Origin of the sequence: Streptomyces sp. NPDC015242, assembly GCF_043079125.1 — a bacterium.
In the GTDB taxonomy this organism is placed as follows: Bacteria; Actinomycetota; Actinomycetes; order Streptomycetales; family Streptomycetaceae; genus Streptomyces.
This window is the reverse complement of record NZ_JBIBUF010000007.1, coordinates 57,672-113,764: the sequence shown is the minus strand read 5'-3', so window position 1 is coordinate 113,764 and position 56,093 is coordinate 57,672. Positions and strand designations below refer to the sequence as shown.

Sequence of the window (56,093 nt, the reverse complement as noted above, 5' to 3'; positions counted from 1 at the left end):
CGGCGAGGGTGCACCCGCCGAAGCCCTCCTCGTCCATCTGCGCCACCATGTCCAGTACCCGTGTCTCGCGCTCGGGGGCTCCCTGCGGCAGCACGTTCAGGTGGTTGATCTTGGCCGAGGTGAACAGCATCGCCGCCCCGTTCGGGCAGGCCGCCACGCACGCCCCGCACCCGATGCACTCGGCGTGCTCGAAGGCGAAGTCGGCGTCCGGCTTCGGCACCGGCGTCGCGTGCGCCTCGGGAGCCGCGCCGGTCGGGGCGGTGATGTAGCCGCCGGCCTGGATGATCCGGTCGAAGGCGGACCGGTCGACGACCAGGTCCTTGATGACCGGGAAGGCCGCCGCCCGCCACGGCTCGATGTCGATCGTGTCGCCGTCCTGGAAGGACCGCATGTGCAGCTGACAGGTGGTCGTCCGCTCGGGCCCGTGCGCGTCGCCGTTGATCACCAGCGAGCAGGCGCCGCAGATCCCCTCGCGGCAGTCGTGGTCGAAGGCGACCGGGTCCTCGCCCTTGAGGATGAGCTCCTCGTTGAGCGTGTCGAGCATCTCCAGGAACGACATGTCGGGTGAGATGCCGTCCACCTCGTACGTGGACATCGTGCCGTCGGCGTCGGCGTTCTTCTGGCGCCAGACGCGCAGGGTGAGCTTCATGCGTAGCTCCGCTGGGTGGGGTGGACGTACTCGAAGACCAGGTCTTCCTTGTGCAGCACGGGAGCCTCGCCGGTGCCGGTGAACTCCCAGGCGGCCGCGTAGGCGAACTCGTCGTCCTTGCGGGCGGCCTCGCCGTCCGGGGTCTGGGACTCCTCGCGGAAGTGGCCGCCGCAGGATTCGGAGCGGTGCAGCGCGTCCAGGCACATCAGCTCGGCCAGTTCCAGGTAGTCGACGATGCGGTTGGCCTTCTCCAGCGACTGGTTGAACTCCGCGCCGGTGCCGGGCACCTTGATGCGCCGCCAGAACTCCTCGCGGATCTGCGGGATGCGTTCCAGCGCCTTGCGCAGCCCCGAGTCGCTGCGGGCCATGCCGCAGAACTCCCACATGAGTTCGCCGACCTCGCGGTGGAAGGAGTCGGGGGTGCGGTCGCCGTCGACGGACAGCAGCAGGTGGAGCCGGTCCTGCGTCTCGGCCAGCACCTCCTGCACGACGGGGTGGTCGTCGGTGACCGCGTCGTGGTGGGGGTTGCGGGCCAGGTAGTCGTTGATGGTGGCGGGGAGCACGAAGTACCCGTCGGCCAGGCCCTGCATCAGCGCGGACGCGCCGAGCCGGTTGGCGCCGTGGTCGGAGAAGTTGGCCTCCCCGATGGCGAACAGGCCCGGGATCGTGGTCTGCAGGTCGTAGTCGACCCACAGGCCGCCCATCGTGTAGTGCACGGCGGGGTAGATCCGCATGGGCACCTCGTACGGATCCTCGTCGGTGATCCGCTGGTACATGTCGAAGAGGTTGCCGTACTTGGCTTCGACGGCCTTGCGGCCCATCCGCCGGATCGCGTCCGCGAAGTCGAGGTAGACGCCCTGCCCGCCGGGGCCGACGCCGCGGCCCTCGTCGCAGACGTTCTTCGCGGCGCGGGAGGCGATGTCGCGCGGCACGAGGTTGCCGAAGGACGGGTAGATGCGCTCCAGGTAGTAGTCGCGCTCGTCCTCGGGGATCTCGTTCGGCGGCCGGGTGTCGCCCTTGGCCCTGGGCACCCAGATCCGGCCGTCGTTGCGCAGCGACTCGCTCATCAGTGTCAGCTTCGACTGGTGGTCGCCGGTGCGCGGGATGCAGGTGGGGTGGATCTGCGTGAAGCAGGGGTTGGCGAAGTACGCGCCGCGCCGGTGGGCCCGCCAGATCGCGGTGGCGTTGGAGTTCATGGCGTTCGTCGACAGGTAGAAGACGTTGCCGTAGCCGCCGCTCGCCAGTACGACGGCGTCCGCGAAGTACGTGTCGATCCTCCCGGTGACGAGATCACGCGCCACGATCCCGCGGGCCCGCCCGTCGACGACGATCAAGTCGAGCATCTCGGTGCGCGGGTGCATCTCGACGTTGCCCGCCGCGATCTGCCGGCTGAGCGCCTGGTAGGCGCCGAGCAGCAGTTGCTGACCCGTCTGGCCGCGGGCGTAGAACGTCCGGGACACCTGGACGCCGCCGAAGGAGCGGGTGTCGAGCAGGCCGCCGTACTCCCGGGCGAAGGGCACGCCCTGGGCCACGCACTGGTCGATGATCTCCACGGAGATCTGCGCGAGCCGGTGCACGTTGGACTCCCGGGCCCGGAAGTCGCCGCCCTTGACGGTGTCGTAGAACAGCCGGTGGATCGAGTCGCCGTCGTTGCGGTAGTTCTTCGCGGCGTTGATGCCTCCTTGCGCCGCGATGGAGTGGGCGCGGCGCGGGGAGTCCTGGTAGCAGAACTGGACGACGTGGTAGCCCTGTTCGGCGAGGGTGGCACCGGCGGAGCCGCCGGCCAGCCCGGTGCCCACGACGATGACGGTGTGCTTGCGCCGGTTGGCCGGGTTGACCAGCTTCGCCTCGAACCGGCGCTTGTCCCACCGCTCGTGGATCGGCCCCGAGGGCGCCTTGGCGTCGACGACCGGCTCGCCGGTCGCGTAGTCCGCGTAAGAGGTCATGTCAGCTCACCACTCCGGTCATGACGGCCACGGGTACGGCGATGAAGCCGGCCGTGAGCAGCAGCGCGAGGACGTTCGCGACGGTCTTCAGGGCGCGGTCGCGGGTGCGGCTGCCGGCGCCGAGGGTCTGGGCGGCGCTCCAGAAGCCGTGCCGCACGTGCAGGCCGAGCGCGAGCATCGCGACGATGTAGACGACGTTGCCGTACCAGGTGGAGAAGGTGTCCACGACGTTCTGGTACGGGCGGCCCGACTCGAAGCCGGGGTGCACGGTGCCGGTCGTCAGGTCCAGGATGTGCCAGACGATGAACAGGCCGAGGATGATCCCGCCCCAGCGCATGGTGCGCGTGGCGTAGGAGGCCCGGGGCTTCTTGTGCACGTACTTGCGGGGCCGCGCCTTGATGTCGCGGCGGCTGAGCTGGTAGGCGGAGACCGCGTGCGCGACCACGGCGACGACGAGGACGACGCGGACCAGCCACAGCGTCCACTCGTAGTGCATGAACGGCTCGCCGACGGTGCGCAGCCAGTGCGCGTAGTGGTTGAACTCGCCCGCGCCGAAGAAGATCTTCAGGTTTCCGATCATGTGGACGACCAGGTACAGCAGCATGATCAGACCGCTGACCGCCATCACGGTCTTCTTCCCGACGGTGGAGTCCCACACGGTGCGTGCCATGGACGGCCGTCGGTCCGTCCGCGTTGCCAGAGCCATGGAACAGCACGCTACGGATCGCACGCCGATCGGTCCAAGACATGGTCCGGCTTGATTCCATAGGCGGGGACTATCGTGTGAGGATGCAGTTCCAGCAGCTCCAGTACTTCGTGGCCGTCGCCGAAACCCGGCACTTCACCCGCGCCGCCGATCTGGTCCATGTCGCGCAGCCGTCGTTGTCGCAGCAGATCAAGGCGCTGGAGCGGGAGTTCGGCGCGGATCTGTTCCTCCGGGCGCGCGGCAACATCACGCTCACGGACGCCGGGGAGGCCCTGCTCCCGCTGGCCCGCCGCATCCTGGCCGACGCGGACACGGCCCGGCACGAGGTGCAGGAGCTGGTGCAGCTGCGGCGGGGCCGGGTACGGCTCGGCGCCACGCCCAGCCTGTGCACGGGCCTGCTGCCGGACGTGCTGCGCGCGTTCCACGACCGCTACCCGGGCATCCGGCTGCTGATCGAGGAGGGCGGCTCGCACGACCTGGTGCGGGAGCTGGCGCGCGGGGCGCTCGACCTGGCGCTGGTCGTGCTGCCGCTGCCGACGCCGTCACCGGCGCTGACGACGGTGGAGCTGCTGCGGGAGGACCTGGTCGTGGTCTCCTCCCCCGACGCGCCGAGGCCGGGCCGGGGGCGGCGCGCGGTCCGGGTCGCCGACCTGGAGGGCGAACGCCTGGTGATGTTCCGCCACGGCTACGACCTGCGCGAACTGACGGTCGCCGCATGCCGCGCCGAGGGCTTCGAGCCGGACTTCGCGGTGGAGGGCGGGGAGATGGACGCGGTGCTGGGCTTCGTCCGGGCCGGGCTGGGCGTCGCCGTCGTACCGCGCATGGTGGCGGCACGGTCCGGGGGCGGACTGCGGGTGACGCCTCTGGCCCGCCCGGGCCTGCACCGGACGATCGCCCTGGCCCACCGCAGCGACGTGGCACCGCCCCGGGCGGCCCGGGAGTTGCAGCGGATGCTGCTGGAGCGGTGAGGCCGCAGGGGCCCGGCGTACGGAGGAGCCACCGTGGGGCCGCGGTCACCCCGCAGGAGAGCCGTCGGCGGCCGGCCGGTGCGCGGACGCGAGCTCCAGGAGCTCGTCGACCGGCCACTGGTCGTAGGCGTGCTCGCCGTACTTGACGGCGAGGATCCGGCCGTCGGGGCCGATCAGGAAGTCGGCGGGCAGTCCGAGCCGGCCCCCGGCCTGGTCGGCCGCCGGCAGCCGCTCGCGGCCCCTGACGACCTCCCACCCGCCGCGCAGCACCGCGGTGACGACGGGTCCCCAGACGCGCGGGCTGAGGAGCGCGCGGGGGGCCGACTCGACGCCGAACTCCGCGTACAGGCGCTTGCCCGGGTCGGCGACGACCGCGAAGGGCAGGTCGGCGGTGTGCCGGCGCAGTTCTTCGGCGGGCGAGTGGAAGACCACGACCTCACGCACTCCGGCGGCCTCGATCTCCGCGTGCCGGCGGACCACCGACCGCAGGTGCAGGTGGCACACCGGGCAACCGGCGAACCGCCGGAACTGCAGGTGCACCAGATGCCGTTCCTCGGGGACGGCCACGGATCCGCCGGAGACGGTGGCGATCCGGCGTGCAGCGACGGTGGAGCCGGGGCGTAACGGCCGTGCGGGCCTGCGCGACAGCATGGGCACTCCTTGTAGGTGTACGGCGTACTCCTACAGGAGTGTAGGCGTACGCCGTACGCGGAACAAGGTAGGCGTATGCCGTACGCTGAACATCGTCATGCCACGACCCCGCTCACTCAGCCATGCAGCGCTGGCCTCGGCCGCTCTCGTCGTGATCGACCGCGACGGGCTCGCCGGGCTGTCCATGCGCGCCGTCGCCAAGGAACTCGGGATGAGCACCATGTCGCTCTACCGCTATGTCGACGACCGGGAGGAGCTGGAACGACTCGTCGTCGACCTCGTGCTCGGCACCGTGGACACCGAGCCCCCCGGGCCCGCGACGCCTTGGCCCGAGCGCGTCGAGGTGCTGGCGCGGCGCCTGCGCGACGCCGTGGCCGCCCACCCGGAGATCGTGCCCCTGACCGTCATCCACCGGCACCGGTCGCCTGCCGGCCTGCGCTGGTCGGAGTCCGTGCTCGGCGTCCTGGAGGAAGCCGGGTTCGACGGCGGTCAACGGGTGGTCGCACTGCGGGGCCTGCTCGGCTATCTGATCGGCGCCATCCAGCTGGAGCACCTCGGGCCTCTGTCCGGCGAGGGCACGGTCGCCCTCGCCGAGCTGCCGCCCGATGCCTTCCCGCGTATGACCGAGACCGCCCGGCACGCCCGGCAGGTCAGCGCCGACCAGGAGTTCCTGGGCGGTCTCGCGCTGCTGCTGCGCGGGCTCGGCGCCTGATCCGGCTCCGCGCAGCGGCCCCGGGCGTCACCCCGTCGCGTCCACCAGCGCCAGTTCGTGCAGCCGCTCCGGCGGGCCCGGGCGGGCGTAGTACCAGCCCTGGGCCGTGTCGCAGCCGAGTATGCGCAGTTGCTCGGCCTGGGCGCCGGTCTCGACGCCCTCGACCGTCACGGCGAGGTCCAGGCTGTGCGCCAGCGAGACGATGCCCTCGACGATCTTCAGGTCGACGGGATCGGCCGGGAACTGCTGCATGCTCTGCGTGAAGGACCGGTCCAACTTGAGGATGCTGACCGGCAGCCGCCGCAGGTTGGCCAGGTTGGAGTAGCCCGTCCCGAAGTCGTCGAGGGCGATGTCGACGCCCATCTCCGCCAGCCGGCGCAGCGGCTTCAGCAGGTCGTCGTCGGCGCCGATCAGCGCCGACTCGGTGACCTCCAGGCACAGGGCGTCCGGCGCGACGCCGGTGCGCTCCAGGATGTCGACGGTGTCCTGGACCAGGCCCGGGTGGGTCAGCTGGCACGGCGACAGGTTCACGTTGATGCGCAGCGGGCCCGCGTCCGCGCCCCCGTGCAGTTCCCGCCACTCGCGGGCCTGGCGCACCGACTGCTCCAGCACCCAGCGCCCGAGCGGCACGATCAGCCCGGTGTGCTCGGCGAGCGGGATGAACCGGTCCGGGCCGAGGACGCCGTGCTGCGGGTGCAGCCAGCGCACCAGGGCCTCGGCGCCCCGGACGCTGCCGTCGCCGAGATGCACAAGCGGCTGGTACTCGATGAAGAACTCGCCCCGCTCCAGCGCCGTCGGCAGCGCGGTCGTCAGCCCGTGGCGGGTGATGGCGCGGGCGTCGGCCTCCGGGTCGGCCAGCTCGAAGCGGTTGCCGCCCGCCGACTTGGCCCGGTACATCGTGATGTCCGCGCTGCGCAGCACCTCCGCCGGGCTGCGCTCCCCGGCCGGTCCCTCGACGATGCCGATGCTGCCGCGCACGGTCAGCTCCCGGCCGTCGACGCTGATCGGCGCGAGCAGGGCGTTCATGATGCGGGCGGCGAGCTCGTCGACCGTGCGCTGGGTGTCGGGGCCGGTGGTCAGCGCCACGAACTCGTCGCCGCCGAGCCGCGCCACCATCTCGCCGGGCGCGGTGGCGCAGGACTGCAGCCGGTCGGCGACCTCCACGAGCAGCCGGTCGCCGGCCGCGTGGCCGAGGCTGTCGTTGACGGTCTTGAAGCCGTCGAGGTCGAGGTAGCACAGCCCGAACCGCTGTCCCTCCCCGGCGCCCAGTGCCTTCTCCAGGCGCTCGAAGAAGAAGGTGCGGTTGGGCAGGCCCGTGAGGGCGTCGTGCGTGGCCTCGTAGCGCAGCCGCAGGTTGAGCAGCCGCCGTTCGGTGGTGTCCTCCATGAGGGCGAGCTGGTACTGCGGGTTGCCGTCGGCGTCGCGCAGCAGGGAGACCGTCAGGTTGGTCCACAGGACCGTCCCGTCGGGGCGGTAGAACGCCTTCTCCAGGTGGTAGTGCTCCCGCTCGCCGCGCACCAGCTCGTCGTAGAGCCGCCAGGTCTGCGGGGCGTCGTCGGGGTGGGTCCACTCCCGGACGTTGCGGCTGCGCAGCGTCTGGTCGGAGATGCCGAACATGCGCAGCAGGGCGCCGTTGACCTGGAGGATGTTGCCCTCCAGGTCGGCCATCCCGATGCCTATGGCCGCGCCCTCGAAGACCGCGCGGAAGCGGGCCTCGCTCGCGTGCAGCGCCTGGGCCACCACGCCCTGCGCCTGCAACGCGGCCTGCGCGATGGCCTCCTGCTCGGCCAGGGTCCGCTCGCGCAGCGCCCGGGCGAAGCCGGCGGCCATCGCGTGCTGCAGGCGCGCGCACCGCGCCCGCAGGTCCTCCGGGTCGCCGTCGCCGCCGCAGTACAGCACCAGGTAGGCGTCCACGCAGTCCAGTGTGCGGCTGAGCGCCTCGGGGTCGGTGCAGTGCACGTCCACGAGGGCCGCGCCCACCGCCTTGCCCGCTTCCGCGTCGAACGCCCGGGCCAGCAGCGCCTCGCTCAGCCGCCGGGCCAGCGGCAGCAACTGCTCCTCGAACTCGGGCCGGGTCGACGACGTCGAGGTCACCGGGAAGACCGCCCGGCTCCAGATCGTCGCGAACCGGCGGAGTCTGTCCTCCGGCCCGTCCGGTTCCGCGATCACGCCGTACGCCCCACGCCCGCGAAGCCGGAGAACGCGTACGGATCCTCGTCCTCCGGTGCGGTGTCGGGCCGCCAGCACGGCATCGCCACCAGTCCGGGTTCCACCATGTCGTACCCCTCGAAGAACCGCGCGATCTCCTCGCGCGAGCGCATGATCAGCGGGTTGCGGATGCCCTCGTACACGTCCACCGCTCCCCCGGCCCGCTCCGGCGGCAGCGGGATCCCCTCGTAGGAGGCGTGGGTGAGCACGAGCAGGCTGCCGGGTGCGAGCGCCGCGCTCAGCTCCGCCACCGCCCCGTACGGGTCGTCCTCGTCTTCCACGAAGTGCAGTATGGCAACGAGGAGCAGGGCCACTGGCTGATTCAGGTCGATCAGCCGCTCCACCTCGGGGCTGCCCAGGATGTCCCCGGGCTTGCGGAGGTCCGCGGCCACCACGGCCGTGTCCTCGTTGCCCGCCAGGACCGCCTCGCTGTGCGCCACCGCCACCGGGTCGTGGTCCACGTACACCACGCGCGCTCCGGGCCGGGCGGCCTGTGCCACCTCGTGGACGTTGCCGAAGGTGGGGATGCCGGAGCCGATGTCGAGGAACTGTCCGATGCCCTCACCGGCCGCGTAGCGCACGGCGCGGCGCATGAACGCCCGGTTCGCCTGCATGATCTTGGGGAGGCCCGGCATGAACTCCATGGCCCGGCGGGCCGCTTCCCGGTCGACCTCGAAGTTGTGCGATCCGCCCAGGTAGTAGTCGTACATCCGGGAGACGCTGGGCACCGAGATGTCGATGCTCCGTGGGGCCCAGGCGGGACGCTCCATCTATCTCTCCAAGGCGTAGGCGATCCGGTGTTCGAGCAGAGGCTACTGATCGCCCGCCAAGGGAGCGACCCGAAACGGAAATTGACCATCCGTTCCCGGTCACTGCCTGCGGCACGTGCCGAATTGATACCCCTGCGCCTGCCCTTCGAACACATGACGATCAGTGCCCGGGGCGTTCCGGAGAGTGCCGGTCCGGCGCGGGAAGGGCACGGCGAAACGGTCCGCCCCTCCGTGGAGCACGGAGGGGCGGACCGGGCCGGCTCGCCGGGTCGGAGATGAACCCTGGGGAGGTCGCTCTGTTATTCCGACGCGCCGACCAGCTTGCCGTCGGGCCGCACGGCGTACCACGTGCCGCCGACGCCCTGGCCGTTGGTGTCGCCCGGCGCCTTGTCGCCGGCGAAGGTGTAGATGGGCGAGCAGTTGATCGTCTGCTGCTTGCCCTTCCCGTCGGTCCGGTCGAAGATCATGTAGCCCTTCTTCTGGATGCCCTTGGTGTCGGCGAAGTCGACGGGCTCCACGATCGGCCACTTCTCCAGGCAGGCGCCGACGCAGTTGGAGACGGGCTTCGGCCAGGCCTCGTCCTTCTTGAACCGGTAGACCGTCATGCCGTTCCTGTCGACGACGATCTCGCCCAGCTCGGGGTCCTTGCGGGTGGACAGCCCGAGTTCCCCGGCGTCCGCGGCACCGCCGGCGTCGCCCGCGCCCTCCCGGACCTTCTTGCCGTCGGGGGCGAGCGCGTACCACTTGCCGCCCACGCCCTGGCCCTTGACGTCGCCGGCGTTGACGTCCTTGGCGTAGCGGTAGGCGGGCCAGCCGCCCACGGTGAGCTGCTTGGTGCCGTCGGCCCGGGTGACCGAGCCGAGCAGCGCCTTGTCGATGCCCTCCCCGGCCTCGGCGTCGTCGGCGGGGACGGGCGGCCAGGTCTTCGCGCAGTCGCCGTCGCAGTTCGACTTCGGCGGCTGGTCGGTGTCCTGGTCGAACCGGTACAGGGTGAGGCCGAGACTGTCGGTGACCACCTTGCCGATCTCGGCGGTGGAGACGGACAGCTTGCCCGCGGGGTTCGACGGGCTGAGGGCGCTCGGCGCGGCCGGCTGGCCGGGCGTGCCGGCGGCGCTGTTCCCGGTGCCCGAGCCGATGCTTCCGTAGTCCCCGGGCGCGGCCGTGGCGCCCACGTTCTGGCTGGCCGCCGGTGGGCTGTCCTGACCGCACGCCGTCGTCAGCGCCAGGACCGCCGCGGCGCTCGCCACGAGTGAGGCGCTCCGCCAGGAGGTCTTCATCGTCAACTCCCCATAATCGCAAGGGTGTTGCAGCGCCCTGCTGCGCCGCCGCACGGCCATCAGTACGCACGGGGACGGCCGGTGCGTTCAACGGCCGGCGAAATTTCTTTCCGGAGCCCGAGCGGCCGCCGCCCGCCACCCGCACACAGGTGCGCTTCGCACACCCCGCGAGCGACCCCGCATCGAACCGGCCGCACCGGAGCATCCCTCTTTCGGGGCAATCCCCTTGCGCCCCGGCACGTCCCGGCGGCACAGGGCTCATGATCTTCGTCGTGCATGGACCCGTATCGACTCAATCCGCCCTTGCCGCACGGGCCTTGGCGGTGGCGACGCTCACCTGGGCACTCGTCGGAGCACCGGCCGACGTGGCGGTGGCCACCGCCTGCGCGTACGCCTCGACGGGGCCGGACGGCACGGAGGCGGTGGCGGTCGCCGGCAGCATGACCTGGCCGACCGATCCGCCGTGCCCGCCACCCCCGCCCCCTCCTCCGTGTCCCACCCCCACACCGACCCCCGAGCCCCCGCCCCCGAAACCGACCCCCACCCCTACGCCACCGCCGAGCCCGGACCCGGAACCACCGCCCGCGCCCCCGCCGCCGAGACCGGCACCGGTGCCCCCGGCGCGGCCGGAGCCGCCGCCCCCTCCGGCGCCGCCCGCGCCCAGGCCGCCGGAACCGCCGCCCCGGCCGGACCCCAGGCCCGTGCCTCCGCCGCCCCCGGCGCCGAAGCCGTCGGCGACTCCCGCGCCGGGCCCGTCGGCGAAGCCCGTGCACTACCCGCGCTACCGCGCCACGCCGCCGCGGCCCCGGCGGACCGGCGGCACGCTCTCGCCGCTCACCTTCGTCCTGCTCGTCACGGTGCCCGCGGTGGTCGCCGTGGCCGCGCTCCGTGCGCGCTGATCCCTTCACCTGGAGGCACCTCTTGCCGGAATGGCTTGTTCTCATCCTCGCGATGCTGGCCGCCTGCGCCGTGGTGGTCGTCATCACCCTCGTCCGGCACCGCAGGGCGCCCGAGGACGAGGACCCCAGCGAGACCCCCGACGTCATCGAGTACATGACGATGTGGATCGGCGTGGTGTACGCCATCGTCCTGGGCCTGGCGATCGCCGGTGTCTGGGAGGGGCGCAGCGCCGCCCAGGACCACGTCCAGGCCGAGGCCACCGCCCTGCACGAGATCTCGGAGCGGGTCCGGGTCTACCCCGCCGAGGAGCGCGACCGGATCCGCGACGACATCAGGATCTACGTGAGCCATGTCGTCACCACCGAGTGGGACAGCATGGCCGACAAGGGCGAGGTCACCGAGCGCGGGGCCCGGCTGTTCGAGCGGATCCGCGCCGACGTCACCGACTACGAGCCGAAGTCGGACTTCGAGGCGCAGGCCTATCAGCCACTGCTCGACCAGGTGACGGCGGCGAGCCAGGCCCGGATCGGCCGGGCGGAGTCGACCGGGGAGACCATGCCGGGCGTGGTGTGGTTCGGGCTGATCGCCGGGGCCGTCGTCACGATCGGGATGATCTTCGCCCTGCAGATCCGCAGGACGACGCGCGAACTGATCCTCGCCGGGCTGTTCTCGGCGCTGATCGCCTTCCTGCTGTTCCTCATCTGGGACTTCGACGCGCCCTACAGCAGGGGCGTGACCGCGTCGGCGGACCCGTTCCTGAACCTCTTCCCGGGCACCGGGGACTGACGGGAGCGGCCACGCCCGCACCACGCATCCCGGCCGGGGGACGCGCGACACTCCGTCGCCGTCCCCCGGTCGCGTGACCGGCGTTCCGCCGGGCGGCGTCCGCGCGCGTCCCCCGTTCGCACTACTGCGATCGCGCCACGGGGCCCGCCTTTCTAGCGTTTCGGGCATCGAGGTGCATGTGTGACACGAGCGGAACAGGTCCGCGGCTGCTCCTCGGGACCCGGAGGTTTCACCATGCGCGCGATGCCCGTCGCTTCGGCCGTCCTGCTGGCCGGCGCCCTCACCTCCTGCGTGCCCGCCGCCGGTGCGGCGATCCGGACCGACTTCGGCTTCGGCGTGGAGCCGGCCACGGTCGCGCCGGGCGGAAAGGTCACGCTGCGGGTGGAACGCAACGAGGCGTGCCGAGGGGAGGCGGCGGTCAACTCTCCCGTCTTCGACGTCGTCACCATCCCGCCGGAGAGGTCACGGGCGACGGCCGTGGTCGACCGGGGCGCCGAACCCGGCGCCGTCTACGACGTGCACTTCGAGTGCGACGAGTCGAGCGGCACGGCCCGGCTGACGATCGCCGGCGGCCGCCCGACCCACCACCCCACGCCTCACCCGACGCGCCACCCCCACAAGGGAGTGCACGCGGGCGAGGGCGGCACGCTCGCCGGACTCGACCTCCGGGAGATCGGCCTGGGCGCCGCGCTCATCGCCGGCTCGCTCGGTGCCGCCCACCACTTCTCGCGCCGCCGCCCCGGCGGGGACGCCGGCTGATCCCCGTCACGCGCCGCGCCCTCGCCCCGGGTCTCCTCCGGCGAGGAGGTCCCGGGGCGAGGACCGTTCACGTGCGGGACGACGGCCCGTCAGGGCGGGGGCGTGGAACCTCAGGCGTGCCGCTCGGCGCGCCGGCGCATCCAGAACACGCCACCGCCGACGACCGCCGCGGCCACGAGTCCGCCGCCGATGGCCATGTCGGTCGGGGTCGCGCCCGTGGTGCTGCTGCCGCCGATGCCGCCGCGGACACCGCCGATGACGGTGAAGGCCTGCGGCTTGGTCATGCTCTTGCCGCTGCAGGTGACCGTGATGTCGTACGACCCGGGGCGGGCGTTGCGGTTGATGGTGGCGGTGCCCTTCGCCTTCTCGTTGTGGCCGCCGTGGACGGGCGAGAGCTGGGTCGGCGAGAAGGCGTTGGACGTCGCCGTACCGCCGTGGGGGCAACCGTCGACCGTGATGGTCAGCTGGCCGCCGCGGGCGATGACGCTGGGCAGGGCGGTGATGTTGGTGGGTGTGTCCCACGCGACGGCGGCGGGGGCCGAGAAGCCGAGGGCGGCGACCGCGGCGCCGGTGACCGCCAGGGCACGAGAGTGACGCATGTGAACCTCCGCGGAAGGCGCCCCGGGACCCGTTCCCCGGTCGATCGGCGAGAAAGCGCCTCCCACGAAGACAGTCAGTTGCCGTGCCCGGAGCCGCATGTCGGGAATGGTCCGTCCTGGTGAGAGCGGACCCCGGGGCACCTCCGCGCGGGAGTACATCGTCGCAGGTCACGGGCCGTCAGAAATTTCCCCGCGGCGGCAACTCGGATGGCGCACCTGACGCCCCGGCCGGCCTCGGTCCGCCCCCGGCGCCGCGGGCCACCCGTTCGCTCCCGCCCCGTCGCCGGTTTCGCGCACGGCACTTAGCGTGCCGTTATGCGCGATTGACCCGGCGACGGCCGCGTCGAGAGGGGATGGCGAATGTCTGCGTCCGAGCTGGCCCTGGCGGAAGAGGAGGCGCGGCCGAGGAAGCGCGCCCCGTGGGGCGTGATAGCGCTGGTTCTGCTGACCGGCCTCGCGCTCATCCGGAACGGTTCGGGGGAGTTCGACGAGGGCCCGCCGCAGCCGGCGAGGGCGGCCGCGGCGGAGAACCAGGTGCCCGGCCCGGCCTTCACCGGCGTACGCCCGCTGCCCTACGCCCTGCCGGACCGGGTCAGGATCCCGGCGATCCAGGTCGACGCGCCCATGATCCCCGTGGGCCTCGACCCGGACGGCTGGGTGGGCGCGCCGCCGCCGGAGGACCCCAACCTGGCCGGCTGGTTCACCGGAGCCGTCACCCCGGGCGAGAAGGGCACCGCGGTCGTCGTGGGCCACGTGGACAACCAGCAGGGCCCCGCCGTGTTCTACGGGCTCGGGGCCCTGAAGAAGGGCAACCGCGTCGAGGTCGCCCGCCAGGACGGCAGGACGGCCGTGTTCGAGATCTACGGGGTCGAGGTGTTCGAGAAGGACGACTTCCCGGGCGACCGCGTCTACGCGTCGAAGGGCGCGGCGGAGCTGCGGGTCATCACCTGCGGCGGCGGCTTCTCCGAACAGGAGGGGTACGCGGGCAACGTCGTGGCGTTCGCCCGCCTGGCCGAGGTGCGCTGAGCGCACCCCGCCGGGCGGGCGGAGGCCCCGCGGGACGGCCCTAGGAGCGGGGCCGGCGGGGCACGGTGACGTGGTAGCCGGAGTCCAGCAGTTCGGGCAGGCAGCGCCGCAGGGCGCGCACGGTCTGCGAACGGTCGCCCCCGGCGTCGTGGCAGAGCACCACCACGCCGGGGGCGGCTCCGCGCTCGACCCGGCGCACGATGGACCGCACGCCCGGGGTGGTCCAGTCGAGCGTGTCGAGCGTCCAGCCGAGCGGTTCCATGCCGAGTGCGGCACCGATCTGGAGGGCGGCGCGGTTCCAGGCGCCGTAGGGGGCGCGGAACCACGCGGGGCGCTCGCCGCAGGCGTCCTCCACGGCGTCGCTGGTGCGTGCCATCTGGGAGCGGATCTGGCGGCGGGTCAGGCGGGTGAGCAGCGGGTGGGACCAGGTGTGGTTGCCCACGACGTGACCCTCGTCGGCCATCCGCACCAGCAGGTCCCGGCCGTCGGCGACCATCTCGCCGCACACGAAGAACATCGCGCGGACGCCGTACTCGGCGAGGACGTCCAGGACGGCCGGGGTGTAGCGCGGGTCGGGGCCGTCGTCGAAGGTCAGCACCAGATTCCGGCCCCGGCCGGGCACCCGCAGCAGCGGTTCGCGGCGGACCAGGACGCGGCGGGGCGCGGCGCGCGGCGGGGCGAAGCCGGTGAGGGGCTGCAACCGGTACGCGGAGGCCTCGGACGGGCGGCGAGCGGCCTGGGCGCCCGCCGCCGGGGCGGCGGGCCGGGCGGGTCCCTCTCCGGTGACCGCCGCGAGCACACCGGCCGTGGCGGCCGCTCCCACGGCGCCGGCGCCCGCGATCAACGCCGCGCGTCGGGTGGGCAACTGATCCTTCTTCATGACTCATCAGTCGCCCGGCCGAAGGCCGACGCACCTGAGCAACACCGGGGCGGCGGCACGGTTTCACCCGGACGGCCCAGGCGGACGGGTCACGGGCGGCGCGCCAGGGGGAAGGGCAGCTTTCCTGTGTCCGTCCCGCCCGGACGGGCAGGCCAGCGAGGGGGGCCGGCGGGCTCGGTCCCGTCCCCTCCGGCGAGGCCGAGCGCCGCCAGTGACGGCGACCCCTCCGAACCGACGGGTCGCCGTCCGCCGTTCGGGTGCCCGTTTCCCCGCGACTTTCGCATCCAGGGTTACGGAGACGCACGGGAACGCCGGCTCCTGCCTGCCCCGGAACCTCCCTGCGGGCGGCCGGAGCTGTGGCTTCCGATAGCCTCACGGCGTGACGGAACAGCACTCCCCGCGGTTCGAACGGGGCACGGACGGGCCGAAGGTGATCGTGGTCGGGCTGGACGGCTCCGACTCCTCCCTGCGGGCCACGGCCTACGCCGCCGGGCTGGCCCGGCGGCAGCACGCGCTGCTCGCGGTGGTGTACGTCCAGCCCGTGCTGGCGGCGGGGGCGGCGCTCGGGGCACCGGTGGCCGGGACGACCGACGAGATCGCCGAGGACCTGGTGGCGCAGATCCGGGACGCGGCCGAGCGCCTCAAGGGGATATTCGAGGTGCGCTGGGAGTTCCACACGTTCCGCGGGGACCCTTACACCGGTCTGGTGAAGGCGGCCGACGAACTCAAGGCGGACGCGGTGGTCGTGGGCGCGTCGGAGCAGGCGGGGCACCGGATCGTCGGCTCGGTGGCGGTGCGGCTCGTGAAGGCCGGGCGGTGGCCGGTGACGGTGGTGCCGTAGGCCGTCCCGCGGTGGTGCCCGGTCCCTGCGTGGTGTCTTCCGCCGGGCGGGCGCCTGGGCCATCATGATCCGCTGTCAGCCGTTGCCACTCGTGAAGAGGTGAGGCGCATGGCCGGGCTCCGGACGGGTGAGGGGATTCTCCGCCGCAAACCCATCGAGCGGATCGAGGAGACGGAAACAGGCGAGGGGACGCGGCTGGAGCGGTCCCTGGGGTTGTGGCAGCTGACCGCCATCGGCGTCGGCGGCATCATCGGCGCGGGCATCTTCACGCTGGCCGGGGCGGTCGCCAACGGTACGGCGGGCCCGGCCGTGCTCGTGTCGTTCCTCATCGCGGGGGTCGCCTCCGCCGCGGCCGCCCTGTCCTACGCCGAGTTCGCCGGGCTCATCCCGAAGGCCGGCTCGGCCTACACCTACGGCTACGCGGTGCTGGGCGAGCTGGCCGGCTGGTTCATCGGCTGGGACCTGCTGCTGGAGTACACGGCGATCGTGGCCGTGGTCGCGATCGGCATCTCGGGGTACTTCAGCTTCCTGGTCGGCGAGATGGGCACCGACCTGCCGGACTGGATGCTGGGGGCGCCCGGCACGGGTGACGGGCACCGGGTGGACCTGTTCGCGGCGCTGCTGTGCCTGCTGATCGCGTACCTGCTGACCCTCGGCATCAGGAACGCGGCCCGCTTCGAGACGGTCGTGGTGGTCCTGAAGGTCCTGGTGGTGCTGCTGGTGATCGGGGTGGGCGTGTTCCACATCGACACGGCGAACTACGACCCCTTCTTCCCGTACGGGGTCGGCGGGGCCTTCACGGGCGCGGCGACGGTGTTCTTCGCGGTGTTCGGCTACGACGCGATGTCGACGGCGGCCGAGGAGTCCAAGGACGCGCAGCGCCACATGCCGAAGGCGATCGTCTACTCGCTCGTCGTCTCGATGGTGCTGTACGTGGCGGCCTGCCTGGTGCTGACGGGCATGCAGGACTACCAGGACATCGACCCCGAGAGCGGCTTCTCGACGGCGTTCAAGTCGGTGGGGCTGAGCGGCCTGGCGGACGTGATCGCGGTGGGCGCGATCATCGGCATCCTCACGGTGATGTTCACGTTCATGCTGGGCGTGACGCGGGTGTGGTTCTCGATGTCCCGGGACGGGCTGCTGCCCACCTGGTTCGCGAAGACGCACCCGACGCGGCACGTGCCGACCCGGGTCACCTGGATCGTGGGGGTGGCGTCGGCCGTCATCGCCGGGTTCCTGCCGATCGGCGAGGCGGCCGAGCTGACCAACATCGGCATCCTGCTGGCGTTCGTCGTGGTCTGCGCGGCGGTGATCGTGCTGCGCTACCGGCGGCCGGACCTGCCGCGCTCCTTCCGCACGCCGTGGATGCCGGTGGTGCCCGCGGTGGGGATCGTGTTCTCCGTCTGGCTGATCACGTTCCTGCAGTGGCAGACCTGGGTGCGGTTCGCCGTCTGGTTCGCGCTGGGGCTCGTCGTCTACTTCGCCTACTCCTACCGGCACTCGAAGCTGGCCGGGCGCCCGCCGGAGCGGACGGACTGAGGCGCTAGTCCCCCATCACGAGCCCGTCCTCGGCGGCACCCCGGCTGAGGACGACGTCGCGGATGCGGTCGCGCACGGCCCGGACGTCGGCGCCCCGGGCGAGCGCCTGGTTGAGGTCGACGACCCGGCCGGCGTCGACGTCGAACAGCTGCGGGACGAACTCGGCCCGGGTCACCTCCCAGCGGCCGCCCGGCCGGGCGGGCGGGGCGAAGGTGAAGCGGCCGAGGGTGGACTGGTTGCCCCGTGGGTCCTGCGCGCCCTCGGCGTTGGTCATCAGACCGGCGATCTGGTCGCCCATGCCGTAGATCACCCAGGTGCCGTTGACCTTCTCGTAGGCCTGCGGGACGTGGGCGTGGGTGCCGAGGATCAGGTCGATGTCCGGGCGGCCCCCGGTGCGGGCGGCGGTGAGGCCGCGGGCCAGGGACAGCTGCCGCTCGTCGGGGGCGTCCTGCCATTCGGTGCCCCAGTGCAGGGAGACGACGACCACGTCGGCGCCCGCGCCGCGCGCCACCCGGGCGTCGGCGAGGATCCGGGCCTCGTCGACCAGGTTGACGGCCCAGGGCTGTCCCTCGGGGAGCGGGATGCCGTTGGTGTCGTAGGTGTAGGCGAGGTGGGCGACCTTGGCCGGGCCGGCCTGGAGGATCGTGACGGTGCGCGCCTCCTGCTCGGTGCGGGCCGAGCCGGCGTGCCGTACGCCCGCGCGGTCGAGGGCGTCGAGCGTGCGGCGGATGCCGTCGGCACCGTCGTCGAGGGTGTGGTTGGAGGCGGTGGAGCAGCCGTCGTAGCCGGTGGCGGCGAGGGCCGGGGCGACCTCGGGCGGGGACTTGAAGGTGGGGTAGCCGGTGTAGTCGCCGTTCTCGCCGTAGACGGTCTCCATGTGGCACAGGGCGAGGTCGGCGCCGGAGACGACGGGGCGGATCCCGTCGAGCATGGGCCGGAAGTCGTAGCCGGTGCCGCCGCCGTCGAAGCGGGCCCGGTCGATGATCGTGTCGTGCGGGAGGACGTCGCCGGAGGCGACCAGTGTGAAGCCGCGGGGCCCGGCGGCGGAGGGTGCCGGGCGGCCGGGGCCGGACGGTTCGTGGCTGCGGGCCTGGCAGGCGGCGCCTGCGGCGAGGACGACGGTGAGGGCCAGGGCCACCTGTCGGCTGCGTGCGATCATCCATTCACCCCACGGTGGGCGTTGTGGTCGTATTTACACACAAGTAGGAAAGGGGGCCGGGGTCGCCCCGCGCGGCTCCGACACGCTCGTCGGCCCGACCGGCACCCGCCCGGTGGAGCGCCCCGACCGTTCGTCGAACCGTTCGTCGACGCGATCGACCGTCCGTCGCACAGCCGGGTACGTGCCCTGTGCCCCGGCGTGGCCCTGCGGTGGCATACGGCCATGACGGCCGGATCCACCCTCACGAACGGGACGACCGCCGAGCACGAGCTCGCCGCACTGCAGCGGGAGCACGGCCGGCCCCTCTTCGCGCTCCTCCTGCGCCTGTGCGACGGCGACCGGCAGCGCGCGGAGGACCTGGTCCAGGAGACCCTGGTGCGCGCCTGGCAGCACCCCGAGGCCCTGCGCGCCGACGACTTCGACTCCGTGCGGCCCTGGCTGATGACCGTCGGGCGGCGGCTCGCGATCGACGCGCGGCGCGCCCGGCAGGCCCGCCCCGCCGAGGTCGGCGACGCGGTGCTGGAGAACGCGCGGGTCAGCTCCGACCACGCCGAGCGGGCCGCGGCGATGCTCGACGTGCGCCGCGCTGTGAAGACACTCACTCCGGAACACCGTGAAGTCCTGGTGCTCGTGTACTTCCAGGGGGCGAGTGTGGCGGAAGCCGCGGCGGCCCTCGGGATTCCGCCCGGTACCGTGAAGTCCCGCGCGTACTATGCGCTGCGCGCCCTGCGCCGGGTGCTTCCGGGTTACGCCGCCGACCTGCGGTGAAACCCACGGTCGAGTCAAACCTCCGTAAAGCGCCTTGCTCAGGACCCCGGTTGAGTAATCGGGTGTTCCTATCCGTGTTCCGGAGGGGGCCGACGACGCCCCGGGATCCGGTGTCGGGCGACGCGCACGTACCGGAGGAAGGCAGGAAGGGATGCTGCACAGAGGTCACGGGGGCACGGACGGTTCCGACGGCGAACTGACCGTCCCCATGGCGTGGTTGTACGCGGAGTACATCGCCGACGAGTTGCTGCGGACCGGCGATCTGATGCCGCCGACGTCCTTCGAGTTCCGTGCCGGGCGCGACGCCCTGGCGCTGACCATCTTCCTCTCCGACACCGACGGGGAGCTGTCCGGCATCCGGGTGGTCACGCAGCTGGAGACGTGGCTCTCGCTGACCGCGTACGACCAGCCGTGGCAGGAGTGGGTGGGCGAGCGGCTGGCGGAGCTGGCCGCCGACGCCGCGGCCTCCGGCCGGACGGCACCGGACCTGGACCTCGCCGAGGAGGCCTGGCGCTGGCTGCAGGAGACGGAGCTGCTCGCGCCGGACCTGAACGCGGTGCCGGGCGGCGCTCCGGTGGTCGGGGAGGACGAGGGACCGAAGGTCTGGACGCCCGCCTGGCAGCTCGGACTGCCCCTGGGGCACCTCGCGATCCATCTTTTTTAGACTTCCGCGTCCTCCGACCAATCCGGCGGCCGGAGGGCTCCGAATCCTTTGGTTGCGATTGTGTCACCGGCTTGAGTGATTCCGCTGCCTGGTCCGTACCGGTGGGAGCAAGGAGTAACCCCACCCGCACCCAACGGCACGAGGATTCGGCATGAGGTCCCTGGAAAGGCATCGCGACGTCGGCGCCTACGCGCTCGGCGTGCTGGACGAGGCGGAGGCCTTCCGCTTCGAGGACCACCTCATGGAGTGCCCCAAGTGCGCTGCAGAGGTGACGGAGTTCGGCCCGACGACACGGCAGTTGATGCTGTACCGGCGGGCCACGCCACGGCTGGTGAGCCCGCTGGCCCAGCCCGGCCCGCGCATGCTGGACCGGCTGCTGGCCGAGGTGGCCGACCGGCGCCGGGCCGGCCGCAGGCGCGTGGTGTTCGCGCTGGCCGCCTCCGTCGCTCTCGCGGTGTCGGTGCCCGCCGTCGCGGTGATGGCCGCGGGCGGCGGCGACAGGACCCGGACGATCGCGGTGACCGACGCGCGCACGGGCGTGTGGGCCGAGATCACGACGGCGGACGAGGCCTCGGGCAGCCAGGTCGAGCTGCGGGTGAAGGACGCGTCCGACTCGCGCGCCTGCCACCTGGTCATCGTCGGCCGGGACGGCACCGAGGAGATCGCCACCAGCTGGCACGGGCCCGGCCACGACACCGAACCGCACACGATGATGGCCAGCTCCTCCCTGCACCCCGACGAGATCGTCCGGTACGAGATCCGCTCCACGGAGGGGGACGTCCTGGCCCGGCTCGAAACGCGCTGACCATCCGTCCGCCCCGGCCGCCGGGCGGCCCGGGCCCCCCGGTGTGAGACTGCTGACGACGCATTCCGCGGCCCGCCCGGGGTGCCCGCGGTCCCGGCGAGGGGAGCGAAGGTGTCGACGGCAGAGACCGGTGAGGACCGTCTGGAGGAGTTCCTCGCCGACCCGGCGAACGCGGCCCTGGACCTGACCACCACCGTCGCCCGCTGCACCAAGGCCCTGGGACTGCAGCACTCCGTGGTGTACCTGGCCGACATCCAGCAGCGCCGTCTGGTCCCCCTCACCGACGTCACCCCGCCGCTGCCCGTGGACGGCTCGCTCGCCGGCTGGACCTACCGCACCCAGTCCCTGCGGGTGGAGGAGTCGGAGTCGGGCGGCATGACGGCGTGGATCCCCCTGGTGGACGGCGCCGAGCGGCTCGGCGTGCTGGCCGTGCACTCCCCGTCGCTCACCCCGGCCGTGCTGCGCCGCGCCCGGGCCCTCGCCACCCTGCTCGCCATGACGATCACGTCCAAGCGCGCGTACAAGGACTCCTTCGTCCGGCGGACCCGCACCGAGCCGATGCGGCTGCCCGCCGAGATGCTGCGGGCCTTCCTGCCGCCGCGCACCATCGGCACCGCCCACGTGGTCTCCACGGCCGTGCTGGAACCGGCCTACGAGATCGGCGGCGACGCCTTCGACCACGCCCTGACGGAGACGACCCTGCACGCCACCGTCCTGGACGCCATGGGACACGACCTGGCCTCCGGGCTCACCACGGCCGTGTCGCTGGCGGCGTGCCGCAACGCCCGGCGGACCGGGGCGGACCTGCCCGAGCTGGTGGAGTGCGTCGACGACGCGCTGGCGCGCTGGCTGCCCGACCAGTTCTGCACCGGCGTGCTGGCCCAGCTGGACCTGGCCTCGGGGATGCTGCGGTGGGCCAACTGCGGGCATCCCGCCCCGCTGCTCATCCGCGAGGAGCGGCTCCTCGTGGACGCCATGCGGCGCGAGGCGGATCCGCCGATGGGCCTGCCGTCCCTGCTCGCCGGGCGCTCACGGCAGACGCACGAGATCGCCCTGAAGCCCGGCGACCGGGTGCTGATGTACACCGACGGGGTGACCGAGGCCCGGGGCAGCGATGGCGGCGAATTCGGCCTCGAACAGTTCGCCGACTTCATCATCCGGGCGACGGCGGCGGGCGAGCTGGCGTCCGAGACGCTGCGGCGGCTCATCCACTCCATCCTGGACTCGCCCACCAGCCGGCTGCGGGACGACGCGACCATCCTGATGTTCGAGTGGACACCGCCGTCCCGGTGACGGCCGGGCCGGTCACTTCAGCAGGCGGGACAACCTGCGGTCGGCCAGCGGCTTGCCGCCCGTCTGGCAGGTCGGGCAGTACTGGAGCGAGGAGTCGCTGAAGGACACCTCGCGGACGGTGTCGCCGCACACCGGGCAGGGCTCGCCGGTGCGGCCGTGCACCCGCAGGCCGCTCTTCTTCTCGGCCTTCAGCCGCCCGGCCGCCACACCCCGGGAGCGCTCGACCGCCTCGGTGAGCGTGGAGCGCAGGGCCGCGTACAGCCGCCCGGTCTCCTCCTCGCTCAGCGACGCGGCCAGCTTGAAGGGCGACATCCGCGCCGCGTGCAGGATCTCGTCGCTGTAGGCGTTGCCGACGCCCGCGATCAGGCTCTGGTCCCGCAACGCGCCCTTGAGCTGCCGCCGCTCCCCGGCCAGGAGTGCCGCGAGGCGCCGCTCGTCGAAGTCGGCGGCGAGCGGGTCCGGGCCGAGCCGGGCCACGCCCGGCACCTCCTGCGGGTCCCCGACGACGTACACCGCGAGCCGCTTCTGCGTGCCGGCCTCGGTGAGGTCGAAGCCCGCGCCGGTCTCCAGGGCCACGCGCAGCGCGAGGGGGCCCTTGCCGGGGCGGGGCGGGCCGTCGGGGAGGCGGTCCTTCCAGTGCAGCCAGCCCGCCCGGGCCAGATGGGTCACCAGGTGGGGGCCGTCCGCGGTCGCCAGGTCCAGGAACTTGCCGTACCGGCGTACGGCGGTGACCTCGCGGCCCTCCAGCGCGGACAGCGGCGGGTCGTACGTCTTCAGCACGCTGATCGCGACGGGCAGCACCCGTACGATCTCGTGGCCGACGAGGTGCTCGGTGAGGAAGTCCTTGAGCGCCTCGACCTCGGGGAGTTCCGGCATGGATCCAGGGTGCCACGCCGCGTCAGTCGTGGTCCGGCACCACGAACTCGCACCACACGGCCTTGCCGCCGCCCCGGGCCTCCACGCCCCACACGTCGGTGAGTAGATCGACCAGGAGCAGGCCGCGGCCGGAGACACCCGAGTCGCCCGCCTCGCGGCGGCGGGGCAGGGCGCTGGAGGAGTCCTCGACCTCGACCCGCAGCCGGCGGCCGGAGCCGGTGAGCACCCGCAGGGTGAGGACCGCCGAGCCCTCGGTGTGCATGAGGGCGTTGGTGATCAGCTCGTCGGCGACCAGTTCGATCTCGTCGGCGCGGTCCCGGGCGCCCCAGGCGGCGACCCCGGTGCGGATCATGTGCCGGGCCTCGGACAGGGCGGCCGGGTCGCCGGGGGACACGTGCCGCTGGAGGCGGCGGCCGGACTGCGGGCCCTCGGGGCCGCGCCGGCGCAGCAGGAGCAGCGCCACGTCGTCGTCGCCGCCGCGTTCGTCGGCCACGTCGATGAGCCGGTCGGCGAGGTCGCGCACGTCCTCGGGGCCGGTGGCGACGAGCGCGGTGAGGGTGCGCATGCCGTCGTCGAGGTCGGCGCCGGGCTGCTCCACCAGGCCGTCCGTGCACAGCAGCAGGGTGTCGCCGGGGTCGAGCTCCAGGGTGCCGACGGGGTAGTCGAGGCGGCCGAACTCGGCGGACAGGCCGAGCGGCAGGCCGCCGGGGACGGGGACGCGGCGGCAGGAGCCGTCGGTGAGCCGGACGAGCGGGTCGATGTGCCCGGCCCGGACCACCTGGAGCACCCCGGTGGACAGGTCGGCCTCCGCGTACAGGCAGGTCGCGGAGCGGTCGGTGTCGAGCTCGTGCAGGAAGACGGAGGCACGGGCCATCACGGTCGCCGGGGTGTGCCCCTCGGCGGCGTAGGCGCGCAGCACGATGCGCAGCTGGCCCATGACGGCCGCGGCGTGCGTGTCGTGGCCCTGGACGTCGCCGATGACGGCCCCGACCCGGCCGCCCGGCAGCGGGATCAGGTCGTACCAGTCGCCGCCGATGTCCCGGCCGACGGAGCCGCCGAGGGTGGCGGCACGGTAGCGGACGGCCACATCGGCGCCGGGCACGCTCGGGATGGTGCGGGGCAGCATGGCCTGCTGCAGGTTCTGCGCGAGGTCCATCTCCTGCTCGTAGAACATGGCCCGCTGCAGGCTCTGGGCGATGCTGCTGCCGAGGGCGACGAGGATGTTGCGCTCCTCGGGGGTGAAGCCGTGCCGGTCGCTGTAGAGCAGGCCCATCGCGCCGATCGGGCGGGCCTGGACGATGAGCGGCAGATAGGCGGCCGACGTGATGTTCAGGCCGGTGATGTGCGGCCACAGGATCGGGTAGCGCTCGGCGAACTCCTCGGGCGATTCGATGAAGCACGGGCCGAGGGTCCGCACGGCCTCGCTCATCGGGTAGGGCTCGTCGATGCGGGTGACGCGGGTGCCGGGCACGAAGGCGTCCTCGGGGCCCTCGGCCACCAGGCGGATGCGCCCGGCCTCGACCAGGCCCATGACGAGGCTGGTGGCGCCCAGGTGGATGAGGCCGTGCGTGTCCTTCAGGACGTCGATGACGTCCTGCACGGTGCGGGCGTGGGCGAGGGCGGCCGTGGTGAGTTCGACGACGCTGGTCTGCTCCCGGCTGGCCTCGTCCCGGTCGGCCTGGTCGCGCCGGGCGTCGATCTCGTCGAGCTCCCGGGTGGCGTCCCGGACGATGCCGATGATGCGGCGGGGGCGGCCGGTCTCGTCACGCCGGATGTAGCCCTGGGTGTGCGTCCAGCGCAGGCTCCCGTCGCGGCGGCGGATGCGGAAGTAGGCGCCGTAGTTCTCGCTGCCGTCCTTCAGCGCCTGGGAGACCGCCGTGTCCAGGCGGCGGGCCTCGCCGGGCGGGACACGCTTGGCGAGCGTCTCGGGGTGGTCGTCGTACTCGTCGGGGCGCACGTCGAAGATGTCGTGGGCCTGCGCGTCCATCTGCATCAGGCCGGTGTCCAGGTCCCAGTCGAAGCTGCCCATCCGGTTGAGCGCGAGGATCGGATCCGGGTGGGCGGGCCAGTCGTCCGGGAGTGACAGGGCGGCGCGCGCTCCCCGATCAGCCATGGGCCCACCTTGCCAGGATTCGTCCGATTCTTCGACCGGATGTGCCGAGTGCGGGGCCGCCCGGCGGGACCGGCCCTCAGTTCCCGAAGACGTCGGTGGGGCTGCCGAAGATGCTGTCGTCGGCCGGTTCGCCGGGAATCAGCCCCGCGCCGTCGGGCAGGTCCGGGCCGTCCGGCACGGCTTCGGGTCCGACCTCGTCCGGATCGCCGGCCTCGCCCGCCTCCTCCGGCTCCGGTTCGCCGGGCTCCCGGGGCACCGGTTCGGCGGGAGGCGGTTCGGGGACGTACGACGGAGGCGGGGCGGTGTCGCCGGCCGGGTCCGCTCCCGTGCGGGACTCGCCCGGGGGGACGGGCGCTGCGGCGGACGGCGCCGGGGGCCGGGGCGTCCACACCGGCGGCGGCAGGGCCCGGTCGTGGCGCACGTCGTGCCCGCGCCGCCGTTCGATCCAGGTCCGGGCGGCCAGGTCGATGAGGGTGAAGCCGCTCACGGGGTGCGGGGCCGGGGTCACGACGATCGCCCCGCCGGGCCGGTAGCCGGGCCAGGGCGCGCCCCGGGTGCCGGCCGTGCCGCGCGCGGCGAGCGGAGGGCGCAGGGGGTTGCCGCAGGCGCAGCGGACGCGGGGCACGCCCCGGTCGTCGACCAGGACGGCGGTGCCGGCCTGCAGGACGGCCTGGTAGCCGGTGACGCGGCCCGCCCGGTGACCGTGCCCGGTGACGCGGGTGTCGGCCCGCAGCACGACCGGGGTGAGGGCGCGGACGTAGTCCGGGACGGCTTGCGGGGAGACGCCCGCGACCCGGGCGAAGGCACGGTGGGCGGCCGGGTCGCGGGTGAGGTGGCCGATCTGCCGGCCGATGTCGCAGCTGCCGGTCCGCTCGGTGCCGCCGTAGAGGCCGGGTGTCGCCCCGGACAGGGAGCGCGGGCCGGCGGCCACCCGGACGGTACCGCCCGACGTCGCCGGTGCGGGCGCGGCGGGGTCCGGGGCGGGTGCCGGGACGGCCGTGGAGTCCGTGAAGGGGTCGGGTCCGGGGTCGGCGGCCGGCTGGAGGACGAGGGCCCCGGCCGCCGTGCCGCCGTCCGCGCCGCCGCCGGGGCGGCCGGAGACGCAGCCCGCCAGGAGGAGCGCCGCCCCGAGCGCGCACGCCGTGGCGAAGGCCCCCGAGGATGTCCGCACCTCGCCCTCCCGCACACCTAGGCCGTTTCATGGCATTTCGCCCCTATTGTTGGCTCGGCTCACTCGGGTTGCGCAACCGGAGCGGTGGTACGCGGAGCGTGACACCGAAGTCCGGCGCGTCACGGGAGGAGCGCACGGCCGTGGAATGGTTCACCGCATCCGACTACTGGCTGACCCGGCTGGTCTTCCAGAAGGCGCTGGCCGCCGTCTACCTGGTGGCGTTCCTGACGGCGGCGCTGCAGTTCCGGGCGCTGATCGGGCGGCGCGGCATGCTGCCGGTGCCGCGGTTCGTCGAGCGGGTGCCGTTCCGGCGGGCCCCCAGCCTGTTCCAGCTGCACTATTCGGACCGCTTCTTCGCGCTGTGCGCCTGGGCGGGCTGCGCGGTGTCGGCGGCGCTGCTGGCCGGGCTGGACTCGGTGCTGCCGCTGTGGGGCGGCATGCTGCTGTGGCTGGTGCCGTGGGTGCTGTACCTGTCGATCGTCAACGTCGGGCAGACCTGGTACTCGTTCGGCTGGGAGTCGCTGCTGCTGGAGGTCGGGTTCCTCGCCGTGTTCCTCGGCAACGACGAGGTGGCGCCGCCGCTCGTGGTGCTGTTCCTGCTGCGGTGGATCCTGTTCCGGGTGGAGTTCGGCGCGGGGCTGATCAAGATGCGCGGCGACGCGTGCTGGCGGAAGCTGACCTGCCTGGACCACCATCACGAGACCCAGCCGATGCCCGGTCCGCTGAGCTGGTTCTTCCACCACCTGCCCCGCCCGCTGCACCGGGTCGAGGTGGCCGCGAACCACGTCACGCAACTGGTGGTGCCGTTCCTGCTGTTCACGCCGCAGCCGGTCGCGACGGGCGCCGCCGCGCTGATGATCGTCACTCAGCTGTGGCTGGTGCTGTCGGGCAACTTCTCATGGCTCAACTGGATCACGATCGTGCTGGCGCTGTCGGCGGTGCGCTTCCCGGCGGACGCGCCCGAGGTGCCGGACACGCCGCTGTGGTACGTCGTGCTGGTGCTCGCGGTGTCCGCGCTGCTGCTGGTCCTCAGCCACCGGCCGGTGCGCAACATGCTCTCCCGCCGCCAGGTGATGAACCGCTCCTTCGACCCGCTGCACCTGGTCAACACCTACGGCGCGTTCGGCAGCGTGAGCCGGGTGCGGTACGAGGTCGTGGTCGAGGGCACCGCGGACGAGGTGCCGCGGGCGGACTCGGGCTGGCGGGAGTACGAGTTCAGGGGCAAGCCGGGCGATCCCCGGCGGTGGCCGCGCCAGTTCGCGCCCTACCACCTGCGCCTGGACTGGATGATGTGGTTCGCGGCCCTCTCCCCCGCCTACGCCGACCCCTGGTTCGGCCGGCTCGTGGAGCGGCTGCTGGAGAACGACCGCGACACGCTGAAGCTGCTGCGCCGCTCGCCGTTCCCGCCGGACGCGCCACCGCGGTTCGTGCGCGCCCGGCTGTTCCGCTACCGGTACACGACCTGGCGCGAGCTGCGGCGGACCGGCGCCTGCTGGGAACGGACGTACGTGCGGGAGTACTTGCCGCCGACCCGGCTGGCCGAGCGCGTTCACAGGCCGTAGACGCGGGCGGCGGTGGTCTCGAAGACCTGGGCACGGTCGCGCGGGCCGGTGAGCCGGCGCATGGCGTCGAGGATGCCGCCGTACGTGCCGGCCCGGGTGGACACCGGCCAGTCCGAGCCGTACATCAGCCGGGCGGGCCCGAAGGCTTCCAGCGCGGTGTCGGCGTACGGGCGCAGGTCGTCCACGGTCCAGCGGGCGGGGTCGGCCTCGGTGGCCAGGCCGGAGAGCTTGGCGACGGTGTTGGGCAGGGCGGCCAGGGCCCGCAGGCCGGACGCCCAGGGTTCGAGGGCGCCGGAGGCGACGGGCGGTTTGCCGAGGTGGTCCAGGACGAACGTGAGGCCGGGCAGGGCGGCGGCCGCCCGTGCGCAGGCCGGGAGCTGGTGGGGCAGGACGACGAGGTCGTAGACCAGTCCGGCGGCGGCCACGGCGGCCAGTCCCCGCAGGACGTCCGGGCGCAGCAGCCACTCGGGGTCGGGCTCGCCCTGGACCTGGTGGCGGACGCCCTTGAGGTACCGGCCGCCGGGGAGCTCGCGCAGCCGGGCGAGTTCGCCGGCCACGCCGGGGCGGGTGAGGTCGGTCCAGCCGACGACACCCGCGACCAGGTCGTGCTCCTCGGCCAGGGCCAGCAGTTCCGGGGTCTCCTCGGGCACGGTGACCGTCTGGACGACGACCGTGCGGCCCACTCCGGCGGCCCTCGCCTCGGGTTCGAGGTCCCCCAGGGTGAAGTCGCGGCGCAGCGGCAGCAGTTCCGGGCCGGTGATCCAGGTCTGGTCGCGGACGGAGAGGTTCCAGACGTGGTGGTGGGCGTCGGTCACGGTCATGCCGGCGGACCGGCTCTCATGAGTGCCCCTCTCCGGACGCCTCGCCGGGGACGGGGGCCTCGGCCGGCAGCAGGCCCTCGGCGCGCAGGTCCCGCCACACCGCGTCGGGCACCCGGGCGGCGAACTGGTGGGCGCAGTCCCGTACTTCGTGCGCCGAGCGGGCTCCGACCAGGACGCTCGCGACGGCCGGGTGCGCGGCGCAGAAGGCCAGGGCGACGGCGCGCAGCGTGGTGCCGTGGCGGTCGGCGACGGACTTCAGGCGCAGGGCGCGTGCGACCAGTTCGGAAGGGGCTGCGGTGTAGTTGTAGCGGGCGCCCGGCTCCGGGTTGGCCAGCAGGCCGGAGTTGAAGGCGCCGCCGATCACGACGGACGTGCCGCGCTCCAGGGCCGCCGGCAGCAGGTCGGTGAGGGCGCTCTGGTCCAGGAGGGTGTAGCGGCCGGCGCACAGCACCACGTCCACGTCCGTGTCGCGGACGAAGCGGGTGAGCATCGCCGACTGGTTCATCCCGGCGCCGATCGCGCCCACGACGCCTTCCGCGCGCAGCTTCTCCAGGGCCGGGTAGCCCTCACGGAAGGCCGCCTCGGCGTGCTCGTCGGGGTCGTGGAGGTAGACGACGTCGACGCGGTCGAGGCCGAGGCGTTCGAGGCTGGCCTCCAGGGTGCGGCGGATGCCGTCGGCGCTGAAGTCCCACACGCGCCGGTGGGTGGCGGGCACCGCGAAGCCGTGGGCGAGGTCGTCGCCGGTGCCGTCGGCGGGTTCGAGGCGGCGGCCCACCTTGGTGGAGACCGTGTACCGGTCGCGAGGGTGGCCGCGCAGGGCGGCGCCGAGGCGGCGTTCGGAGAGGCCGAGTCCGTAGTGCGGGGCGGTGTCGAAGTAGCGGACGCCCCGCTGCCAGGCGGCCTCCACGGCCTCGTGGGCCTGCTCCTCGCCGACCTCGGTGTACAGGTTGGCGATGGCGGCGGCGCCGAAGGACAGGGCGCTGACCTCGACGCCGCTGCCGCCGAGCCGGTTCACCGGGCCACCGGGCGCGGCCGCAGGCCCTGCATGCCGCCGTCGACGGCGAGCGCGGTGCCCGTGGTGGCGCCGGACAGGGGACTCGCCAGGTAGGCGATGGCACCCGCCACTTCGGCCGGGGAGACGAGACGGCCGGTGGGCTGGCGGGCTTCGAGGGCGGCGCGTTCGGCGGCCGGGTCGGGGGCGGCGTCCAGGAGGCGGCCGACCCAGGGGGTGTCGACCGTGCCCGGGGTGACGCAGTTGACGCGGATGCCCTCGCGCACGTGGTCGGCGGCCATGGCCAGGGTCAGGGCGTACACGGCGCCCTTGGTGGCGCTGTACAGGGCGCGCTGGGGCAGGCCCGCGGTGGCGGCGACGGAGCAGGTGTTGACGATCGCGGCGTGCGCGGAGGCCCGCAGGTGGGGCAGGCAGGCGCGGGTGGTGCGGACCATGCCGACGACGTTGACGTCGTGGACGCGGTGCCACTCGTCGTCGGGGTTGTCCTCGACGGTGCCCCGGGCGCCGATGCCCGCGTTGTTCACCAGGACGTCCAGGCCGCCGAGTTCCCCGACCGCCGCGGTGACGGCGGCGCGCACGGACGCGTCATCGGTGACGTCCGCGCGGTGCGCGAGGAGTGGCTTGCCGACCGGGGACGGGTCCCGGTCGAGGACGGCGACCTGTGCGCCGCGTTCGGCCAGGAGGTCGGCGGTGGCCCGGCCGATGCCGGAGGCACCTCCGGTCACCAGGGCTCTGAGGCCCTCGAAGTCGCTCATGCGGCATGCCCCTTCTTCGTCGCGTCGAGGTCGGCGGCCCAGAACTCGCCGCCGGGGTACGTGTAGCGCGCCAGCGACCCGGGCCGCAGTGCGGCCGAGAAGCCCGGCGCTGTGGGTGCCGTGTAGTGACCCTGCCGGATCACCACCGGGTCGAGGAAGTGGTCGTGCAGATGATCGACGTATTCGATGACGCGGTCCTCGGTGGTGCCGGTGAGGGCGACGTAGTCGAACATCGACAGGTGCTGGACGAGTTCGCACAGGCCGACACCGCCCGCGTGCGGGCAGACCGGTACACCGGACTTGGCCGCGAGCAGCAGGATCGCGAGGTTCTCCGGGACGCCGCCGACCCGGGCCGCGTCGATCTGGACGACGTCGAGCGCGCCGGCCTGGAGGAGCTGTTTGAAGACGACGCGGTTGTGCACGTGCTCGCCGGTGGCGACCTTCACCGGGGCGACGGCCCGGCGGATCGCGGCGTGGCCGAGGATGTCGTCGGGACTGGTGGGTTCCTCGATCCAGTACGGGTCGAACTCGGCGAGGGCCCTGGTCCAGCGGATCGCCTCGTCGACGTCCCACCGCTGGTTGGCGTCGACGGCCAGCCGGATGCCGGGGCCGATGACCGACCGGGCCACGCGGCAACGGCGGATGTCGTCGTCGAGGTCGGCGCCGACCTTGAGCTTGATCTGGGTGAACCCGTCGGCGACGGCCCGGGCCGCGAGACGGCTGAGCTTGTCGTCGTCGTAGCCGAGCCAGCCGGGCGAGGTGGTGTAGGCCGGGTAGCCGCGCTCCAGCAGCCGGGCCGTGCGCTCCCGGGCGCCCTCCCGGCCCCGGCGCAGCAGGGTCAGGGCCTCCTCGGGGGTGAGGGCGTCGGTGAGGTAGCGGAAGTCGATCTGGCGGACCAGCCAGTCCGGCTCGGCCTCGGCGAGCAGCCGCCACAGCGGCAGCCCGGCGCGCTTGGCGACGAGGTCCCACGCGGCGTTGACGACCGCGCCGATCGCCATGTGCATCACGCCCTTCTCCGGTCCGAGCCAGCGCAGCTGACTGTCGCCGATCAGGTCGCGGTTGAGGGTGGAGGGGTCGGCGCACAGCCCGTCCAGGTCGCGGCCGACCAGGTGGCCGCGGAGCGCGTCGATCGCGGCGACCTGGACCTCGTTGCCCCGCCCGATGGTGAAGGCGAAGCCGTGCCCCTCGTGCCCGTCGGCGGCGTCGGTGCGCAGGACGACGTAGGCCGCCGAGTAGTCCGGATCGCGGTTCATCGCGTCGGAACCGTCATGTGCGCGCGAGGTCGGGAAGCGGACGTCGTAGGTGTCGACCGCGGTGATGCGGGCGGGCGTCGGGGGCACGGGGGGCCTTTCGTCGGTCGGGGCGGTGGGGGTTCACTTCCCCTCCACTGGTCCGACCAATCTCGCGGTGACGCCTTCGCGTTGCCGCAGATCTCCCTGGTGACACCTAGTGGTAGGACCACCGGCTGGTTAGACTGCGGCGACGCGCGGTGATCGGAGGAGCGGCGTGGACGACGAGACGGCCCCGCGGAAGGCCACCGTGACGCAGCGCGCCATCGAGCGGATCAAGGCGCTGATCGCGGAGGGCCGGCTGGAGCCGGGCCAGCGGCTGCCGACCGAGCGCGAGCTGGCCGCTCAACTGGGTATCAGCCGCAGTTCCATGCGGGAGGCGATCCGCGCGCTCACGGTGCTCGGCGTGCTGGAGGCCCGGCACGGGTCGGGCATCTACGTGACGCAGCTGGAGGCCGGCGACCTGCTGGAGACGTTCGGGGTCGTGGCGGACCTGTCACGCGGCCCGCGTCTGGTGGAGCTGCTGGAGATCCGGCGGATCCTGGAATCGACGGCGACGGCGCTGGCCGCCGCGCGGATCTCCGAGGACGAACTGGCCGAGGTGGAGAAGCACCTGGCGGCGATGAGCGCCACGGACGATCCGGAGGAGATCATCGCCCACGACCTGGCGTTCCACCGGGTGATCGCGCAGGCCGCGGGCAACGGGACGATGGCCGCGATCCTGGAGGGGCTGTCGTCGCGCACGTTCCGCGCCCGGGTCTGGCGGGGCTACCAGGAGGAGGGCGCCTTCGACCGGACCCGCCGCGAGCACGCGGCGATCCACCGCGCCCTGGCCGCCCACGATCCGGAGGCGGCCCGCGCGGCGGCCGCCGCGCACGTGGGCGAGGTGGAACAGTGGCTGCGGGCACAGCTCGGGCCCCGGGACACGCCCGGGGCCCGCCCCGTGACCGCTACGTGAACTGCCCCGGCCGGTAGTCACCGGCCGGCTGCCGCAGGATCACGTTCAGCCGGTTCGCCGTGTTCATGAAGGCGATCAGGGTGACCAGCGCGACGAGCTGCTCCTCGTCGTAGTGCTTGGCGGCCCGCTCCCACACCTCGTCCGGGACGCCGCCGGCGCCGTCGGCGATGCGGGTGCCCTGCTCGGCCAGTTCCAGCGCGGCGCGTTCGGCCTCGGTGAAGACGGTGGCCTCCCGCCAGCCGGCGACCAGATGGAGGCGGACGGCGGACTCGCCCGCCGCCGCGGCCTCCTTGGTGTGCATGTCGATGCAGACCGCGCACCCGTTGATCTGGCTCACGCGCAGGGAGACCAGTTCCCGTGTGGCGGCCGGCAGCGCCGACTCCACGACCAGCCGCCCCACCGAGGTGAACTGCTTGACGAGCCTGCTGCCGCTCGGGGTGGCGAAGACGTCCAGACGCGCGCTCATGGTGAGCTCTCCTTCGTCGTTGTCGGTGCTTACGCCCTTATGAGCCGGCGGCTCACCCCGATGTGACACGTGCGGACGTGACCTGCGTCTCCCCGTCAGGCGCGCCGGAGCCGAAGCGTCATGAGCTCGAACGGGCGCAGCCGCAGCGCGATCCGGCCGTCCTCGGACCGCGGTGCCGGGACGTCGGCCAGCGGGCGTTCCAGCAGGTCCGTGACCGCCACGTCCGTCACCTCGAACCCGGCGGTGAGCGTGGCGCGCGCCCGGCCGCCGAAGGCCTCGTGGAACCGGACGACCACGTCCCCGCTGCCGTCGTCGGCCAGCTTGACGGCCGTGACCACCACGGCGTCCTGGTCGCAGGTCACCAGCGGCGCCACCTCACCGGCACCCGTCAGCGGCCGCTCCGGGAGGTTGATCCGCCAGCCCTCGCGCACCGCGTCGCCGATGCCGGCGCCGGGCACCAGCGCGTGCCGGAAGCGGTGAACGCCCTGGTCGGTCTCCGGGTCGGGGAAGCGCGGGGCACGCAGCAGGGAGACGCGGACCGTGGTGGTCGTGCCGCCGTCGCCGTCGGTGCGGACCGTGCGCGTCACGTCGTGGCCGTACGTGGAGTCGTTGACGAGCGCCACGCCCCAGCCGGGCTCCTCCAGGTGGACGAAGCGGTGGTTGCACGCCTCGAACTTGGCCGCCTCCCAGGAGGTGTTGGTGTGGGTGGGCCGGTGGAAGTGCCCGAACTGGGTCTCGGACGCGTACCGTTCGGCGTGCACGTCGAGCGGGAAGGCCAGCTTGAGGAACTTCTCCGTCTCGTGCCAGTCGACCTCCGTGTCCACGACCAGCCGCCGCTCCCCCGGGGCGAGCGAGAGCAGCTGCGTGACGCGGGAGGAGCCGAAGGTCCGCACGATCCGCACCCCGTCGCCGTCCGGGACGACCTCGTCGGCGTCGGTGAGGTCGGTGACGGTGTTGCGGTAGAACTCGTCGACGTCCCAGGCGTCCCACATGTTGGGGAAGTCGGGGTGCAGCTGGAGCAGGTTCGCGGCCCGGCCGGGGGCGACGGTCTCGCGGTCGGCCTCGATGTCGTACGCCGACACGACGAGTCCGCGGGCGTCGACCTCGACCCGGAGCAGGCCGTTGTCCAGGACGTGTCCGCCGCCCGGCCGGGGGGACAGGGCGGTGCGCTCCTGCCCGGCCGGGACGCCCGCGCCGCCTGCCGGGACGCCCGCGCGGGCGTGCGGGGCGGCGTTGAAGACGAGCGGGGTGTCGCCCTCGCCGGCCAGGGCGCGCTGCGCGGCCTCGACGATCCCGGTCAGCTCCTCGGCGACGCGCTCGTAGGTGCGGCGGGCCTCGCGGTGCACCCAGGCGATGGACGAGCCGGGCAGGATGTCGTGGAACTGGTGCAGCAGCACCGTCTTCCAGATGCGGTCCAGGTCCTCGTACGGGTAGGGGAACCCGGTGCGCACGGCCGCCGTGGCGGCCCACAGTTCGGCCTCCCGCAGCAGGTGCTCGCTGCGGCGGTTGCCCTGCTTGGTCCTGGCCTGGCTGGTGAGGGTGGCGCGGTGCAGTTCGAGGTACAGCTCACCGACCCAGACGGGCGGTTCGGGGTACTCCGCCGCGGCCTTCTCGAAGAACTCCCGCGGGGTCTCCCAGATCACCGTCGCCGACCCCTCCAGGTCGCGCATGCGGGCCGCCTTGGCGACCATCTCGCGGGTGGTGCCGCCGCCTCCGTCGCCCCAGCCGGTGGGGGCCAGGGAGTGCCGGGCGACGCCCTTGTCCTTGAAGTTGCGGGCCGCGTGGGCGATCTCGCTGCCCTTCATGGAGCAGTTGTAGGTGTCGACGGGCGGGAAGTGGGTGAAGATCCGGGTGCCGTCGATGCCCTCCCACTGGAAGGTGTGGTGCGGGAACTTGTTCGTCTGGCTCCAGGAGATCTTCTGGGTCAGCAGGTACGTGGAGCCGGCCGCCTTGATGATCTGCGGCAGGCCCGCGGCGAAGCCGAAGGTGTCGGGCAGCCAGGCCTCGTCGTTCTCGATGCCGAACTCGTCGAGGAAGAACCGCTTGCCGTGCACGAACTGCCGGGCCATCGCCTCCGAGCCGGGCATGTTGGTGTCCGACTCCACCCACATGCCGCCGGCCGGCACGAACCGCCCGTCGGCCACGGCCTTCTTCACCCGCGCCCACACCTCGGGCCGGTGGTCGCGCACCCACGCCCACTGCTGGGCCTGCGACATGGCGAACACGAACTCCGGCTCGTCGTCGAGCAGCGCGGTCATGTTGGAGGCCGTGCGGGCCACCTTGCGCACGGTCTCGCGCAGCGGCCACAGCCACGCCGAGTCGATGTGCGCGTGCCCGACGGCGCTGATGCGGTGCGCGGAGGGCGCCGCGGGCGTGGCGAGGACGCCGGTGAGACGCGAACGGGCGTGCCCCGCGCTGCCGTTGACGTCCTGGAGGTCGAGGGCGTCGAGCGCCTTGTCGACCGCCCGCAGGATCTCCCAGCGGCGCGCCGACTCCACCGGCAGCTCGGCCATCAGCTCGCCGAGCACCTCCAGGTCGATCACCAGCTGCCACACGGTCTCGTCGAAGACGGCGAGGTCCATCCGGGCCAGGGTGTACTGCGGGTCGCCGCCCGCGGTCTCCTTGTCGCCGAGCTGCGTGGGCAGGAAGGGGTGGTAGTCGAGGATGACCGGGTTGGAGGCGGCCTCGATGTGCAGCCGCACCTGCTCGCCGCCCTCGGCGGGGGCGCCGACGCGGACCCACTGGTTGCGCGGGTTGAGGCCCTTCACCGGGGTGCCGTCGGGCCGGTAGACCAGGCCCTCGCACTGGAAGCCGGGCATGTTCTCGTCGAAGCCGAGGTCCAGGATCGCCTCCACGGTCCGGCCCGCCCACGCCTCGGGCACCGTGCCGGTCACGCGGAACCAGCTGGTGCCCCAGGGAGCACCCCACCGGGCGCCCACCTCGATCGGCCCGGGCTCGGCCGCGAGGCCCTCGGCGACCGGGACGGGCTCACCGGGGGCGTGCCAGACGGCCACCTCCAGCGGCACGGACTCGGGGTACACGGCGGGGCGGACACGCTCGTCGAGGACGCGCTTGAGGCGGGCTTCGACCAGGCTGCGGTCGTCATGCATGCGGGGTGCTCCCTAGAGGGGGTGGTTACCAGGGGTGGGTCAGGGTCACGGGTGCCGACGAGGTGTAGAGCTCCCCGACGGCCCGCAGTTCGAACCGTGCGGCCCGCTCGCCCTGTTCGGGCGTCAGGCCGGCGACGAAGAACGCCCGCTGGCAGGTGCCGCCGAGGAAGCGGCGGGTGCCGTCGGGCAGGACCCGGTGCAGGGTGTAGTGCCGGACCTCACCGGGGGCCGGGTTCCAGGTGAGGCGCAGATCGCCCCCGGACGCGGCGCTCACGCGCAGGCCGGACGGTGCCGCCGGGGTCCGGGAGGCGGTGCGCACGGCGAGGCCGCCGAGCCGCCAGCGCACGGGCGCGCCGTCGGCCGGGGTGAGCCGGACGCCGATCGCGCGGACGGTCCCGGTCAGGCCGGTGAGCCGGACGGCCGTGGTGCGCCAGGTACCGGCCGAGGTCACGGGGAAGTACGTGTACGGCGGTGTCCCGCCGGGCGAGCCCGGCTCGGCGGTCGCGACGGCCAGCTCGACCCGGACCGGGCCGGAATCGGTCCGGTGGGTCAGTTCGACGACCGTGTCCGCGGTGAGCGGCAGCCGGGTCGCGTACAGGTCCACGACGGCCGGCGCGGACAGCTCTCCCTCCACGAGGAGACTGCTCCCGCCCCGCCACGCGTCCTCGAAGTCGAAGACGACGGCCGGACGGAGGCCCTCGGTGTGCACGACCCAGCGCCGGGACGGCAGCCGGTCCTGCAGCCCGAGGTGGTTCCAGGGGGCGTCCGAGGTGACCCTGCCGTCCTCGTACCAGCGCAGTCCGTGGCCGGTGTTGAACGTGCTGGCGAACGGCACCGAGGTGACCGTCGAGCGGTCGGCGACGGACTGGGCGGGTGCGCGCCAGGTGTCCGTGCCGTCCGGCCGGGACGGGTCGAGGGAGCGGCCGGTCCAGAACCGGTCGTCGGCGGCGTGGAAGTCGGCCGGTCCCCGCCGGCCGGCCGGGAGGTGGTTGCGGGTCCACTCGGGCCGGTAGAGGCCGACCGAGGCGAGGTGCGCCCGGTCCGCCGGCACGATCGCGTCCCAGCGCACGGTGGAGTTCCAGCCGCTTGCCTCGACGTCGACGCCGGCCCACAACTCATAGCGGCTGCGGCCCAGTTGCTCGGCCCGGCTCGCCGAGGAGACCAGGCTGTCCGCGGACCAGCGGAAGTCGACGAACATGTCGTCGGAGGTCCGGAAGAACGGCTCGTTCCGGCCGTTGAGCGCGCCCTGCCAGCTGACCGTGCCGTTCACGGTCATGGCGTCGTACCACGTGACGCGCTGTCCCTTGGCCGCCGCGCGGGACTTCAGCTCGCGCAGGAAGCCCAGCATGTCGGCGCCGAGGGCGCTGTCCCCTCCCCCGGTCTCGGCGTTGACGAACCAGCCGTCGAAGCCGTGGGCCTCGGCGACCGCGACCAGCCGTTCGGCGAGCGGGTGGCGTCCGGCGGCGTCCCGTTGCACCAGGTCGCGGGTCCAGCGCAGTTGTCCGCCGTAGGCGACGGGCGGCAGGAAGACGTTGCCGAGGACGGGCACGCCGTGCCGGTGGGCGGCGTCCACGATCGGCGCGTTCGGCGCGAGGATCAGGCCCTCTCCCGACGACCCGCCCCAGAAGACCAGTTCGTCGATGTAGGCCCAGTGGGTGAGGGCGTAGTAGTCGGCGGTGGGCGAGCCCTGGGAGGGGTTGCCCGCGGTGGGCCCGAAGGAGACCAGCGACTGGACGCGGGCCTGCCCGGCGCGGGCGGTGGTGTTGACGGGGGCCGGGGTGAAGCGGGCGGCCAGCGGCACGGACGAGGCGTTGAAGGCGAGGTCCGGGTCGGTCTCGGCCCGCCAGGACTTCAGGCTGCGCCAGGTGATGCCGGGGCCGGGGCTGCCGGAGGGGAGGGAGTCCGGGTACCAGTAGGAGGCGTACGGCTGGGTCGCGGCGGCGGCTCTCGGGGCGGCCGTGGCGGGCAGGGAGGGGACGAGGGCGGTCGCGGCGCCGGCGAGCAGGACGGTGCGTCGGGTGGGTGTCACGAGCGGGTGCCTCCTTCGAGGACCTGGTCGGGGGTGACGGTCTCGGTGATGCCGCGCGCGGCCAGGTGCTCCCGGTCGGCGGCCCGGGTGTCGAGGACGGCGGTGGGCCGGGCTCCGTCGGCGACCAGCCGGAAGAAGGCCTCGAAGACGGGCCCGCCCGGGGCGCACCGCGAACGGGCCGCCGGGTCGGCGGGCACGACGAGAGCGGTACGGCGGACCGCCGGCGCGGACGCGGGGCGGCGCGCCGCCCGTTCCAGCACCAGGGCGGTGTCCTTGGGCTTGCGGTCGTTGGTCAGCAGGCCGAGTCCGTACTCCAGCTCGGGGAAGTCGGCGAGGCTGCGCGACACGTCGTGGGAGCACCACCAGGTGATGCCCCACAGGTCCGGGCAGTCCAGGGCGTTCGCGACGGTCGCCTCGGTGAAGGCGGCGGCGTGCTCGGGCGGGACCAGGGGCGCGGGGGCTCCGACCTCCTGGAGCCAGACCGGCCGGTGCGGGTCGCCGGCCCAGGCCTTGCTCAGTTCCACCAGCCAGGCCGCGTGGTGCTCGCTCGGCACGGAGGTGCGGCCGTAGCGCTGGGCGGTGCCGTTGAAGACCCAGGAGTGCACGGCCGTGACGGCGCCGTGCCGGGCGGCCTGGCCCGGGGTGAAGGGCTGGTCGTCCTGGTACCAGGTGGCGTCGTACTCGGCGTGCAGGTGCAGCCGGCCCGGGGCGCCCTCCTCGCAGGCGGCGAGCATCCGGCCGAGCCAGGCGTCGATCTCGTCGGGTGTGGCCCGGTCGGGGTCGGGGTGGGGGCCGGCCGAGAACTGGTTGACCTCGTTGCCGAGGGTCATGCCGATGAAGTTGGGCCGGTCGGCGAGGGCGGCGGCGAGGGTGCGCAGCAGGGTCTCCTGCCCGTCGAGCACGTCCGGGTCGGTGAACAGGTTGCGCCGGTGCCAGGTGCGGGTCCAGGCGGGCAGGAAGTCGAAGCTGCTCAAGTGCCCTTGCAGGCCGTCCACGTTGACGTCGAGGCCGCGTTCGGCGGCGGCGTCGGCCAGTGCGACGAGCTGCTCCACGGCCCGGGGCCGGATCAGCGTGCGGTTGGGCTGGAAGTACGGCCACAGCGGGAAGACCCGGACGTGGTCCAGGCCGAGCGCGGCGATCGAGTCGAGGTCGGCGCGCACGGAGTCCAGGTCGAAGTCGAGCCAGTGGTGGAACCACCCTTCACTGGGGGTGTAGTTGACGCCGAAGCGCACGGCAGGAGGCATGCGGTGTCCTTGCGTGTCGGTGTGGGGGGGGGCCGGCCGTTCGGTGCGGGCGCTCAGCCCTTCACCGCGCCCTCGCCGACGCCGCGGAAGAAGTACCGCTGGAGGCAGGCGAAGAGGACGATCAGCGGTGCGACGGCGATGATCGTGCCGGCGGCGACGAGGCGCTCGTCGTTGGCGAAGGTGCCGTGCAGGTAGTTCAGGCCGATGGTGAGGGTGAACCTCGACGGGTCGCTCAGCACGATGAGCGGCCACAGGAAGTCGTCCCAGGCGCCCATGAAGGCGAAGATCGCGACGACGGCGAGGGTGCCCTTGACCGACGGCAGCGCGATGCGCAGGAAGCGCTGCCAGACGTTCGCGCCGTCGACGAAGGCCGCTTCCTCGATCTCGTAGGGCAGGTTGAGGAAGGCGTTGCGCATCAGCAGCACGTTCATGGCGCCGATGCAGCCGGGCAGGACGACGCCGATCAGGGTGTTGTTGAGTCCGAGGTCCCGCATGGTCGTGAACTGGGCGATGATGATGCCCTCGACCGGCACGAGCATGGCGAGGATGAAGGCCAGGGTGGCGGCGCGGCGGCCGCGGTAGCGCAGCCGGGCCAGGGCGTAGCCGGCGAGGGCCGCGCCGGCGCAGTTGGTGACGACGTTGGCGGTGGCGACCTTCAGGGAGTTGAGGGCGTAGTCCCACACGGGGATGGTGTCGGCGACCCGCGCGTAGTTGTGCAGGGTCGGATCGCCCGGCAGGAAGGTGGGCGGGGAGCTGTAGATGTCCTCGGTGGGGCCCTTGAGGGATGTGGACAGCTGCCACAGGAACGGGCCGATGGTCAGCACGAGGACGGCGAGCAGCAGGACGTAGCGCAGGGCGAGTTCCCACCCGCGGACGCGGCGGCCGTGTTCGTCGGTGACGCGGGGCTCGCGGGCCGCGGCCGGCGTCCTGCGCGCCGGGGACGCCTTGTCCAGGACGCTCATCGGTCCTCCTTCCGGTCGGCGCGCAGTACCAGCAGCATCAGGGCGACGGTGACGACGAAGACGACGACGGAGATCGCGGAGGCGTAGCCGACCCGGCCGCTCAGCCCGGTGCCGGTGCGCTGTACGAGCATGACCAGCGTGGTGTCCTCGCCGGCCGGTCCGCCGCTCGGGCCCGCCAGCAGGTACACCTCGGAGAACACCTTGAACGCGGCGACCGAGGAGAGCGCCCCGACCAGGACCATGGTGGAGCGGACGGCGGGCACGGTGACGGTGAGGAAGCGGCGCACGGCGCCCGCCCCGTCCACGGCGGCGGCCTCGTGCAGTTCGCGCGGCACGTTCCCGAGCGCCGCCAGATAGATGATCATGTAGTAGCCGAGGCCTTTCCACACCGTCACGGCCATGGCGCTCAGCAGGAGCAGCCACTGGTCGCTGAGGAAGCCGACGCGGCCCGCTCCGACCGCCTCCAGCAGGGAGTTGACCAGCCCGCGCTCGTCGAGCAGCCACACCCAGATCAGCCCGACCACGACGATCGAGGCGACGACCGGGGTGTAGAAGGCCGACCGGAAGAAGGCGATGCCGGGGATGTTCTTCTGCACCAGCAGGGCGAGCAGCAACGGCAGGACGACGAGGAGCGGGACGACCCCGAGGACGTAGAGCGTGCTGTTGCGCAGGCCGGTCCAGAACATGTCGTCGTGCAGCAGCTCGCGGAAGTTGGCGAGCCCCACGAACCGCCCGGGGATCAGGGTGCGGCGGTCGGTGAAGGAGTTCACCACCGTGGAGACGAACGGGTAGAGCACGAACGCGCCGATGACGAGCAGACCGGGGGCGGCGAACAGCCATGGGCTGGTGGGCAGTTGGCGCCGCACCCGGGGGATGCCGGAGGAAGCCATGAGGTGTCAGCCCTGCTGCTTCAGAAGCCGGTCGCACTCCTTGACAGCGTTGTCGAGCGCTTCCTTCGGGCTCTGCCTGCCCTGGAGCGCCTTGGCGACCTCGTTGCGCAGCGCGATCTTCATCTGCTCGCTGAACAGCACCGGCGTGTAGTTGACCGCCGTCTTCAGGGACTTGGCGGCGGCGACCCGGACGCGGGTCTCGTCGGTGCCGTCCTCCTCGGTGAAGTACGGGTCGTCGAGTGAGCCGGCGGTGCTGGGGAAGATGGCGACCTTCTTGGCGAAGGACATCTGGTGGGCCGCGTCCGTGACGAAGTGCGCGAAGGCGACAGCCGCGGGCTTGCGCTTCGACTGGGAGTTCACCATCACGCCCATCACGTACATGTTGACGTGGCCGGTGCTGGTGATCTGGTCGGTGATGCCGATGTTCCTGTACAGGCTCGGCGCCTGCTTCTTGAAGTTGCCGAGGTCGAGGGCGCTGCCGGGGTTCATGGCGACGGCCCCGGTGAGGAACTTCTTGCCGGAGGACTCAGGGGTGGCGGTCAGCGCCTGCGGGTCCAGCGCCTTCGCGTCGTACAGCTTCTTGTACTCGGTGAGGAGTTCGACGCCCTTGGCGTCGTTGAAGGTGAAGGCGGTGCCCTCCTTGTTCATCAGCGGGACGCCGTAGCGGCCGAAGTCCTCGATGGTGGGCACGTTGGCGAGGGTGGCGACCTTGCCGTCGCTCTTCTCCGCCAGCTGCAAGGCGGCCGAGAACAGCTCGCCGTACGTCTTCGGCGGCTTCTCCGGGTCGAGCCCGGCCTCGCGGAACAGCGTCTTGTTGTAGAAGAGGGGGCCGGTGTTGAGGTACCAGGGGAAGGCGTAGGTGCCGGTCATGCCCGGTATCCGGTGGCCGTCCCAGGCGCCGGGCAGGTACTCCTTCCGGTACTGCGGGGCGGCCTTGTCCAGGTCCAGGGCGAGACCGGCCTTGGCGAGCGGGGCGACCAGGTCCGGGGAGACGTTGACGACGTCGGGCAGGGTGCCGCCGGCCGCGTCGGCGCTGATCTTGTCGGCGTAGCCCTCGGCGGGCTGGTCGACCCACTTCACGTCGGTGCCGGGGTACTTCTTCTCGAACTCGGCGATCAGGCCCTCGAAGTACGGCTTGAAGTTGGCGCGCAGGTTCCAGGTCTGGAACGTGATGTCGCCCTCCACCTTGCCCGAGGCGTCGCTCGAACCGCCTCCGCCACCCCCCGAACCGCAGGCGCTGAGGGGCAACAGGACGGCGACGGCAGCGGCGGCGAAGGCTCTGCGGGAGATGCGCACGGGGACCGGCTCCTTGGGAACGGGATGGCGGGAAGGTGGCGGGAAGGCGGCGGAAAGGACGCCGGGGCAGACCTTGCATCGTTCCGTTCCGGGAAGTCAATGCATTCCGCGCAGCTAAAGTCTTTAGCTGCGCATCACCGCAGGTCAGATGGGGTTGCTCAGTCCTCTTGCAGGCGATCACTAATGCGCTTTAGGATCAGCGCACTCAAGCGCATTAGTGATGCGCACCCGACTGATGACAGGAGGCGGGCGTGACGGAAAGGCGCTCCCCGGCGCGGCGGCCGACGATGAAGGACATCGCCCGGCGGGCCGGCGTCTCCGAGAGCGCGGTCTCCTTCGCGCTCAACGGCAGGCCCGGGGTGTCGGAGGTGACCCGGGACCGGGTGCGCCGGGTCGCCGAGCAGCTGGGCTGGCGGCCCAGCACGGCCGCGCGCGCCCTGTCCGGGGAGGGCGCGGCGACGGTCGGGTTCGTGCTGGCCCGCCCGGCGGGGACGCTGGGCGTGGACTCGTTCTTCCTGCAACTGGTCTCGGGCATCCAGGAGGTGCTCGCGGAGCGGCATCTCGGGCTGCTGTTCCAGATCGCCGAGGACATCGGCGACGAGTGCGCGGTGTACCGGCGGTGGTGGGCCGAGCACCGGGTGGACGGCGTGCTGGTGGTCGACCCACGCACCGACGACCCCCGGCCCGGGCTCCTCGACGAACTGGGGCTGCCCGCCGTGGTGATCGGCGGCGCCCCGGACGGACGGCACCCCCGCTTGTCGACGGTGTGGGCGGACGACGCGGGCGCGATGGCGGCCCTGGTGGACGGGCTGTTCGCGCTCGGCCACCGCCGGATCGCGCACATCGCCGGGCTGCCCGGGCTGGCCCACACCGAGCGCCGGATCCGCACGCTGCGCGCGGAGGCCGAGCGGCGGGGCCTGTCCGAGGTGCAGTCGGTGCCGACCGACTACTCGGACGCGGCGGGCGCGGCCGTCACCCGCCGGGTGCTGGACGGGCCCGGCGCCCCGACGGCCCTGATCTACGACAACGACGTGATGGCCGTCGCCGGGGTGGCCGCGGCGGCGGAGTTGGGTTTCTCGGTGCCGGCCGACGTGTCGGTGGTGGCCTGGGAGGACTCCGCCCTGTGCCGTCTGGTCAAGCCGTGGCTGTCCGCGCTCTCCCGGGACAGCGTCGAGTTCGGCCGCACCGCGGCGCGGGAACTGACCGCCCTGCTGGACGGCGGCCCGGCGCGGACGGTGCGGGTGCCGGTGCCGGCGCTGATCGAGCGGGACAGCACGGGGCCCGCGCGGGGGACGTCCTGACGGGTCCGCCCCGCGCGGGGGAACGTCCTGGAGTCCGCTGGGCCCGGCCCCGCTCGCCCCGGCGCCACTCCACCCGGCGCCACCCGGCCCCGCGCCACTCGACCCGCGCCACCCGGCCCAGCCCACCTGACCCGGCACCACCCGGCCCCGCGCCGCTCCACCCGGCACCACCCGGCCCCGCGCCACTCGACCCGCGCTGCTCAGCCCGGCGCCGCTCCACCCGGCACCACCCGGCCCCGCGCCACTCGACCCGCGCTGCTCAGCCCGGCGCCGCTCCACTCGGCGCCGCTCGCCCCCGCACCACTCGACCCGGGCCCCGCTCGACGCGGCGCCCAGCCCCGCGCCACTCGGCCCCGGGCCGGCAGAACCCAGGCGGAAGCCAGGCGGCGGGCCCTGCCCGCCCGACCCCGGCTGCGTCACAATGGACGGTATGCGCCTACGGGGCACCGCCTGTGCCGCGGCCGGACTGCTGCTGGCCGTCGCCGCCGGCTGCACGGGGAGCGACGGGTCCGCCGCGCCCGCGACCACGGCGGCGACCAGGAGCGCGACCGAAACCCCGGAGCCGCGCAGCACCACGCCCTCCCCCGGCCCGGTCGACCCGGTCTCCCTCCCGGCCCTGATGCGGCGCGAGCACACCGGCTCCGGTCTGCGCCTCGGCGACGTCCTGGCCCGCACCTCCGCCTACACCCGCTACGCCGTCACGTACGAGGCGAACGGCCTGACCGTCTCGGGGATCATGAACATCCCCGCGGGCAAGGGCCCGTTCCCCGCGCTGGTGCTGGCGCACGGCTACATCGACCCGGACGTCTACGTCAGCGGCCAGGGCATGCCGCGCGAGCAGGACCGCCTGGCCCGCAGCGGTTACGTCGTCCTGCACACCGACTACCGCAACCACGCCCGCTCCGACGACGACCCCGGCAACGACGTGAACCTGCGCCTCGGCTACACCGAGGACGTCATCGGCGCCGCCCTGGCCCTGCGCGACTCCGGACGCCCGGAGATCGACGGCGGCCGGCTCGGCCTGTTCGGCCGGTCGATGGGCGGCGGGGTCGTGTACAACACACTGGTCGTGGCGCCGGGCCTGTTCGACGCCGCCGTCGCCCACGCGCCGGTGAGTGCCCGCCCGCAGGAGAACATCGACCACTTCCAGCGGCCCGGCGGCGACCCGGTCGTGACGGAGATCGAGGACAGGCACGGCACCCCTGAGGAGAACCCGGCGTTCTGGCGCGGCGTCTCAGCCCTCAGCTACGCCGACCGCCTGACCGAGCCCCTGCTGATCCAGCACGGCACCGCCGACGGCACCTGCCCTCTGGCCTGGTCACGGGAGGCCGCCCGGGTGTTCCAGGAGGCGGGCAAGGACGTGGAGTTGCGCACCGTCGCCGGTGAGGGCCACACCTTCGGGCCGCGGTGGGCCGCCGAGATGGACGTCACCGAGGCCTTCTTCGAGCGTCATCTGCGCTGAGCGGAGCGTCATCTGCGTTGAGCGCCGCACGCGATCTCGACGTGCGCCCCCGGCCGGTGCACAGTTCTCCCTACGTACTCACCGGTAGCCCCGTCTCCCCCGTCCTCCCGAGGAGCCTCTGTGACCACCTGGGCCGGCCGCACCGCCGCCGAGATGTCCGCCGCCGTCCGCGAGAAGCGGGTCACGCCCCGGGAGGTGGTCGCCGAGCATCTCGAACGGATCGGGCGGCTCGACGGCCGGGTGGGCGCCTTCCGCGTGGTCCGCGCGGAGAAGGCACTGGCCGAGGCCGACGAGGTGGGCGCCCGCGGCGACCTCGCCGAACTGCCCCTGGCCGGGGTGCCGGTGGCCGTCAAGGACAACCTCGCCGTGCGCGGCGAGTCCCGCCGCGTCGGCTCGGCGGCAACACCGGACACGCCCGCCGCGAAGGACCACGAGACGGTGGCCCGGCTGCGGGCCGCGGGCGCGGTCGTCGTCGGCCTGACCCACGTGCCGGAACTGTGCGTCTTCGGCACGACGGACGGTGTGCTCGGCACCACCCGCAACCCGTGGGACCCGCAGCGCTCGGCGGGCGGCTCCTCGGGCGGCAGCGCCGCCGCCGTCGCGGCCGGGATGGTGCCGATCGCCCTCGGCAACGACGGCATGGGCTCCCTGCGCATACCGGCCGCCAACTGCGGCCTCGTCACCATCAAGCCCGGGCGCGGGGTGGTCCCGTCCGGGGCGGGGGACAGCGACTGGTTCGGGATGTCGGAGAACGGCCCGCTCGCCACGACGGTCGAGGACGCCCGCCTGATGCTCGCGGTCCTCGCCGGCACCGAACCGGCGGCCCCCGGCGCACCCGGTGCCCTCAAGGTCGCCGTGTCGCTGCGCAGTCCGCTGGCCGGGGTCACCATCAGCCGGCCGTACGCGGCGGCCGCACGGGACGCGGCCGCAGTGCTGATGCGCGCCGGCCACCTGGTCCGGCGTGCCGATCCGCCCTACCCGCTGTCCCTCGCCACCACCTCCCTGCTGCACTGGACGGCGGGCACGGCCGCCGATGCCCGGCCCCTCGACCCGCGCCTGCTGACCCGGCGCACCCGCGTGCACGCGCGGCTCGGGCGGCCGTTCGTGAGCGCCGCCGGCGCGGGGGCGGCCCGGGAGCGACTGCGGCACCGGCTGGAGCCGTTCTTCGCCGAGTACGACGTGCTGCTCACGCCCGCGCTCGCCCGCCGCTCCCCCAAGGCCGGGCCCTGGCACGAGCGCGGCTGGCTGCGCAATCTGCTGGTCAACACCGCCTACTCGCCTCTGACGCCGGCGTGGAACCTCACCGGCTGGCCCGCCATGGCCGTCCCCTGCGGCACCCTGCCCTCCGGCGCGCCCTGTGCCGTGCAGCTGGTGGGGCGTCCCGGCTCGGAGGACCGACTCCTCGCTCTGGCGGGGCAGTTGGAGGCCGGAAATCCGTGGCGGCGCACGGCGCCGGTCGGCTAGGGTCGGCCGGGTGACTGCCGGGTCGGCCGTAGGCCATGCACGAGTGAGGCGCCCGGCCTCGGTATGAGGGCGGCGGGGGTGACCCCGCCCGGCCCCGGCCGAGAGCCGCCGCGGGCACGGGCCCCGCCCGCTGTCTCCGCGTTCCCTCCTCCCCCGCCCCTCGCGGCGACATCGCCACCACTCGTGAACCGGAGACACATCCACTCATGTCCCTCGCAGAACACACCCCGGGCCTGCCCACCACCGTCGCCCGCCTCGACCACACCGTCGTCCACGCCTCGGACCGCGCACTGTCCGCCGAGTTCCTGGCGGCCGTGCTGGGCCTGGAGGTCGGCGCCCCCTTCGGGCCGTTCCTCCCCGTGGACCTGGGCAACGGCGTGACCCTCGACTACTACGAGAAGACCGACGAGCCGATCCAGCCGCAGCACTACGCGTTCCTGGTGCCCGAGGAGCAGTTCGACGCGATGATCGCCCGCCTGGAGGCGCTCGGCGTGACCTACTACGCCGACCCGCGCCACACCGAACCCGGGCGGGTCAACGACCTGTTCGGTGGCCGCGGCGCCTACTTCGCCGACCCGGACGGCCACAACATGGAGATCATGACCCGCCCCTACGCCCGTCCCTGACGACCGTCCGGGACATCACGCACCGGCCACTCCCCGCGCGCTACAGGGCGCGGTACATGATGTGCAGTCCCACCGGGCCGTGCCGGGGGTGGTCGAACGCCCCGGGCACCGTTCCGAGGACGGTGAACCCGAGTGAGGTCCACAGTTTCACGGCGGGGTTGGTCTCGACGACGGCGTTGAACACCATGCCCCGGTAACCGGCGGCGCGGGCCTCGCTCAGCAGGTGCTCGGCGAGGGCCCTGCCGTAGCCCCGGCCGCCCCGGTCGGGGTCGACCATGAATCCGGCGTTGGCGATGCGGGCCGCCGGGCCGCCGTAGTTGGGGGTGAGGTAGGCGGAGGCGACGACCGTGCCGCCGTCCTCGACGACCCAGACGCGTTTCGCGGGATTCATCCACAGGACCCGGGCCTCCTCCTCGGAGGTTCCCGGGTCCCATGCGTAGGTCTCGCCCGCGGCGACGATACGGTGCCAGAACGGCCAGATGCGAGGCCAGTCGTCAGCCGTTGCTTCCCTGATCAGCATGGGTGCGAGTGTGGCACGCCCATGCCCGGCGGCCGCCGAGGGGGCCGCGTCCGGTTCAGTCGACGCTGGGCAGGATGTGGGGCTCCGCGAGGTCCTCCTCGTAGCCTGCGAGGCGGATCGGGGCCGACCGGGCCCACACGTCGAGGCTGCCGAGCTCGTCGACCCGTCGGCCGGCGCGCTCGCCGCGTTCCTTGGGGCGCTGATCGCGATTCGTCATCTCCGGTGTCACCGCGCACTCCTTATGTGTCGGTCACCCTCGGGACGTACGCGCCGGTCCTGCTGCGCCTGACGCCCGCTCGGGCCATGTGTCATCTGCAGTTCGGACGCGGTGGCGCCGGTCGACTCTCGGGAGAGCAGGCCGTGGTGTACCGGCTGGTCCCATGACGGACCGTGGGTGTGGGTAGGACCCCGTGCTGCTGTCCGTCCGCCTCAGGTTAACCAAATGAGCGGGGCCCTGCTCGATGGGGCTGAAAACAACCGGTAACGATCGCGCGTCATCCGGTGTTCAGCTTGGGTTTCCGTACCGGTTCGCCCCTGTACGGACCTTTTTGAGGGTCACTCTTTCGGCGTAGGGAGGCGACGGCGCTTTCCGGCCGGTGGCGCAGTTCAAGTGCCGTTGGCCGGGTCGCAAGCTCGTCATGCTCTGCTGCCGTACGGCAACGGCCGTCCCGCGGGAGGACTGACGCATGGAACTGCGCAGCGTCGAGGAGCTGATGGACCTGCTGTACGCCTGCCGGGACGCCCGGGCCGTCCCGGATCCCGGCGGCCCGCCGGCCGACCCGCTGGAGCACGCGCTGCGGACGGCCGCCCTGCTCCGCCGGGGCCGCCCCGCCGACAAGGAGCTCCAAGTGGCGGGGCTGATAGGGCCGGTCGGCGCGCTGCTGGGCGGCGGTGACCCGGCCGGCCGGGCCGCCGACGCCGTGCGTGCCCTGCTGGGCGAGCGGGTGTCCCGGCTCGTACGCGACTGCCCCGGCCGGGACGTCCCGGCCGGCGACGATCTGCTCGCCCTGCGCCAGGCGGCCGAGGAGGCCCGGACGGCCGGTCTCGACGCCGGGGACCTGGAGGACTGGCGCACGGTGCTGGAGCTGCTTGCGGCCCGCGACGTGCGCCTGGGTGCGGTCGACTGACGACCGGCGCCTACCACTTCCCCGGCGCGTAGTCCTTCAGGAAGACCCCGTACAGGTCCTCCCCCGCCTCGCCCCGCACGATCGGGTCGTAGACCCGGGCCGCGCCGTCGACGAGGTCGAGCGGCGCGTGGAAGCCCGCCTCGGCGAGCCGCAGCTTGTCGTAGTGGGGCCGCTCGTCCGTGATCCAGCCCGTGTCGACCGAGGTCATCAGGATGCCGTCGGTCTGGAACATCTCCTGCGCGCTGGTGCGCGTGACCATGTTCATCGCGGCCTTCGCGGCGTTGGTGTTCGGGTGCCCCGCGCCCTTGTAGCCGCGGCCGAACACCCCTTCCATCGCCGAGACGTTGACGACGTACGCGCGGCCGCTCGCCGCCTTCTTCGCGGCCTCGGCCATCGCCGGCCGCAGCTTGCTGATGAGGATGAACGGGGCCGTGTAGTTGCACAGCTGGGTCTCCAGCAGCTCCACCGGGGAGATCTGCTCGATGGTCTGCACCCAGGTGTTGGTGTCGACGACGTCGGGGACCAGGCCGCCCGCGTCGATCGCCGTGCCGTCCAGGTGCCGCTCCACGCTGGCGTTGCCGGCGACCAGGGCGAGGTCGGCGACCTGCTGGGCGTCGAGACCGCTGGTGCCCGGCGGCAGCGCGGCGAGGCCGTCCACCGCGCCGGAGTTGAAGGCGCCGATGACGTGGTGGGCCGGCAGTTCACCGGCGGGCAGCGGCGCGCTCTCGCCCTCGACCAGGGCGGCGTAGGCGGAGGGCAGGCGGCGCACGGTCTGGGTCGCGTTGTTGACCAGGATGTCCAGCGGCCCGGCCTCGGCGACCTGGTCGGCGAGGGCGACGGCCTGCGCCGGGTCGCGCAGGTCGATGCCGACGACCTCCAGGCGGTGCAGCCAGTCCGCGGAGTCGTCCATGGCCTTGAAGCGGCGGATGGCGTCCTTCGGGAACCGCGTGGTGATCGTGGTGTGGGCGCCGTCGCGCAGCAGCCGCAGCGCGATGTACATGCCGATCTTGGCGCGGCCGCCGGTGAGCAGCGCGCGCTTGCCGGTGAGGTCGGCCCGGACGTCGCGCTTCTCGCGGTTCAGGCGGGCGCAGCCGGGACAGAGCTGGTGGTAGAAGTAGTCGACTTCCACGTACCGGGTCTTGCAGGTGTAGCAGGAGCGCGGGCGCTGGAGTATCCCCGCGATCCGGCCCTCCTCGGTGCGCGAGGAGGGCAGCAGGCCCTCGGTCTCGTCGTCGATGCGCTGGGCGGAGCCGGTCGCCGTGGCCTCCGTGACCGCCTTGTCGTGGGCGGTCTTGGCGGCCCGGCGCTCCTGGCGGCGGCGCTGCTTGACCGTGCGGTAGATGCCGGCGGTGGCCCGGCGCACCGCGATGGCGTCCGGGTGGTCGACCTCCAGCTTGTCGAGTTCTTCGAGCACGCTGAGGCAGATCGCCAGGCGCTCGGGGTCGATGCCGGGTCCGTACGAGTGCCCGCTCGCCTCGTCCATGGCCTGCGGGCCGTCCTCTGTCACCGTCATCGCCGCTGCGTTTCCCTGCTCTGCGTCGCGGTGCGCCGGTCGCGCCCGCATCCGAACGGCGGATTTTACTTCAGCGCGGGGCGGGACCGCCAAACGCGTGCGCTCACGGCCGGCAGGCCTTGATCAGCGTCGCCACCTCCCTGGACACGGCCGTCGCGAACAGGTCGAGGTCGGGGACGGCCTCGCCGTCGGCGACGAGGCCGTAGTGGACCGCGCCGCGGTAGGTGGAGACGGCGACCGCGAGGGAGTGGCCCGGGGCCAGCGGGGCGAGAGGGAAGACGGCGGTGAGGGGGTGGCCGCCGAGCTTCAGGCCCAGGCTGGGCAGGGGCACGCTGGTCACGAGGATGTCGAACCAGAGCCGGGCCGCCTGCCCGACCAGCGGTCCGCCGAGCCGGTGGGCGAGAGCGGGCACGTGGTCGGCGAGCAGGGCGACGGCGCCGGCGCCCCGGTTGGGTCCGGCGTCCTTGTTGCGGTCCATGGCGGTGCGGACCGAGGCGAGACGGGCCAGCGGGTCCGGGTCGTCCACCGGAAGCCGTATCAGGTACCCGGAGAGCCGGTTGCCCTGGGGGTGGGCCGTGCGCGGGCGGCGCCTGGAGACCGGGATCAGGGCCCGGGGCGCCACGCCCTCGCTGGCGTCGCCGCGCTCGTCGAGCCAGCGGCGCAGGGCGCCGGCGACGACCGCGATGAGGACGTCGTTGACGGTGCCGCCGACGGTCTTGCGGATCCGGTGCACGTCGTCGAGGTCGAGCACCACTCCGGCGGTGCGGCGGGTGCCGCTGGGTTCGCAGGTCAGCGCCGGGGTGGAGCGCACGTCGAGGGAGGAGCGGGCGACCGAGGCGCCGATGTCCAGGGCCTGGGCGGCGCCGGAGAGGGCGCCGCGCAGCAGGCCGGGCAGGTCGCGCACGTCCGGCAGCGGACCGCGGGGCGGGGCGGCGGGGCGGGGCCGGGGCGGGGGCAGGTCCATCGGGTCCATGACGCCCGCGGCGAGGGTCAGTGCCCGCAGCCCGTCGGCCAGGGCGTGGTGGAACTTGAACAGCACCGCGAAGCAGGCCCCGTCCTCGCCGGGCAGCACATGGGCCTCCCACGGCGGCCGGCCGCGCTCCAGCGGACGCCCCATGAGCCGCCCGGCCTCCGCGTGGAAGTCGGCCGTGGGCGCGTGCAGGCGCACGTGGTGCAGCGGGTCGAAGTCCGGGTCCGGCTCGCGGGCCGCCCCGCCGAAGGCGAGGGGGCTGCGCAGGGCGGCGGGCAGCGGCTGCCACACGTCGCGGATCCGCATCCGCAGTCCGCTGACACCGGCGGCGCGGGCCGCGAGCAGGTCCGCCGCGTGGGCGCCGGCGGCCGGCGATTGCGCGGAGAAGATCCCGAGCGCGCCGAGGTGCATCGGGTGGTCGGCGGACTCCAGGTTCCAGAACGCCAGGTCAAGGGGGGCGAGCAGATCAGCAGTCAAGAGCTTGCCTCGCGTCGACGAAAGGATGAGCCAGCAGTCAATCGCCCCCGGCCGATTACGGTCAAGTACGATCACGCTACGCACAGTTAACAGCGTATGAAGTCCCGCCCCGGTGAGAGGGGCGGGACTCATGGTGCATGTGCGGTCAGTCCAGCACAGGTTGCGGCGCCGGGCACCCCGTGGGAGTCACCCGGGAGGCGTCACGGATCAGCGTCTCGTGCGCGGCCTTGAGCCGGGCCGTGTCGGGTTTCAGCACCGCGCGGTCGTAGGTGAGGAAGCCGTTCAGCTCACCCTCGACGTCCGCGATCTGGGTGTAGACGGCACCGTTGCTGCCCTTGCAGACCAGCGCCCGGACCTCGTCCAGCTTCTCCAGGTAGTCCTCCGTGTAGGTGGCCGGGTCGACGTCGACGTACGACTGCTGCACGGACCAGGCGTGGCCGGGCACCGCGAGGCCCAGGCCGCCGTACTCGCCGCTGACCAGGGCGCGCCGCCCGTCGGGGCGGGGCGGCAGGGCCGGGCTCGGGTAGCCGTGCTCGTCCATGATGTCGCCGGTGCCGCCGTCGGCGCCGAGGTTCAGCCCGGACTGGCCGTTCACCAGGCGGGTGGGGTCCCAGGCCTTGGCCTGCTCGGCGATCCGGCCCACGTCGTACTGGCCCCAGCCCTCGTTGAAGGTCACCCACATGACGACCGACGGGCTGCTGACGTGCTCGTCGATCATCTCTTTCAGCTCACGCTCGTAGCGGGCGCGGGAGGTGGCGCTCGGGTCGACCCCGGCCGTCATCGCGGGCATGTCCTGCCAGACCAGCAGGCCGAGCCGGTCGGCCCAGTAGAACCAGCGGTCCGGCTCGACCTTGATGTGCTTGCGCACCGAGTTGAAGCCGAGCCGCTTGTGCGCCTTCAGGTCGTAGGCGAGGGCCTCGTCGGTGGGCGCGGTGTGCAGGCCGTCGGGCCAGAAGCCCTGGTCCAGGGTGGCCATCATGAAGACGGGTTCGCCGTTGAGCAGCGTGCGGGGGACGCCGTTCACCTTCTCGACGGCGACGGAGCGCATGCCGAAGTAGCTGCCGACCCGGTCGGCGCCCACCTTGACCTTCAGGCCGTAGAGGAACGGGTCGTCCGGCGACCACAGGTGCGGGTCGCGCACCGTCAGCGTGAGCGGGCCGCCGGTGCGGCCGCTCGCGGTGGCCACCTTGCGCCGGCCGTCGTACGCCGTCGCCGTGACCGGTACGCCGTCCCGGACGCCCCGGACCTCGACGGTGACCTTCTCGCCCGCCACGTCGGGGACGATCTTGAGGGAGTCGGCGTGGTCGCGGGCCACCGGCTCCATCCAGACCGTCTGCCAGATGCCGGAGGACGGGGTGTACCAGATGCCGCTGGGGTCCAGGCGCTGCTTGCCGAGCGGCGGGTTCTCGCCGGAGGCCGCGTCGGTCGGGTCGTAGACGCCGACGATGAGCTCCTGGGTGCGGCCGGGCTCGAGCGCGTCGGTGATGTCGGCGCCGAACTTGTCGTAGCCGCCCTCGTGCGTGGCGACCTTCGTGCCGTTGACGTAGACCTCGGAGCGCCAGTCGACGGCGCCGAAGTTGAGCTTGAGCCGCTGTCCCGAGCCGATGTTCCAGTCGCGCGGGACCGTGAAGGTGCGGCGGTACCACATGCGGTCCTCGTGCCGCTCGATGCCGGAGAGCTGGGACTCCACCGGGTACGGGACGAGGATGCGCTCCTTCAGTGTCTTCCCGACGGGCGGCTGTTCGCCGGCCTCGGCGGCGGCGAACTGCCAGCGGCCGTTGAGGTTCTTCCAGGCGTCCCGGGTCAGCTGCGGGCGCGGGTACTCCGGGAGGGCGTTGTCCGGTCCGACCTCGTCGGCCCAGCGGGTGCGCAGCTGGTGAGTGGAGTGGTTCGGGCCGGACGTCCAGAACTGCTTGACAACGTTGCCGTCGGCGTCGGTGAGGCCGCCTTCGCCGTCGTAGCGGACGTCGGCCGTGCCGCGGGCCGTGCCGGTCTTGTTGCCGACGACCGGCTCGTCCAGGGCGACCAGCAGGGCGGTGGGGTCGGCCGGGTCCGGGCGGGCCTCGCCCAGGGGCCAGGCGGCGCCGCCGATCACGGCGTCGAGGTGGTCGGTGAAGTCCGCCGGGGGCGTGGCGAGGGCCTGGGCGAAGTCGAGCTTCAGGGTGCGGCCGGTGGACTGCACGGTGGCCGCGAGCGCGCCGTCGTAGTCGAAGCCGTCGGGGAGGCGGAAGGCCGACTGCGGGACGGGGGCCTTGGCGGCTCCGGGCTGGGTCCAGCGCAGGTGGAAGTTGGAGCCGCCGTAGTGCTCGAAGTACTCGACCTTGAGGTCGTAGGCCCGGCCGGCGGTCAGCTCGACGGGTTCGGCGGTCTGCTCACGGTCCCAGTCGTCGACCCAGTGGTCGATGGCGAGCCGGCCGTCGATCCAGAGGCGGAAGCCGTTGTCGGCGCTGACGGAGAAGGTGTGCGGCCCGGTCTTCTCCGGGACGATCTTCCCGGTCCAGCGGACGCTGACGTCGTCGGAGCGGCCGGTGGTGAAGTTCAGGCGCGGTTCCAGGTTGTCGAAGTCGAGGTCCTGGTCGAAGGTCGTCGCCTTGAGGGTGTGGAAGTCGAAGGCGCCGGGGGCGGAGTGGGTGTAGTACTCGCCCTTCAGGCCGTGTATCTCGGCCGGTTCGTCGGCGAGGGCGGGGACGGCGCTCAGGCCCGTCAGGGCCAGGAGCGCGGCGAGCAGTAACGCGAGGCGGTCTCTGAGGCGTCGGGGACGCACGGAACCTCCATGCCAACGTTGTCATGTACAAGACGTTGGCATGACAACACGGATCGGGGGCTTCGTCCAGAGGCAGGACAAAGTCCCCCGCCGGTGTCTCGTCAGGTGACCAGCTGGCCCTTGCCGAGCGCGATCACACCGCCCTTGGAGACCGTGTACAGCTCCGCGTCCCGCTCCGGGTTGACGCCGATGGTCGCGCCGGGCGGCACCTCGACGTTCTTGTCCAGGACGGCGCCGCGCACCACCGCGCCCCGGCCGATGTGCACGTTGTCGTGCAGCACCGAGCCCTGCACCACGGCCCCCGGGTCGACCACGACGCCGGGCGACAGCACCGACCGCGTGACCTGCCCGCGGACCAGGCAGCCCGCGCTGATGATGGACTCGCTGGCGATGCCGCCCGCGTTGAAGCGGGCCGGCGAGAGCTGGTACGAGTGCGTGTAGATCGGCCAGCTGCGGTTGTACAGGTTGAAGGCGGGGCGCTCGGCGATCAGGTCCATGTGCGCCTCGTAGTAGGCGTCCAGTGTCCCGACGTCCCGCCAGTAGCCCTGGTCGCGGGTGGTCTCGCCGGGCACGTGGTTGGTGCTGAAGTCGTACAGCGCGGCCTCGCCCCGGTCGGTGAGCTGGGGCAGGATCGAGCCACCCATGTCGTGCACGGAGGACTCGTCCTCGGCGTCCCGCTTGAGCGCCTCGATGAGGGCCTTGGTGGTGAAGATGTAGTTGCCCATCGAGGCGAAGACGCAGTTCGGGTCGTCCGGGAGCCCGGGCGGGGCGGACGGCTTCTCCAGGAAGCGCTCCACCGTCTGCCCGTCCGAGCCGGGCGTGATCACGCCGAACGACGAGGACTCGGTGCGCGGCACCCGGATCCCGGCGACCGTCACGCCCGCGCCGCTCTCGATGTGCTGGGCGAGCATCTGGCGCGGGTCCATCCGGTACACGTGGTCGGCGCCGAAGACGGCCACGTACTCGGGCCGCTCGTCGTAGATCAGGTTCAGGGACTGCAGGATCGCGTCGGCGCTGCCCAGGTACCAGCGGGGGCCGAGCCGCTGCTGGGCGGGGACGGGCGTGACGTAGTTGCCGAGCAGGTTGGACATCCGCCACGTGGTGGTGATGTGCCGGTCCAGCGAGTGCGACTTGTACTGCGTCAGGACGCAGATGCGCAGCACATCGGCGTTGACCAGGTTGGACAGGACGAAGTCGACCAGGCGGTACGTGCCGCCGAAGGTCACCGCCGGTTTGGCCCGGTCCGCGGTCAGGGGCATCAGCCGCTTGCCCTCACCACCCGCCAGCACGATCCCCAGGACCGAAGGACCACCACCACGCATGGCCGCTCCCCTCACGCCGATTTCCCGATGCCTGCCCCTGACCAGTACCCACTAAGCCTGTTTGACGATCTCCTCGTAGAGCCGCAC

Annotated in this window: 51 protein-coding genes (2 of these 51 cut by a window edge); 19 read left to right on the top strand and 32 right to left on the bottom strand. The window is 73.0% G+C overall.

Annotated elements, in window-relative coordinates; all coding sequences use genetic code 11:
- The 3 genes in view from ACF07N_RS23350 to ACF07N_RS23340 are tightly spaced (at most 1 nt apart) and all read right to left on the bottom strand, a layout consistent with a single transcriptional unit that may run on beyond the window.
- A protein-coding gene (locus ACF07N_RS23350) for a succinate dehydrogenase/fumarate reductase iron-sulfur subunit (RefSeq protein WP_392116071.1) crosses the window boundary here: on the bottom strand, positions 1–649 show its 5' portion. It extends 101 nt beyond the left edge of the window; 649 of the gene's 750 nt are visible here — the first part of the coding sequence; the start codon lies at positions 647–649; its stop codon lies beyond the left edge, outside the window.
- Positions 646–2,595 carry a fumarate reductase/succinate dehydrogenase flavoprotein subunit gene (locus tag ACF07N_RS23345; RefSeq protein WP_392116068.1) on the bottom strand — a complete coding sequence of 650 codons (1,950 nt, stop codon included), beginning with the start codon at positions 2,593–2,595 and terminating at the stop codon, positions 646–648. The genes ACF07N_RS23350 and ACF07N_RS23345 overlap by 4 nt, the downstream gene beginning before the upstream one ends.
- A gap of 1 nt (position 2,596) precedes the next feature.
- Entirely contained in the window at positions 2,597–3,265 is a 669-nt protein-coding gene (locus ACF07N_RS23340; RefSeq protein WP_383332416.1) for a succinate dehydrogenase, read from the bottom strand.
- A gap of 119 nt (positions 3,266–3,384) precedes the next feature.
- Here ACF07N_RS23340 and ACF07N_RS23335 point away from each other — a divergent pair, with 119 nt between their 5' ends.
- Positions 3,385–4,269, top strand: coding sequence for a LysR family transcriptional regulator (locus ACF07N_RS23335; RefSeq protein WP_392116065.1), 885 nt, complete (start codon positions 3,385–3,387; stop codon positions 4,267–4,269).
- A 45-nt stretch (positions 4,270–4,314) separates the two neighbouring features.
- On the opposite strand, the gene ACF07N_RS23330 is transcribed toward ACF07N_RS23335, so the two are convergent.
- On the bottom strand, positions 4,315–4,920 hold the full coding sequence (locus ACF07N_RS23330) for a peroxiredoxin-like family protein (protein WP_392116062.1): 606 nt from the start codon (positions 4,918–4,920) through the stop codon (positions 4,315–4,317).
- A 97-nt stretch (positions 4,921–5,017) separates the two neighbouring features.
- On the opposite strand from ACF07N_RS23330, the gene ACF07N_RS23325 reads away from it, so the two are divergent.
- On the top strand, positions 5,018–5,632 hold the full coding sequence (locus ACF07N_RS23325) for a TetR/AcrR family transcriptional regulator (protein WP_383332422.1): 615 nt from the start codon (positions 5,018–5,020) through the stop codon (positions 5,630–5,632).
- Positions 5,633–5,659: 27 nt separating this feature from the next.
- Here the strand turns inward: ACF07N_RS23325 and ACF07N_RS23320 are convergent, their stop codons facing one another.
- The 4 genes from ACF07N_RS23320 to ACF07N_RS23305 form a co-directional block, all read right to left on the bottom strand.
- Entirely contained in the window at positions 5,660–7,801 is a 2,142-nt protein-coding gene (locus tag ACF07N_RS23320) for a putative bifunctional diguanylate cyclase/phosphodiesterase (protein WP_392116059.1), read from the bottom strand.
- A complete protein-coding gene (locus ACF07N_RS23315) occupies positions 7,798–8,610 on the bottom strand; it encodes an SAM-dependent methyltransferase (RefSeq protein ID WP_392116056.1) in 813 nt (270 codons plus the stop codon). The genes ACF07N_RS23320 and ACF07N_RS23315 overlap by 4 nt, the downstream gene beginning before the upstream one ends.
- Before the next feature lie 299 nt (positions 8,611–8,909).
- Positions 8,910–9,887 carry an SCO0930 family lipoprotein gene (locus ACF07N_RS23310; RefSeq protein WP_392116053.1) on the bottom strand — a complete coding sequence of 326 codons (978 nt, stop codon included), beginning with the start codon at positions 9,885–9,887 and terminating at the stop codon, positions 8,910–8,912.
- A gap of 292 nt (positions 9,888–10,179) precedes the next feature.
- Positions 10,180–10,329 carry a hypothetical protein gene (locus ACF07N_RS23305; RefSeq protein WP_383332430.1) on the bottom strand — a complete coding sequence of 50 codons (150 nt, stop codon included), beginning with the start codon at positions 10,327–10,329 and terminating at the stop codon, positions 10,180–10,182.
- Positions 10,330–10,588: 259 nt separating this feature from the next.
- Here ACF07N_RS23305 and ACF07N_RS23300 point away from each other — a divergent pair, with 259 nt between their 5' ends.
- From ACF07N_RS23300 to ACF07N_RS23290, 3 genes are all read left to right on the top strand, one after another.
- Complete coding sequence (locus tag ACF07N_RS23300; RefSeq protein ID WP_383332432.1) at positions 10,589–10,786, top strand: hypothetical protein; 198 nt, start codon at positions 10,589–10,591, stop codon at positions 10,784–10,786.
- A gap of 22 nt (positions 10,787–10,808) precedes the next feature.
- Entirely contained in the window at positions 10,809–11,573 is a 765-nt protein-coding gene (locus tag ACF07N_RS23295; protein ID WP_383332434.1) for a hypothetical protein, read from the top strand.
- Between the two features lie 234 nt (positions 11,574–11,807).
- Positions 11,808–12,332 carry a hypothetical protein gene (locus ACF07N_RS23290; RefSeq protein ID WP_392116048.1) on the top strand — a complete coding sequence of 175 codons (525 nt, stop codon included), beginning with the start codon at positions 11,808–11,810 and terminating at the stop codon, positions 12,330–12,332.
- Positions 12,333–12,442: 110 nt separating this feature from the next.
- Here the strand turns inward: ACF07N_RS23290 and ACF07N_RS23285 are convergent, their stop codons facing one another.
- Positions 12,443–12,931 carry a hypothetical protein gene (locus tag ACF07N_RS23285; RefSeq protein ID WP_392116045.1) on the bottom strand — a complete coding sequence of 163 codons (489 nt, stop codon included), beginning with the start codon at positions 12,929–12,931 and terminating at the stop codon, positions 12,443–12,445.
- A gap of 360 nt (positions 12,932–13,291) precedes the next feature.
- Here ACF07N_RS23285 and ACF07N_RS23280 point away from each other — a divergent pair, with 360 nt between their 5' ends.
- Positions 13,292–13,957 carry a class F sortase gene (locus ACF07N_RS23280; RefSeq protein WP_383332440.1) on the top strand — a complete coding sequence of 222 codons (666 nt, stop codon included), beginning with the start codon at positions 13,292–13,294 and terminating at the stop codon, positions 13,955–13,957.
- 40 nt (positions 13,958–13,997) lie between these two features.
- On the opposite strand, the gene ACF07N_RS23275 is transcribed toward ACF07N_RS23280, so the two are convergent.
- Positions 13,998–14,837, bottom strand: a complete 840-nt coding sequence (locus ACF07N_RS23275) for a polysaccharide deacetylase family protein (protein ID WP_392116042.1) — start codon at positions 14,835–14,837, stop codon at positions 13,998–14,000.
- Positions 14,838–15,216: 379 nt separating this feature from the next.
- Here ACF07N_RS23275 and ACF07N_RS23270 point away from each other — a divergent pair, with 379 nt between their 5' ends.
- Entirely contained in the window at positions 15,217–15,678 is a 462-nt protein-coding gene (locus ACF07N_RS23270) for a universal stress protein (RefSeq protein WP_383332444.1), read from the top strand.
- 108 nt (positions 15,679–15,786) lie between these two features.
- Positions 15,787–17,217, top strand: a complete 1,431-nt coding sequence (locus ACF07N_RS23265; RefSeq protein ID WP_392116037.1) for an amino acid permease — start codon at positions 15,787–15,789, stop codon at positions 17,215–17,217.
- Positions 17,218–17,221: 4 nt separating this feature from the next.
- Here ACF07N_RS23265 and ACF07N_RS23260 read toward each other — a convergent pair whose 3' ends face one another.
- The gene (locus tag ACF07N_RS23260) at positions 17,222–18,376 is read right to left on the bottom strand and encodes a CapA family protein (protein WP_392116034.1); all 1,155 of its coding nucleotides are present in this window, start codon (positions 18,374–18,376) and stop codon (positions 17,222–17,224) included.
- Positions 18,377–18,598: 222 nt separating this feature from the next.
- On the opposite strand from ACF07N_RS23260, the gene ACF07N_RS23255 reads away from it, so the two are divergent.
- From ACF07N_RS23255 to ACF07N_RS23240, 4 genes are all read left to right on the top strand, one after another.
- Entirely contained in the window at positions 18,599–19,144 is a 546-nt protein-coding gene (locus ACF07N_RS23255; protein WP_383332450.1) for a sigma-70 family RNA polymerase sigma factor, read from the top strand.
- A gap of 151 nt (positions 19,145–19,295) precedes the next feature.
- Positions 19,296–19,808: a hypothetical protein gene (locus ACF07N_RS23250; RefSeq protein WP_383582579.1), complete on the top strand. Its 513-nt coding sequence runs from the start codon at positions 19,296–19,298 to the stop codon at positions 19,806–19,808.
- Positions 19,809–19,959: 151 nt separating this feature from the next.
- Positions 19,960–20,613, top strand: a complete 654-nt coding sequence (locus tag ACF07N_RS23245; protein ID WP_392116031.1) for a zf-HC2 domain-containing protein — start codon at positions 19,960–19,962, stop codon at positions 20,611–20,613.
- A gap of 111 nt (positions 20,614–20,724) precedes the next feature.
- Positions 20,725–21,906 (top strand): PP2C family protein-serine/threonine phosphatase, encoded by a 1,182-nt coding sequence (locus ACF07N_RS23240; protein WP_392116028.1) that lies wholly within the window; start codon positions 20,725–20,727, stop codon positions 21,904–21,906.
- 12 nt (positions 21,907–21,918) lie between these two features.
- On the opposite strand, the gene ACF07N_RS23235 is transcribed toward ACF07N_RS23240, so the two are convergent.
- From ACF07N_RS23235 to ACF07N_RS23225, 3 genes are all read right to left on the bottom strand, one after another.
- Complete coding sequence (locus tag ACF07N_RS23235; protein ID WP_392116025.1) at positions 21,919–22,782, bottom strand: Fpg/Nei family DNA glycosylase; 864 nt, start codon at positions 22,780–22,782, stop codon at positions 21,919–21,921.
- A 22-nt stretch (positions 22,783–22,804) separates the two neighbouring features.
- A complete protein-coding gene (locus ACF07N_RS23230) occupies positions 22,805–24,895 on the bottom strand; it encodes a SpoIIE family protein phosphatase (RefSeq protein ID WP_392116022.1) in 2,091 nt (696 codons plus the stop codon).
- Between the two features lie 76 nt (positions 24,896–24,971).
- Entirely contained in the window at positions 24,972–26,066 is a 1,095-nt protein-coding gene (locus ACF07N_RS23225) for a DUF6777 domain-containing protein (RefSeq protein WP_392116019.1), read from the bottom strand.
- A gap of 140 nt (positions 26,067–26,206) precedes the next feature.
- Between ACF07N_RS23225 and ACF07N_RS23220 the strand changes: the two genes are divergently transcribed.
- The gene (locus tag ACF07N_RS23220; RefSeq protein WP_392117021.1) at positions 26,207–27,628 is read left to right on the top strand and encodes a lipase maturation factor family protein; all 1,422 of its coding nucleotides are present in this window, start codon (positions 26,207–26,209) and stop codon (positions 27,626–27,628) included.
- On the opposite strand, the gene ACF07N_RS23215 is transcribed toward ACF07N_RS23220, so the two are convergent.
- Genes ACF07N_RS23215 through ACF07N_RS23200 form a run of 4 tightly spaced genes read right to left on the bottom strand, consistent with a single transcriptional unit; the run spans position 27,616 to position 31,556 of the window.
- A complete protein-coding gene (locus ACF07N_RS23215) occupies positions 27,616–28,449 on the bottom strand; it encodes an amidohydrolase family protein (protein WP_392116016.1) in 834 nt (277 codons plus the stop codon). The two genes, ACF07N_RS23220 and ACF07N_RS23215, sit on opposite strands and share 13 nt — an antisense overlap.
- A 16-nt stretch (positions 28,450–28,465) precedes the next feature.
- A complete protein-coding gene (locus ACF07N_RS23210) occupies positions 28,466–29,464 on the bottom strand; it encodes an aldo/keto reductase (protein WP_392116013.1) in 999 nt (332 codons plus the stop codon).
- On the bottom strand, positions 29,461–30,216 hold the full coding sequence (locus tag ACF07N_RS23205; RefSeq protein WP_392116010.1) for an SDR family NAD(P)-dependent oxidoreductase: 756 nt from the start codon (positions 30,214–30,216) through the stop codon (positions 29,461–29,463). Before ACF07N_RS23205 ends, ACF07N_RS23210 begins: the two co-directional genes overlap by 4 nt.
- Complete coding sequence (locus ACF07N_RS23200) at positions 30,213–31,556, bottom strand: enolase C-terminal domain-like protein (RefSeq protein WP_392116008.1); 1,344 nt, start codon at positions 31,554–31,556, stop codon at positions 30,213–30,215. The genes ACF07N_RS23205 and ACF07N_RS23200 overlap by 4 nt, the downstream gene beginning before the upstream one ends.
- A gap of 166 nt (positions 31,557–31,722) precedes the next feature.
- Between ACF07N_RS23200 and ACF07N_RS23195 the strand changes: the two genes are divergently transcribed.
- Entirely contained in the window at positions 31,723–32,463 is a 741-nt protein-coding gene (locus tag ACF07N_RS23195) for a FadR/GntR family transcriptional regulator (RefSeq protein ID WP_392116005.1), read from the top strand.
- On the opposite strand, the gene ACF07N_RS23190 is transcribed toward ACF07N_RS23195, so the two are convergent.
- The 7 genes from ACF07N_RS23190 to ACF07N_RS23160 form a co-directional block, all read right to left on the bottom strand.
- Positions 32,456–32,929: a carboxymuconolactone decarboxylase family protein gene (locus tag ACF07N_RS23190; protein WP_392116002.1), complete on the bottom strand. Its 474-nt coding sequence runs from the start codon at positions 32,927–32,929 to the stop codon at positions 32,456–32,458. The genes ACF07N_RS23195 and ACF07N_RS23190 overlap by 8 nt on opposite strands.
- A gap of 95 nt (positions 32,930–33,024) precedes the next feature.
- The gene (locus ACF07N_RS23185) at positions 33,025–36,039 is read right to left on the bottom strand and encodes an alpha-mannosidase (protein ID WP_392116000.1); all 3,015 of its coding nucleotides are present in this window, start codon (positions 36,037–36,039) and stop codon (positions 33,025–33,027) included.
- A gap of 25 nt (positions 36,040–36,064) precedes the next feature.
- The gene (locus ACF07N_RS23180; RefSeq protein ID WP_392115997.1) at positions 36,065–38,068 is read right to left on the bottom strand and encodes an endo-beta-N-acetylglucosaminidase; all 2,004 of its coding nucleotides are present in this window, start codon (positions 38,066–38,068) and stop codon (positions 36,065–36,067) included.
- Positions 38,065–39,312 carry a glycosyl hydrolase gene (locus tag ACF07N_RS23175; protein ID WP_383332479.1) on the bottom strand — a complete coding sequence of 416 codons (1,248 nt, stop codon included), beginning with the start codon at positions 39,310–39,312 and terminating at the stop codon, positions 38,065–38,067. Before ACF07N_RS23175 ends, ACF07N_RS23180 begins: the two co-directional genes overlap by 4 nt.
- 53 nt (positions 39,313–39,365) lie before the next feature.
- Positions 39,366–40,274 (bottom strand): carbohydrate ABC transporter permease, encoded by a 909-nt coding sequence (locus tag ACF07N_RS23170; RefSeq protein ID WP_392115994.1) that lies wholly within the window; start codon positions 40,272–40,274, stop codon positions 39,366–39,368.
- On the bottom strand, positions 40,271–41,164 hold the full coding sequence (locus tag ACF07N_RS23165) for a carbohydrate ABC transporter permease (RefSeq protein WP_383332483.1): 894 nt from the start codon (positions 41,162–41,164) through the stop codon (positions 40,271–40,273). The genes ACF07N_RS23170 and ACF07N_RS23165 overlap by 4 nt, the downstream gene beginning before the upstream one ends.
- Before the next feature lie 6 nt (positions 41,165–41,170).
- On the bottom strand, positions 41,171–42,460 hold the full coding sequence (locus ACF07N_RS23160) for an ABC transporter substrate-binding protein (protein ID WP_383347467.1): 1,290 nt from the start codon (positions 42,458–42,460) through the stop codon (positions 41,171–41,173).
- Positions 42,461–42,747: 287 nt separating this feature from the next.
- On the opposite strand from ACF07N_RS23160, the gene ACF07N_RS23155 reads away from it, so the two are divergent.
- The 4 genes from ACF07N_RS23155 to ACF07N_RS23140 all read left to right on the top strand — a co-directional run bounded on the left by ACF07N_RS23155 (position 42,748) and on the right by ACF07N_RS23140 (position 47,313).
- Positions 42,748–43,761, top strand: a complete 1,014-nt coding sequence (locus tag ACF07N_RS23155) for a LacI family DNA-binding transcriptional regulator (RefSeq protein ID WP_392117018.1) — start codon at positions 42,748–42,750, stop codon at positions 43,759–43,761.
- Positions 43,762–44,191: 430 nt separating this feature from the next.
- Positions 44,192–45,223, top strand: coding sequence for an alpha/beta hydrolase family protein (locus tag ACF07N_RS23150; protein ID WP_392115991.1), 1,032 nt, complete (start codon positions 44,192–44,194; stop codon positions 45,221–45,223).
- Positions 45,224–45,343: 120 nt separating this feature from the next.
- Entirely contained in the window at positions 45,344–46,687 is a 1,344-nt protein-coding gene (locus ACF07N_RS23145; protein WP_392115989.1) for an amidase, read from the top strand.
- Positions 46,688–46,893: 206 nt separating this feature from the next.
- Positions 46,894–47,313, top strand: coding sequence for a VOC family protein (locus ACF07N_RS23140; protein ID WP_383332491.1), 420 nt, complete (start codon positions 46,894–46,896; stop codon positions 47,311–47,313).
- A gap of 40 nt (positions 47,314–47,353) precedes the next feature.
- Here ACF07N_RS23140 and ACF07N_RS23135 read toward each other — a convergent pair whose 3' ends face one another.
- Both ACF07N_RS23135 and ACF07N_RS23130 read right to left on the bottom strand, forming a co-directional pair.
- Positions 47,354–47,833, bottom strand: a complete 480-nt coding sequence (locus tag ACF07N_RS23135) for a GNAT family N-acetyltransferase (protein WP_392115985.1) — start codon at positions 47,831–47,833, stop codon at positions 47,354–47,356.
- Positions 47,834–47,888: 55 nt separating this feature from the next.
- Entirely contained in the window at positions 47,889–48,050 is a 162-nt protein-coding gene (locus tag ACF07N_RS23130; RefSeq protein ID WP_383332596.1) for a hypothetical protein, read from the bottom strand.
- A 469-nt stretch (positions 48,051–48,519) separates the two neighbouring features.
- On the opposite strand from ACF07N_RS23130, the gene ACF07N_RS23125 reads away from it, so the two are divergent.
- Positions 48,520–48,960, top strand: coding sequence for a hypothetical protein (locus ACF07N_RS23125; RefSeq protein WP_392115982.1), 441 nt, complete (start codon positions 48,520–48,522; stop codon positions 48,958–48,960).
- Between the two features lie 10 nt (positions 48,961–48,970).
- Here ACF07N_RS23125 and ACF07N_RS23120 read toward each other — a convergent pair whose 3' ends face one another.
- The 5 genes from ACF07N_RS23120 to glgA form a co-directional block, all read right to left on the bottom strand.
- The gene (locus tag ACF07N_RS23120; RefSeq protein WP_392115979.1) at positions 48,971–50,473 is read right to left on the bottom strand and encodes an SDR family NAD(P)-dependent oxidoreductase; all 1,503 of its coding nucleotides are present in this window, start codon (positions 50,471–50,473) and stop codon (positions 48,971–48,973) included.
- 103 nt (positions 50,474–50,576) lie between these two features.
- Positions 50,577–51,920, bottom strand: a complete 1,344-nt coding sequence (locus ACF07N_RS23115) for a wax ester/triacylglycerol synthase family O-acyltransferase (RefSeq protein ID WP_392115976.1) — start codon at positions 51,918–51,920, stop codon at positions 50,577–50,579.
- Positions 51,921–52,065: 145 nt separating this feature from the next.
- Positions 52,066–54,684: a PA14 domain-containing protein gene (locus tag ACF07N_RS23110; protein WP_392115973.1), complete on the bottom strand. Its 2,619-nt coding sequence runs from the start codon at positions 54,682–54,684 to the stop codon at positions 52,066–52,068.
- A 101-nt stretch (positions 54,685–54,785) separates the two neighbouring features.
- Positions 54,786–56,006: a glucose-1-phosphate adenylyltransferase gene (gene glgC / locus ACF07N_RS23105; protein WP_383332503.1), complete on the bottom strand. Its 1,221-nt coding sequence runs from the start codon at positions 56,004–56,006 to the stop codon at positions 54,786–54,788.
- 51 nt (positions 56,007–56,057) lie between these two features.
- Positions 56,058–56,093, bottom strand: the 3' portion of a protein-coding gene (gene glgA, locus ACF07N_RS23100; protein WP_383332505.1) for a glycogen synthase. The gene runs 1,116 nt beyond the window's last position; the window shows 36 of its 1,152 coding nt (coding positions 1,117–1,152); its start codon lies beyond the right edge, outside the window; it ends in the stop codon at positions 56,058–56,060.

Bases quoted from the DNA above. Each gene is read 5' to 3' on its own strand.
- ACF07N_RS23345 (WP_392116068.1), bottom strand. From the start codon at position 2,595: ATGACCTCTTACGCGGACTACGCGACCGGCGAGCCGGTCGTCGACGCC.
- ACF07N_RS23340 (WP_383332416.1), bottom strand. From the start codon at position 3,265: ATGGCACGCACCGTGTGGGACTCCACCGTCGGGAAGAAGACCGTGATG.
- ACF07N_RS23335 (WP_392116065.1), top strand. From the start codon at position 3,385: ATGCAGTTCCAGCAGCTCCAGTACTTCGTGGCCGTCGCCGAAACCCGG.
- ACF07N_RS23330 (WP_392116062.1), bottom strand. From the start codon at position 4,920: ATGCTGTCGCGCAGGCCCGCACGGCCGTTACGCCCCGGCTCCACCGTC.
- ACF07N_RS23325 (WP_383332422.1), top strand. From the start codon at position 5,018: ATGCCACGACCCCGCTCACTCAGCCATGCAGCGCTGGCCTCGGCCGCT.
- ACF07N_RS23315 (WP_392116056.1), bottom strand. From the start codon at position 8,610: ATGGAGCGTCCCGCCTGGGCCCCACGGAGCATCGACATCTCGGTGCCC.
- ACF07N_RS23310 (WP_392116053.1), bottom strand. From the start codon at position 9,887: ATGAAGACCTCCTGGCGGAGCGCCTCACTCGTGGCGAGCGCCGCGGCG.
- ACF07N_RS23305 (WP_383332430.1), bottom strand. From the start codon at position 10,329: ATGCTGCCGGCGACCGCCACCGCCTCCGTGCCGTCCGGCCCCGTCGAG.
- ACF07N_RS23290 (WP_392116048.1), top strand. From the start codon at position 11,808: ATGCGCGCGATGCCCGTCGCTTCGGCCGTCCTGCTGGCCGGCGCCCTC.
- ACF07N_RS23285 (WP_392116045.1), bottom strand. From the start codon at position 12,931: ATGCGTCACTCTCGTGCCCTGGCGGTCACCGGCGCCGCGGTCGCCGCC.
- ACF07N_RS23280 (WP_383332440.1), top strand. From the start codon at position 13,292: ATGTCTGCGTCCGAGCTGGCCCTGGCGGAAGAGGAGGCGCGGCCGAGG.
- ACF07N_RS23275 (WP_392116042.1), bottom strand. From the start codon at position 14,837: ATGAAGAAGGATCAGTTGCCCACCCGACGCGCGGCGTTGATCGCGGGC.
- ACF07N_RS23265 (WP_392116037.1), top strand. From the start codon at position 15,787: ATGGCCGGGCTCCGGACGGGTGAGGGGATTCTCCGCCGCAAACCCATC.
- ACF07N_RS23260 (WP_392116034.1), bottom strand. From the start codon at position 18,376: ATGATCGCACGCAGCCGACAGGTGGCCCTGGCCCTCACCGTCGTCCTC.
- ACF07N_RS23255 (WP_383332450.1), top strand. From the start codon at position 18,599: ATGACGGCCGGATCCACCCTCACGAACGGGACGACCGCCGAGCACGAG.
- ACF07N_RS23250 (WP_383582579.1), top strand. From the start codon at position 19,296: ATGCTGCACAGAGGTCACGGGGGCACGGACGGTTCCGACGGCGAACTG.
- ACF07N_RS23245 (WP_392116031.1), top strand. From the start codon at position 19,960: ATGAGGTCCCTGGAAAGGCATCGCGACGTCGGCGCCTACGCGCTCGGC.
- ACF07N_RS23235 (WP_392116025.1), bottom strand. From the start codon at position 22,782: ATGCCGGAACTCCCCGAGGTCGAGGCGCTCAAGGACTTCCTCACCGAG.
- ACF07N_RS23230 (WP_392116022.1), bottom strand. From the start codon at position 24,895: ATGGCTGATCGGGGAGCGCGCGCCGCCCTGTCACTCCCGGACGACTGG.
- ACF07N_RS23215 (WP_392116016.1), bottom strand. From the start codon at position 28,449: ATGACCGTGACCGACGCCCACCACCACGTCTGGAACCTCTCCGTCCGC.
- ACF07N_RS23205 (WP_392116010.1), bottom strand. From the start codon at position 30,216: ATGAGCGACTTCGAGGGCCTCAGAGCCCTGGTGACCGGAGGTGCCTCC.
- ACF07N_RS23190 (WP_392116002.1), bottom strand. From the start codon at position 32,929: ATGAGCGCGCGTCTGGACGTCTTCGCCACCCCGAGCGGCAGCAGGCTC.
- ACF07N_RS23185 (WP_392116000.1), bottom strand. From the start codon at position 36,039: ATGCATGACGACCGCAGCCTGGTCGAAGCCCGCCTCAAGCGCGTCCTC.
- ACF07N_RS23175 (WP_383332479.1), bottom strand. From the start codon at position 39,312: ATGCCTCCTGCCGTGCGCTTCGGCGTCAACTACACCCCCAGTGAAGGG.
- ACF07N_RS23170 (WP_392115994.1), bottom strand. From the start codon at position 40,274: ATGAGCGTCCTGGACAAGGCGTCCCCGGCGCGCAGGACGCCGGCCGCG.
- ACF07N_RS23165 (WP_383332483.1), bottom strand. From the start codon at position 41,164: ATGGCTTCCTCCGGCATCCCCCGGGTGCGGCGCCAACTGCCCACCAGC.
- ACF07N_RS23155 (WP_392117018.1), top strand. From the start codon at position 42,748: ATGAAGGACATCGCCCGGCGGGCCGGCGTCTCCGAGAGCGCGGTCTCC.
- ACF07N_RS23150 (WP_392115991.1), top strand. From the start codon at position 44,192: ATGCGCCTACGGGGCACCGCCTGTGCCGCGGCCGGACTGCTGCTGGCC.
- ACF07N_RS23140 (WP_383332491.1), top strand. From the start codon at position 46,894: ATGTCCCTCGCAGAACACACCCCGGGCCTGCCCACCACCGTCGCCCGC.
- ACF07N_RS23135 (WP_392115985.1), bottom strand. From the start codon at position 47,833: ATGCTGATCAGGGAAGCAACGGCTGACGACTGGCCTCGCATCTGGCCG.
- ACF07N_RS23130 (WP_383332596.1), bottom strand. From the start codon at position 48,050: ATGACGAATCGCGATCAGCGCCCCAAGGAACGCGGCGAGCGCGCCGGC.
- ACF07N_RS23125 (WP_392115982.1), top strand. From the start codon at position 48,520: ATGGAACTGCGCAGCGTCGAGGAGCTGATGGACCTGCTGTACGCCTGC.
- ACF07N_RS23120 (WP_392115979.1), bottom strand. From the start codon at position 50,473: ATGACGGTGACAGAGGACGGCCCGCAGGCCATGGACGAGGCGAGCGGG.
- glgC (WP_383332503.1), bottom strand. From the start codon at position 56,006: ATGCGTGGTGGTGGTCCTTCGGTCCTGGGGATCGTGCTGGCGGGTGGT.